The organism is Pseudarthrobacter woesei, from assembly GCF_055412745.1.
This window is the reverse complement of record NZ_JBVAYU010000008.1, coordinates 171,299-227,482: the sequence shown is the minus strand read 5'-3', so window position 1 is coordinate 227,482 and position 56,184 is coordinate 171,299. Positions and strand designations below refer to the sequence as shown.

Annotated in this window: 53 protein-coding genes and 1 pseudogene (2 of these 54 only partly in view); 29 read left to right on the top strand and 25 right to left on the bottom strand. The window is 67.7% G+C overall.

Translation table 11 applies throughout. The features are described 5' to 3' along the window. Positions 1–248 carry the 3' end of a heme o synthase gene (locus ACZYZE_RS13555; protein WP_463908178.1) on the top strand. The gene continues 715 nt to the left of window position 1, outside the view, so the window shows 248 of its 963 coding nt (coding positions 716–963); its start codon lies beyond the left edge, outside the window; it ends in the stop codon at positions 246–248. A gap of 113 nt (positions 249–361) precedes the next feature. Here ACZYZE_RS13555 and ACZYZE_RS13550 read toward each other — a convergent pair whose 3' ends face one another. From ACZYZE_RS13550 to ACZYZE_RS13540, 3 genes are read right to left on the bottom strand one after another with little or no spacing between them, the layout of a single operon-like run. Further along, complete coding sequence (locus ACZYZE_RS13550) at positions 362–1,303, bottom strand: COX15/CtaA family protein (protein WP_463908176.1); 942 nt, start codon at positions 1,301–1,303, stop codon at positions 362–364. 7 nt (positions 1,304–1,310) lie between these two features. Then, positions 1,311–2,111, bottom strand: coding sequence for an ABC transporter permease (locus ACZYZE_RS13545; RefSeq protein WP_463908174.1), 801 nt, complete (start codon positions 2,109–2,111; stop codon positions 1,311–1,313). Next, complete coding sequence (locus ACZYZE_RS13540; RefSeq protein ID WP_463908173.1) at positions 2,108–3,076, bottom strand: ABC transporter ATP-binding protein; 969 nt, start codon at positions 3,074–3,076, stop codon at positions 2,108–2,110. Before ACZYZE_RS13540 ends, ACZYZE_RS13545 begins: the two co-directional genes overlap by 4 nt. Positions 3,077–3,222: 146 nt before the next feature. Here ACZYZE_RS13540 and ACZYZE_RS13535 point away from each other — a divergent pair, with 146 nt between their 5' ends. The 6 genes from ACZYZE_RS13535 to ACZYZE_RS13510 all read left to right on the top strand — a co-directional run bounded on the left by ACZYZE_RS13535 (position 3,223) and on the right by ACZYZE_RS13510 (position 8,445). Then, positions 3,223–4,077, top strand: coding sequence for a helix-turn-helix transcriptional regulator (locus ACZYZE_RS13535; RefSeq protein WP_463908171.1), 855 nt, complete (start codon positions 3,223–3,225; stop codon positions 4,075–4,077). Further along, on the top strand, positions 4,077–5,540 hold the full coding sequence (sufB, locus tag ACZYZE_RS13530; RefSeq protein WP_459317965.1) for a Fe-S cluster assembly protein SufB: 1,464 nt from the start codon (positions 4,077–4,079) through the stop codon (positions 5,538–5,540). Before ACZYZE_RS13535 ends, sufB begins: the two co-directional genes overlap by 1 nt. Then, on the top strand, positions 5,540–6,826 hold the full coding sequence (sufD, locus tag ACZYZE_RS13525) for a Fe-S cluster assembly protein SufD (RefSeq protein ID WP_459317964.1): 1,287 nt from the start codon (positions 5,540–5,542) through the stop codon (positions 6,824–6,826). Before sufB ends, sufD begins: the two co-directional genes overlap by 1 nt. A 31-nt stretch (positions 6,827–6,857) precedes the next feature. Then, on the top strand, positions 6,858–7,217 hold the full coding sequence (locus ACZYZE_RS13520; protein WP_459317963.1) for a non-heme iron oxygenase ferredoxin subunit: 360 nt from the start codon (positions 6,858–6,860) through the stop codon (positions 7,215–7,217). A gap of 84 nt (positions 7,218–7,301) precedes the next feature. Next, a complete protein-coding gene (sufC, locus tag ACZYZE_RS13515) occupies positions 7,302–8,099 on the top strand; it encodes a Fe-S cluster assembly ATPase SufC (protein WP_459317962.1) in 798 nt (265 codons plus the stop codon). A gap of 13 nt (positions 8,100–8,112) precedes the next feature. Next, positions 8,113–8,445, top strand: coding sequence for a metal-sulfur cluster assembly factor (locus ACZYZE_RS13510; protein ID WP_459317961.1), 333 nt, complete (start codon positions 8,113–8,115; stop codon positions 8,443–8,445). A gap of 124 nt (positions 8,446–8,569) precedes the next feature. On the opposite strand, the gene ypfJ is transcribed toward ACZYZE_RS13510, so the two are convergent. Beyond that, positions 8,570–9,457, bottom strand: coding sequence for a KPN_02809 family neutral zinc metallopeptidase (gene ypfJ, locus ACZYZE_RS13505; RefSeq protein WP_463908168.1), 888 nt, complete (start codon positions 9,455–9,457; stop codon positions 8,570–8,572). A gap of 58 nt (positions 9,458–9,515) precedes the next feature. Here ypfJ and ACZYZE_RS13500 point away from each other — a divergent pair, with 58 nt between their 5' ends. Both ACZYZE_RS13500 and ACZYZE_RS13495 read left to right on the top strand, forming a co-directional pair. After that, positions 9,516–10,922, top strand: a complete 1,407-nt coding sequence (locus tag ACZYZE_RS13500) for an AMP-binding protein (RefSeq protein ID WP_463908166.1) — start codon at positions 9,516–9,518, stop codon at positions 10,920–10,922. Continuing rightward, entirely contained in the window at positions 10,915–12,165 is a 1,251-nt protein-coding gene (locus tag ACZYZE_RS13495; RefSeq protein ID WP_463908163.1) for a thiolase family protein, read from the top strand. Before ACZYZE_RS13500 ends, ACZYZE_RS13495 begins: the two co-directional genes overlap by 8 nt. A gap of 171 nt (positions 12,166–12,336) precedes the next feature. On the opposite strand, the pseudogene ACZYZE_RS13490 reads toward ACZYZE_RS13495, so the two are convergent. The 3 genes and pseudogenes from ACZYZE_RS13490 to ACZYZE_RS13480 all read right to left on the bottom strand — a co-directional run. Further along, a pseudogene (locus ACZYZE_RS13490) lies at positions 12,337–12,963 on the bottom strand (energy-coupling factor transporter transmembrane component T family protein); the annotation flags it as partial. After that, on the bottom strand, positions 12,960–13,739 hold the full coding sequence (locus tag ACZYZE_RS13485) for an energy-coupling factor ABC transporter ATP-binding protein (RefSeq protein ID WP_463908161.1): 780 nt from the start codon (positions 13,737–13,739) through the stop codon (positions 12,960–12,962). The gene ACZYZE_RS13485 and the pseudogene ACZYZE_RS13490, both read right to left, overlap by 4 nt. Continuing rightward, positions 13,736–14,398, bottom strand: coding sequence for a biotin transporter BioY (locus ACZYZE_RS13480; protein WP_459317956.1), 663 nt, complete (start codon positions 14,396–14,398; stop codon positions 13,736–13,738). Before ACZYZE_RS13480 ends, ACZYZE_RS13485 begins: the two co-directional genes overlap by 4 nt. A gap of 323 nt (positions 14,399–14,721) precedes the next feature. On the opposite strand from ACZYZE_RS13480, the gene ACZYZE_RS13475 reads away from it, so the two are divergent. Further along, positions 14,722–16,320, top strand: a complete 1,599-nt coding sequence (locus tag ACZYZE_RS13475; protein WP_459317955.1) for an ABC-F family ATP-binding cassette domain-containing protein — start codon at positions 14,722–14,724, stop codon at positions 16,318–16,320. Between the two features lie 83 nt (positions 16,321–16,403). On the opposite strand, the gene ACZYZE_RS13470 is transcribed toward ACZYZE_RS13475, so the two are convergent. Genes ACZYZE_RS13470 through ACZYZE_RS13455 form a run of 4 tightly spaced genes read right to left on the bottom strand, consistent with a single transcriptional unit; the run spans position 16,404 to position 18,442 of the window. Further along, complete coding sequence (locus ACZYZE_RS13470) at positions 16,404–16,871, bottom strand: YbaK/EbsC family protein (protein WP_459317954.1); 468 nt, start codon at positions 16,869–16,871, stop codon at positions 16,404–16,406. Positions 16,872–16,883: 12 nt separating this feature from the next. Further along, positions 16,884–17,759 (bottom strand): SURF1 family cytochrome oxidase biogenesis protein, encoded by an 876-nt coding sequence (locus tag ACZYZE_RS13465; protein ID WP_459317953.1) that lies wholly within the window; start codon positions 17,757–17,759, stop codon positions 16,884–16,886. Then, entirely contained in the window at positions 17,760–18,008 is a 249-nt protein-coding gene (locus ACZYZE_RS13460) for a hypothetical protein (protein WP_463908158.1), read from the bottom strand. Further along, positions 18,005–18,442, bottom strand: coding sequence for a DUF3099 domain-containing protein (locus ACZYZE_RS13455; RefSeq protein ID WP_459317951.1), 438 nt, complete (start codon positions 18,440–18,442; stop codon positions 18,005–18,007). The genes ACZYZE_RS13460 and ACZYZE_RS13455 overlap by 4 nt, the downstream gene beginning before the upstream one ends. Positions 18,443–18,623: 181 nt before the next feature. Here ACZYZE_RS13455 and ACZYZE_RS13450 point away from each other — a divergent pair, with 181 nt between their 5' ends. Both ACZYZE_RS13450 and ACZYZE_RS13445 read left to right on the top strand, forming a co-directional pair. After that, positions 18,624–19,349 (top strand): beta-ketoacyl-ACP reductase, encoded by a 726-nt coding sequence (locus tag ACZYZE_RS13450; RefSeq protein ID WP_459317950.1) that lies wholly within the window; start codon positions 18,624–18,626, stop codon positions 19,347–19,349. Positions 19,350–19,482: 133 nt separating this feature from the next. After that, entirely contained in the window at positions 19,483–19,902 is a 420-nt protein-coding gene (locus tag ACZYZE_RS13445; RefSeq protein ID WP_459317949.1) for an Hsp20/alpha crystallin family protein, read from the top strand. Positions 19,903–19,904: 2 nt separating this feature from the next. Here ACZYZE_RS13445 and ACZYZE_RS13440 read toward each other — a convergent pair whose 3' ends face one another. Next, complete coding sequence (locus ACZYZE_RS13440) at positions 19,905–20,330, bottom strand: DUF5655 domain-containing protein (RefSeq protein WP_463908156.1); 426 nt, start codon at positions 20,328–20,330, stop codon at positions 19,905–19,907. A gap of 145 nt (positions 20,331–20,475) precedes the next feature. Here ACZYZE_RS13440 and ACZYZE_RS13435 point away from each other — a divergent pair, with 145 nt between their 5' ends. After that, positions 20,476–21,243 (top strand): SDR family oxidoreductase, encoded by a 768-nt coding sequence (locus ACZYZE_RS13435; RefSeq protein ID WP_463908154.1) that lies wholly within the window; start codon positions 20,476–20,478, stop codon positions 21,241–21,243. A 74-nt stretch (positions 21,244–21,317) separates the two neighbouring features. On the opposite strand, the gene serB is transcribed toward ACZYZE_RS13435, so the two are convergent. Next, the gene (serB, locus tag ACZYZE_RS13430; protein WP_459317946.1) at positions 21,318–22,226 is read right to left on the bottom strand and encodes a phosphoserine phosphatase SerB; all 909 of its coding nucleotides are present in this window, start codon (positions 22,224–22,226) and stop codon (positions 21,318–21,320) included. 143 nt (positions 22,227–22,369) lie between these two features. Here serB and ACZYZE_RS13425 point away from each other — a divergent pair, with 143 nt between their 5' ends. From ACZYZE_RS13425 to lplAB, 5 genes are all read left to right on the top strand, one after another. Then, complete coding sequence (locus tag ACZYZE_RS13425) at positions 22,370–23,155, top strand: ABC transporter ATP-binding protein (RefSeq protein ID WP_459317945.1); 786 nt, start codon at positions 22,370–22,372, stop codon at positions 23,153–23,155. Between the two features lie 18 nt (positions 23,156–23,173). Further along, positions 23,174–23,959, top strand: a complete 786-nt coding sequence (locus ACZYZE_RS13420; RefSeq protein WP_463908152.1) for a sulfite exporter TauE/SafE family protein — start codon at positions 23,174–23,176, stop codon at positions 23,957–23,959. Positions 23,960–24,005: 46 nt separating this feature from the next. After that, the gene (locus ACZYZE_RS13415) at positions 24,006–24,815 is read left to right on the top strand and encodes a TrmH family RNA methyltransferase (RefSeq protein ID WP_459317943.1); all 810 of its coding nucleotides are present in this window, start codon (positions 24,006–24,008) and stop codon (positions 24,813–24,815) included. Between the two features lie 171 nt (positions 24,816–24,986). Further along, positions 24,987–25,244, top strand: a complete 258-nt coding sequence (locus ACZYZE_RS13410) for a type B 50S ribosomal protein L31 (RefSeq protein WP_024365679.1) — start codon at positions 24,987–24,989, stop codon at positions 25,242–25,244. A 116-nt stretch (positions 25,245–25,360) separates the two neighbouring features. Beyond that, positions 25,361–26,464: a lipoate-protein ligase LplAB gene (gene lplAB, locus ACZYZE_RS13405; RefSeq protein WP_463908150.1), complete on the top strand. Its 1,104-nt coding sequence runs from the start codon at positions 25,361–25,363 to the stop codon at positions 26,462–26,464. A 68-nt stretch (positions 26,465–26,532) separates the two neighbouring features. On the opposite strand, the gene pepN is transcribed toward lplAB, so the two are convergent. Further along, the gene (gene pepN / locus ACZYZE_RS13400) at positions 26,533–29,139 is read right to left on the bottom strand and encodes an aminopeptidase N (protein WP_463908148.1); all 2,607 of its coding nucleotides are present in this window, start codon (positions 29,137–29,139) and stop codon (positions 26,533–26,535) included. 51 nt (positions 29,140–29,190) lie between these two features. After that, positions 29,191–30,255 carry a YeiH family protein gene (locus ACZYZE_RS13395; protein WP_463908146.1) on the bottom strand — a complete coding sequence of 355 codons (1,065 nt, stop codon included), beginning with the start codon at positions 30,253–30,255 and terminating at the stop codon, positions 29,191–29,193. Positions 30,256–30,355: 100 nt separating this feature from the next. Here ACZYZE_RS13395 and ACZYZE_RS13390 point away from each other — a divergent pair, with 100 nt between their 5' ends. The 3 genes from ACZYZE_RS13390 to ACZYZE_RS13380 are packed head-to-tail and all read left to right on the top strand — an operon-like array spanning position 30,356 to position 33,744. Next, positions 30,356–31,912 (top strand): circularly permuted type 2 ATP-grasp protein, encoded by a 1,557-nt coding sequence (locus ACZYZE_RS13390; protein ID WP_459317939.1) that lies wholly within the window; start codon positions 30,356–30,358, stop codon positions 31,910–31,912. 57 nt (positions 31,913–31,969) lie between these two features. Beyond that, complete coding sequence (locus ACZYZE_RS13385; RefSeq protein ID WP_459317938.1) at positions 31,970–32,896, top strand: alpha-E domain-containing protein; 927 nt, start codon at positions 31,970–31,972, stop codon at positions 32,894–32,896. Then, positions 32,893–33,744: a transglutaminase family protein gene (locus ACZYZE_RS13380; protein ID WP_463908144.1), complete on the top strand. Its 852-nt coding sequence runs from the start codon at positions 32,893–32,895 to the stop codon at positions 33,742–33,744. Before ACZYZE_RS13385 ends, ACZYZE_RS13380 begins: the two co-directional genes overlap by 4 nt. Before the next feature lie 564 nt (positions 33,745–34,308). Here ACZYZE_RS13380 and ACZYZE_RS13375 read toward each other — a convergent pair. Beyond that, on the bottom strand, positions 34,309–34,809 hold the full coding sequence (locus ACZYZE_RS13375; protein WP_459317936.1) for a pyridoxamine 5'-phosphate oxidase family protein: 501 nt from the start codon (positions 34,807–34,809) through the stop codon (positions 34,309–34,311). Positions 34,810–34,977: 168 nt separating this feature from the next. Between ACZYZE_RS13375 and ACZYZE_RS13370 the strand changes: the two genes are divergently transcribed. After that, positions 34,978–36,678, top strand: coding sequence for a GAF domain-containing sensor histidine kinase (locus ACZYZE_RS13370; protein WP_463908186.1), 1,701 nt, complete (start codon positions 34,978–34,980; stop codon positions 36,676–36,678). A gap of 41 nt (positions 36,679–36,719) precedes the next feature. Here ACZYZE_RS13370 and ACZYZE_RS13365 read toward each other — a convergent pair whose 3' ends face one another. Beyond that, complete coding sequence (locus ACZYZE_RS13365; RefSeq protein ID WP_459317935.1) at positions 36,720–37,454, bottom strand: response regulator; 735 nt, start codon at positions 37,452–37,454, stop codon at positions 36,720–36,722. 306 nt (positions 37,455–37,760) lie between these two features. Between ACZYZE_RS13365 and ACZYZE_RS13360 the strand changes: the two genes are divergently transcribed. Further along, a complete protein-coding gene (locus tag ACZYZE_RS13360) occupies positions 37,761–38,219 on the top strand; it encodes a universal stress protein (RefSeq protein WP_459319102.1) in 459 nt (152 codons plus the stop codon). A gap of 45 nt (positions 38,220–38,264) precedes the next feature. On the opposite strand, the gene ACZYZE_RS13355 is transcribed toward ACZYZE_RS13360, so the two are convergent. From ACZYZE_RS13355 to glgC, 3 genes are all read right to left on the bottom strand, one after another. Continuing rightward, positions 38,265–38,735: a pyridoxamine 5'-phosphate oxidase family protein gene (locus ACZYZE_RS13355; protein ID WP_463908141.1), complete on the bottom strand. Its 471-nt coding sequence runs from the start codon at positions 38,733–38,735 to the stop codon at positions 38,265–38,267. Between the two features lie 84 nt (positions 38,736–38,819). Continuing rightward, positions 38,820–40,301: an SDR family NAD(P)-dependent oxidoreductase gene (locus ACZYZE_RS13350; RefSeq protein ID WP_463908184.1), complete on the bottom strand. Its 1,482-nt coding sequence runs from the start codon at positions 40,299–40,301 to the stop codon at positions 38,820–38,822. Between the two features lie 98 nt (positions 40,302–40,399). After that, entirely contained in the window at positions 40,400–41,809 is a 1,410-nt protein-coding gene (gene glgC, locus ACZYZE_RS13345) for a glucose-1-phosphate adenylyltransferase (protein ID WP_459319114.1), read from the bottom strand. Between the two features lie 96 nt (positions 41,810–41,905). Between glgC and glgA the strand changes: the two genes are divergently transcribed. Next, positions 41,906–43,111, top strand: a complete 1,206-nt coding sequence (gene glgA / locus ACZYZE_RS13340) for a glycogen synthase (RefSeq protein WP_463908139.1) — start codon at positions 41,906–41,908, stop codon at positions 43,109–43,111. A gap of 92 nt (positions 43,112–43,203) precedes the next feature. Here the strand turns inward: glgA and ACZYZE_RS13335 are convergent, their stop codons facing one another. Together ACZYZE_RS13335 and ACZYZE_RS13330 are read right to left on the bottom strand one after the other, a co-directional pair. Continuing rightward, positions 43,204–45,348, bottom strand: coding sequence for an acyl-CoA dehydrogenase family protein (locus tag ACZYZE_RS13335; RefSeq protein WP_463908137.1), 2,145 nt, complete (start codon positions 45,346–45,348; stop codon positions 43,204–43,206). A 73-nt stretch (positions 45,349–45,421) separates the two neighbouring features. Further along, entirely contained in the window at positions 45,422–46,171 is a 750-nt protein-coding gene (locus ACZYZE_RS13330; RefSeq protein ID WP_459319113.1) for a TetR/AcrR family transcriptional regulator, read from the bottom strand. Positions 46,172–46,239: 68 nt separating this feature from the next. Here ACZYZE_RS13330 and ACZYZE_RS13325 point away from each other — a divergent pair, with 68 nt between their 5' ends. The 3 genes from ACZYZE_RS13325 to ACZYZE_RS13315 are packed head-to-tail and all read left to right on the top strand — an operon-like array spanning position 46,240 to position 49,895. Further along, positions 46,240–47,637: an acetyl-CoA C-acetyltransferase gene (locus tag ACZYZE_RS13325; RefSeq protein WP_463908135.1), complete on the top strand. Its 1,398-nt coding sequence runs from the start codon at positions 46,240–46,242 to the stop codon at positions 47,635–47,637. A gap of 9 nt (positions 47,638–47,646) precedes the next feature. Next, complete coding sequence (locus tag ACZYZE_RS13320; RefSeq protein ID WP_463908133.1) at positions 47,647–48,987, top strand: 3-oxoacyl-ACP reductase; 1,341 nt, start codon at positions 47,647–47,649, stop codon at positions 48,985–48,987. Further along, the gene (locus tag ACZYZE_RS13315; RefSeq protein WP_463908131.1) at positions 48,984–49,895 is read left to right on the top strand and encodes a MaoC family dehydratase; all 912 of its coding nucleotides are present in this window, start codon (positions 48,984–48,986) and stop codon (positions 49,893–49,895) included. The genes ACZYZE_RS13320 and ACZYZE_RS13315 overlap by 4 nt, the downstream gene beginning before the upstream one ends. 587 nt (positions 49,896–50,482) lie before the next feature. Here ACZYZE_RS13315 and ACZYZE_RS13310 read toward each other — a convergent pair. From ACZYZE_RS13310 to ACZYZE_RS13300, 3 genes are all read right to left on the bottom strand, one after another. Continuing rightward, on the bottom strand, positions 50,483–51,496 hold the full coding sequence (locus tag ACZYZE_RS13310; RefSeq protein WP_459319112.1) for an FUSC family protein: 1,014 nt from the start codon (positions 51,494–51,496) through the stop codon (positions 50,483–50,485). Positions 51,497–51,691: 195 nt separating this feature from the next. Then, positions 51,692–52,759, bottom strand: coding sequence for a glutathione S-transferase family protein (locus ACZYZE_RS13305; RefSeq protein WP_459319095.1), 1,068 nt, complete (start codon positions 52,757–52,759; stop codon positions 51,692–51,694). 9 nt (positions 52,760–52,768) lie between these two features. Further along, a complete protein-coding gene (locus tag ACZYZE_RS13300; protein WP_463908129.1) occupies positions 52,769–53,530 on the bottom strand; it encodes a M50 family metallopeptidase in 762 nt (253 codons plus the stop codon). A 280-nt stretch (positions 53,531–53,810) separates the two neighbouring features. Between ACZYZE_RS13300 and malQ the strand changes: the two genes are divergently transcribed. Together malQ and ACZYZE_RS13290 are read left to right on the top strand one after the other, a co-directional pair. Further along, a complete protein-coding gene (gene malQ, locus ACZYZE_RS13295) occupies positions 53,811–55,970 on the top strand; it encodes a 4-alpha-glucanotransferase (RefSeq protein ID WP_463908127.1) in 2,160 nt (719 codons plus the stop codon). Between the two features lie 159 nt (positions 55,971–56,129). Next, on the top strand, positions 56,130–56,184 hold the start of the coding sequence (locus tag ACZYZE_RS13290; protein WP_459319092.1) for a hypothetical protein. 107 nt of this gene lie beyond the right edge of the window; the window shows 55 of its 162 coding nt (coding positions 1–55); its start codon is at positions 56,130–56,132; its stop codon lies beyond the right edge, outside the window.

Genomic DNA, 56,184 nt, shown 5'->3' with positions numbered 1-56,184 from the left:
CCATGGTGGCGTGCTCACTGCTGCTGGTTCCGGCCGGCGGGGCGGGCTGGGTCTACACGGCGACCGCCGTCGTTGCGGGCGCCTGGTTCCTGTACGAATCCCATGCCCTGTACACCCGGGCGCACAACGGCGACGTGTCCGACAAGGGCGCCATGAAGGTATTCCATGGCTCCATCAGCTACCTGACCCTGCTCTTCATTGCCCTGGCCTTGGACCCGTTCATCGGTTCCCCGATCATGGGCGGCTAGCACCCGGCGCCTCCCTGCCAACAGCAACGCGGGGTCACTTACGGCCCATCCGGCCCCCCGGAATGGGCCGTAGGTGACCCCGCGTTGTTTGGTGATCGGAGCGGACGGTGCGCCTATTTCACCGGGCTGTACCGGGCGAGGTCGGCGGCGTTGATGGCTGCGCTCATCAGCAGTGCGGCACAGAGCATGTGCGCTCCGACCAGCAGCGCCGGAATTCCGTTGTAGTACTGCGTGAAGCCGATGACGGCCTGCAGCACGGTGACGCCCAGGAGCATAAACGCGGCGGTGCGGAACGGCCCGGTGATCCGGCCACGGAGCACGAGGAACACTGCGAACAAGGCACCGGCCGTCACGAGATAGGCCGGCACGGCGTGGATGTGCGAGAACAGGTCCCAGTCCAGGCCGTTGCGCGGGGCATCGGCATCGCCCGCGTGGGGTCCCGCCCCGGTGACGACGACACCGAGGCAAACGGCCAACGCGGAAAAGAGCGCGACGGCGGTCATCACCGGGCGTGCGGCGCCCGGCAGCGCGGCCAGTTCAGCCGTACGGACCTTTCCGGTGCGGCCGTAGGCACGGTTCACGAGCAGGGTCGCGAGGACCACGAGTGCCATCGAGACCAGGAAATGCATGCCGACAACCCACGGGTTCAGCTGGGTCAGCACGGTGATGCCGCCGATGACGGCCTGGGCCGGGATGCTGGCGAGCAGCCCCAGGGCCAGCAGGAAGAGGTCGCGGCGTTCCTTGCGCAGATTCCACAGGTACACGAGCATCATCACGGCGATGGCAGCAAGCGCAAAGGTCAGGAGCCGGTTGCCGAACTCGATGACCCCGTGGATCCCCATTTCCGGGGTGTTCAGGAGGGACGTGTCCGTGCACCGCGGCCAGGTGGGGCAGCCGAGGCCCGAGGAGGTGAGGCGGACGGCGCCACCGGTCACAATCAGCAGGGTCTGGCCGATCAGGGACAGCACGGCCAGCCGCCTGACCGTCTTGTCGACGGTGACAGGCAGCCGGGAGGTCATTCGGGACACGATCCGGGGGCGGGACGCCGTACTCACAGTTTTCTCAATTCCACTTGAACCAACGGGTTGCTGCGCCGCCGGCGATTGCCGTCCAGAGCAGCAGGATAAGGACGGCACCGGCATTGATGCTGCCGTCCAGGAAAGCATCCCTCAGCGCCTGTCCCAGCGCGCCGGAGGGGAGGAACTGCACGATAGCCTGCACCGGGGCGGGCAGGCGTTCGGCAGGGATCACGATGCCGCCCAGGGCGCCCAGGAGAATCCACAGCAGGTTCGTGATCGCGAGCGTCGCCTCGGGCCGGACCGTGCCGGCCACCAGCAGGCCCAGCGCCGTGAAGGAGGCGGCGCCCAACACCAGCAGCGCGAGTCCCGGCAGCCAGCCCAGCGGGTGGGGCTGCCAGCCCAGCACCAGGGCCACCGCGGTGACGACCAGCACCTGAAGGGACAGCACCGCCAGGACGGCCAGGACTTTCCCTGCGATTAGTCCGGTGCGGCCCAGGGGCGTGGTGGAGAGGAAACGCAGCACGCCGTAGCGGCGGTCGAAGCCGGTGGAAATGCCCTGGCCGGTGAAAGCGGTGGACATGGCGCACAGGGCCAGGATGCCGGGCACCGCGACGTTGATCCGGCTCGAACCAAGCCCGTCCAGCAGGGGCGTCACGGTCAGGCCGCCCATGGCCAGCAGCGGAAGAACGATCGCGAGGATCAGTTGTTCGCCGTTGCGGAGCATGGTGATGGTCTCGTATTTGCCCTGCAGCAGGATCCGGCGAAGGAGTGGGGCGGGGGCACTGCCCAGGGCGGTGGCGGCGGGCGCTGTCCCCTGCGGGGCGTTGCCCGGAACGGCAGTCATCGGATCTCCCTTCCGGAGATGTCCAGGAAAACGTCCTCGAGGCTGCGGGCCTCGAGGCTCAGGGAGCTGGGCATGATCCCGCGCTCCGCCCAGCTGGCCGTGATCGCCGCCAGATCCGCGGGGGTAAGGGCACCCGTGGCGGCGTAGCTGCCGGCGCGGGCCTCGGTGACGCTGACGCCGTCGGGCAGTATCCCGGTAAAATCCAGCCCCGGTTCGGTCTCAAACAGCAGGGTGCGGATGTGCTGCTCCCCGGCGTCGGGCGGCAGGGGGTGCTGCAGTAGCTGCGCGACGGTTCCTTCGGCAACGTTCCGGCCGGAGTCGATGATATAGACGTAGTCGGCGAGGCGCTGGGCGTCGTCCATGAGGTGGGTGGTCAGGACGATCCCCATCCCGTGGTCCCGTAGTTCGGAGATCAACTCAAACACCAGCTGGCGTGACTGCGGGTCCAGCCCCGAGCTCGGTTCGTCGAGGAAGAGCACCTCGGGCCTGCCGACGAGGGCGGCGGCGAGGGCGAGCCGCTGCTTCTGCCCGCCGGAAAGGCGCCGCACGGACGTGCGGCTGAAGGCATCGATGCCGAGCCGGCCGATGAGCTCGTCCACCGGCCACGGGTCCTGGTACATGCCGGCAATATGCCTCAGGAGGGGGATGGGCCGGGCCGACGGCGGCAGCCCGCCGTCCTGCAGCATCACGCCGACGCGCGAGCGTAATTCGGCTCCGGCGGTGTCCGGATCCTGCCCCAGCAGCCTGATGCTGCCGGCGGTGCGCTTCCGGAGTCCCTGGGCGCATTCGATGGTGGTGGTCTTGCCTGCGCCGTTGGCTCCCAGCAGGGCGGTGACCTGTCCGCGTTCGGCGACGAGGGAAATGCCGCTGACCACCCGCAGCATTTTACCGTCGAGGGCGGGCAGCGGACCAACATCCTTGATGAGCCCGCTGATGGTCAGGACGGGGGATTCGGGAGATCGCACCAAAGCATTCTACGTGATGTAGTACGGCGTGGCCCGGCCTCCCGCTGTGCGTTGCCGTGCGCGCGACGGCGGCGCACAACGGCGCACGGCGGGAGGATAGCCATGCCTTACTGGCCTGGGGGACTAAATTACGACATGATTGTGTTGTGTATTCCATGAGCCCCTCTTCTTCCGTAGCCCTTGCGCGGCGCGGCGCCTCAAACGCGCCTGCTTCCGCTGCGGGCACGTCAGTGCCGGCGGCCACGTTACCGGCGGCCGACGCCGACGAACGCACCCGGGACCGGGTGCTGAACGCGGTGCTGGAGCATGGCCCGATCAGCGCCGCCGAACTCGGAGAGCTGCTCGGGTTCACCCCCGCCGCCGTGCGCCGGCACCTGGACCACCTCTCCCGCAACGGCGTGATCGAGGTCAAGCGGGCCGCCCGCTCCGGTGCCGGAGCGGGACGCCCCGCACGCCGCTATGTCCTTAGTTCCCAGGGTCAGTCCACGCTCGGCAACGACTACCTCGACATCGCCACCCTGGCGCTGCAGCGGCTCAATGAAATGGCCGGCCCCGAGGCGGTGCGCCAGTTCGCCGTCGAGCGTTTCGCCGAGATGGAACGCCGCTATGCGCCCGAAATCGAGCAGGCGGGGACTGACATCACGGCCCGCGCCCGGGTGCTGTCCGAGGCCCTGAGCCGTGACGGCTTCGTCGCTTCCGCGGCCTCGATTGAGGCGAAAGCGCCCCTGCCGGCAGCGCTCTCGAGCGTCCAGCTGTGCCAGGGCCACTGCCCCATCCAGCAGCTGGCCGCGCAGTTCCCCGTGTTCTGCGATGTGGAGACCGAGGTGTTCTCCCGGCTGGTCGGCGTCGATGTGCGCCGGCTGTCCACGCTGGCCCGCGGCGGCCATGTCTGCACCACCCACATACCTACAGGCCGTCCGGCGGCCGCGGGGCCTCACAGCACCGCTGCCGCACCGGGCAACCTGGACGAAGTATCCAACCATCTGCAAGAAAGGCCGTGATGACGGACCAACTATCAGAGAACAAGGTTGCTGAATCTACTGTGATTTCGGAAATTCTGGAAAAGAATCCCGAGCTCCACGGAATCGGCACCTACGAATACGGCTGGTCCGACAAGAACGACGTCGGCGCCAACGCCCGCCGCGGCATCAATGATGAGGTTGTCCGCGACATTTCGGCTAAGAAGAACGAGCCGGAATGGATGCTGGACCTGCGCCTCAAGGGCCTGAAGTACTTCGACCGCAAACCCATGCCCACGTGGGGTGCGGATCTCTCCGGCATCGACTTCGACAACATCAAGTACTTCGTGCGCTCCACGGAGAAGCAGGCCAAGACGTGGGAAGACCTTCCCGAGGACATCCGGAACACCTATGAGAAGCTGGGCATCCCGGAAGCCGAGCGCAGCCGCCTCGTCTCCGGCGTCGCAGCCCAGTACGAGTCCGAGGTTGTCTACCACCAGATCCGCGAGGACCTGGAGGAGCAAGGCGTCATCTTCCTGGACACGGACACCGCGCTGCGCGAACACCCGGAAATTTTCCAGGAGTACTTCGGCACCATCATCCCGGTGGGCGACAATAAGTTCGCTTCGCTGAACACTGCGGTCTGGTCCGGCGGTTCCTTCGTCTACGTGCCCAAGGGAGTCCACGTGGACATCCCGCTGCAGGCCTACTTCCGCATCAACACGGAAAACATGGGCCAGTTCGAGCGCACGCTGATCATCGCGGACGAGGACTCCTACGTCCACTACATCGAAGGCTGCACCGCACCGATCTACACCTCGGACTCGCTGCACTCCGCCGTCGTGGAGATCATCGTGAAGAAGGGCGCCCGCGTCCGCTACACGACCATCCAGAACTGGTCCACCAACGTGTACAACCTGGTCACCAAGCGCGCCATCTGCGAAGAAAACGCGACGATGGAGTGGATCGATGGCAACATCGGCTCCAAGGTCACCATGAAGTACCCGGCCGTCTACCTGGTCGGCGAAGGCGCCAAGGGCGAGACCCTGTCCATCGCATTCGCGGGGGAGGGCCAGCACCAGGACACCGGCTCAAAGATGGTCCACATCGCACCGAACACCAAGAGCTCGATCGTGTCCAAGTCCGTGGCCCGCGGCGGCGGCCGTGCCGCGTACCGCGGCCTGGTCCAGGTCCGGGAAGGCGCCAAGCACTCGGCCAACACGGTCCGCTGTGACGCCCTGCTGGTGGACACCATTAGCCGCTCGGACACGTACCCGTACATCGATATCCGCGAGGACGACGTGACCATGGGCCACGAGGCCACGGTCTCGCGTGTCAGCGAAGAGCAGCTGTTCTACCTGATGTCCCGCGGCATGCGCGAAGACGAGGCCATGGCGATGATCGTCCGCGGCTTCATCGAGCCGATTGCCCGCGAGCTGCCGATGGAATACGCCCTCGAGCTGAACCGACTGATTGAACTGCAGATGGAAGGATCGGTCGGTTAATGACTGACATCACTACTGAAAAGGCCCGCATCGGCGCGCCCTCGGCCAAGCCGTTCATCAACGGTTTCACCGAGGAAGGCGAGAGCCTTTCACCGTTGAACGCCGCAGAGTCCAAGTCACCGCTGGCCGGCGAAGCGGTCAAGCGCCACTCGCACGGCGGCGGCGTCGGCATCCCGGACAGCTCACGTGCCGGCCGCCTGACCTCCTACAAGCTGGCGGACTTCAAGCCGCTGACCGGCATGGAGGAAGACTGGCGGTTCACTCCGCTCAAGCGCCTCCGCGGCCTGCACACGGACGTCCTCAACGGGGCCGCACCTTCCGTGAGCGTCACCGCTCCGGACAGTGTCACTGTGGAAACCGTCGGCCGGGACGACCGCCGGATCGGCTCCGCGGCCATCCCCGAGGACCGGGTCTCCGCGAACGCCTGGGAAAACTTCACCGAGGCCACCGTCATCACGGTTCCCGCCGAGGTCCAGGTCGACGGCGAGGTCAGCGTCCTGCTGACCGGCCAGGGCACCGAGGCTTCCGCGCAGCACGTCGTGATCGTCGCCGAGAAGTTCTCCAGGTCCGTCGTGGTCCTGGACCACCAGGGCACCGCCGTCGTCTCGGAAAACGTCGAGATCCTCGTGGGGGACGGCGCACAGCTCACCGTCATCTCGCTCCAGGAATGGGACGACGACGCCGTGCACGCCTCCTCCCAGCAGGTAAAGCTCGGCCGCGACGCCAAGTTCAAGCACATCGTCGTCAGCCTCGGCGGCGACCTTGTGCGCGTCACGCCGTCGGCACGCTTCACTGCCCCGGGCGCCGAAGTGGAACTGTTCGGCCTGTACTTCGCCGACGCCGGCCAGCACCTCGAGCAGCGCCTCTTCGTGGATCACGCGGTGGCCAACTGCAAGTCCAACGTGCTGTACAAGGGCGCCCTGCAGGGCCGCAACGCGCACACCGTCTGGGTGGGCGACGTCCTGATCCGCAAGGAAGCAGAAGGCACCGACACCTACGAGGCCAACCGCAACCTGGTCCTCACTGACGGCGCCCGCGCGGACTCCGTGCCGAACCTGGAGATCGAGACCGGCCTGATCGCCGGCGCCGGCCACGCCAGCGCCACCGGACGGTTCGACGACCAGCACCTGTTCTACCTGATGGCCCGCGGCATTCCGGAAGAGGTGGCCCGCCGTCTGGTGGTCCGCGGCTTCCTGAACGAGATCATCCAGCAGATCAAGGTTCCCGCCATCGAAGAGCGCCTCACGGCCGCTGTCGAGCGTGAACTCGCGGCAACGGACAACTAGTGCGCAGCACTAGAGAACACGGAATCTTTTCATGACTGAACAGCCACGGGGCGAGCTCGTCTGCAACGCCAGCGAGATCCAACTCAAGCAGGCGCTGAGGATCCTGGTCGACGACTATCCTGTCGCGATCGTGAAGGACTCGATGGGCGAAATCCATGCCATCGGTGACACCTGCTCGCATGCGGACATCTCCCTCTCCGAAGGCGAGGTGGAAGGCTGCAAGATCGAGTGCTGGGGCCACGGCTCCCAGTTCGACCTGCGTAGCGGCGAGCCGCTCCAGCTGCCGGCCTATGATCCTGTTCCCGTCTTTGCCGTGACCGTGCTGGACGACGAGGTCTATGTGGACTTCACCAACGTCCTGAACGGCGCCGAGGCACCGACCTTCAGCTGACCCGCGGTCAGCAACGCACCAGAAAACTCATCGCCAAGAAACCGCACAGTGCCGGACGGCACGGTGCAGAGGAGAACAAGACATATGTCGACTCTTGAGATCAAGGACCTGCACGTCAGCATTGACACCGAGCAGGGCACCAAGGAAATCCTGAAGGGCGTCAGCCTGACCATCAGGACCGGCGAGACGCACGCCATCATGGGCCCCAACGGCTCCGGCAAGTCCACCCTGGCGTCCACCATCGCCGGCCACCCGCGCTACAACGTGACCGCCGGCACCATCACAATGGACGGCGAAGACGTCCTCGCCATGACCGTGGACCAGCGCGCCCGTGCCGGCCTGTTCCTGGCCATGCAGTACCCCGTTGAGGTCCCCGGCGTCAGCATGACCAACTTCCTGCGCACCGCCAAGACCGCGATCGACGGCGAAGCCCCCAAGCTGCGCACGTGGACGAAGGACGTCAAGGCTGCCATGGCGCAGTTGCGCATCGACGCCGACTTCACCCAGCGCAACGTCAATGAAGGTTTCTCCGGCGGCGAGAAGAAGCGCGTCGAGATCCTCCAACTGGAGCTCTTCAAGCCGAAGTTCGCCATCCTCGACGAGACCGACTCCGGCCTCGACGTCGACGCACTCAAGGTTGTCTCCGAGGGCGTCAACCGCGCCCACGCCGAAGGCAACATGGGCACCCTGCTCATCACGCACTACACTCGGATCCTGCGCTACATCAAGCCGGAATTCGTCCACGTGTTCGTTGACGGCCAGGTTGTGGAACAGGGCGGCCCGGAGCTCGCCGACCGCCTTGAAGAAGAAGGCTACGACCGCTACGCCACCGGCGCAGGGGCGGCCACCATCGCTGCCGCTGACGCGGCGGCACAGGCCTAGTTAGGACTCCGCCATGACCGAACTAAATGTGGCCCGCACGGGCCTCGAGGATGTTGAAGAGGCACTCAAGGATGTGATCGACCCGGAACTCGGGGTCAACATTGTTGATTTGGGCCTGCTGTACGGCCTGAAGTACTCAGACGACGACGGCGCCCTGCTCATCGACATGACGCTCACGACGGCCGCCTGCCCTCTCACCGATGTAATCGAGGAGCAGGTCGGCAAGTCCCTCGACGGGGTCGTCGACGAGTGGCGCCTCAACTGGGTGTGGATGCCGCCGTGGGGTCCGGAACGGATCACCGAAGACGGCCGCGACCAGATGCGTGCCCTCGGCTTCAACATCTAGGTCCCGCTGACGACGACGCCGGCCCCACCTCACAGAGGCGGGGCCGGCGTCCTCGTTTCATCTATTGCTCCACAGACGCCCTATCGGCGCGCCACAACGGCAGCTGTTGGGGCGGCCGATGGGGCTACGGTGCGGCGACGGCGAAGGTGTCGCACTGGTTGATGTCGCCCGTGGTGTAGCCGCGGTAGAACCACTTCTGCCGCTGATCGCCGGAGCCGTGGGTCCAGGACTCCGGGGAGACCCGGCCGGTGGCAGCCTTCTGGATCCGGTCATCGCCGACGGCCGAGGCGGCGGAGAGGGCATCCCGCAGGTCCTGTTCCGTCAGCGGATCCAGGAACGGCAGCCCGGTGGTGGGGTCGTTTGTGGTGCTCGCGTGCCGCGCCCACAGACCGGCGTAGCAGTCAGCCTGCAGCTCCACGCGGACGGCACCGGATTCCGGCCCCTGGGGATCCTGCTGGGCACGGTCCAGATTCCCGAGCACGTTCTGGACATGGTGGCCGAACTCGTGGGCCACGACGTACTCCTGCGCCAGCGGGCCGCCCGAGGATCCGAAGCGGTCCACGAGTTCCTGGAAGAAGCCCGGGTCAAAGTAGGCTGTCGAGTCGGCCGGGCAGTAGAACGGACCGACCTCGGAGGTCGCCGCGCCGCAGCCGGTACCGGTGCCGCCGGCGAAGATCACGGTCTCGGGCTGGGGATACTTTTTGTTGTACTGGGCCAGGTAGGCCGGCCAGAACGCGTTGAGGCTGTTCACGGTACCCGTAATCCTGCAGTCAAGCCGGGCATCGGCATCCGCGCCGGTCTTGCAGGCCGGGCTGGTGCCCTGGCTTTGCGCGCCGGGGTCCTGGGTGGTTCCGGTGAGTCCTTCGAGCAACTGCGGATCGATCCCGAGGAGGGCGGCGATCAGGAGCACGATGCCGCCACCGATGCCCACCCCGACTTTGCTGCCGCGGCCCATGCCGCGCCGGTCCTGGACCTGGGAAGGGTCCAGCTGGACGTTGTCATTGAAACTCATGCTGTCACAATATCGGTTACCGGGAACGGGAGCGCCAACGGCCGGTAAAGTTGAACCGATGCCCTTTCTCGACAGACTCCAGCGCTGGGCCGACGAGCGCCCCGACGGTACCGCCGTCGTCGTGGCCGGACAACGGCTGGGCTGGGCGGAGCTAAGGGAGGCCGCCGCCGCACTAGTTGGCGCTGCTCCGGCGGTCACCGTGCTCTCGGAAGGCAACTCCCTGCACTTCGCCGTCGCCTTCGCCGCGGCCATCGCCGGCGAACGGCAGTGCGCCGTGCTGGATCCGGCCTGGCCGCGGCAACTGCGGGACGGGATCACGGACAAGATCCGGGAGGCGGTGCCGTCGGCCGCAGCGTTCCCGGCCGGCGTTGAACTCGCCGACGGCCCGCCCGATTCGCCCTTCCTGATCGGGCTCACCTCCGGGACCACTTCCGTCCCGAAGGCCTTCACCCGGACCCGCCGTTCCTGGCAGCAGTCCTTCGACGCTTCCATCGAATTCTTCGCTCTGGTCCCGGACGACAGGACCCTCGCCCCCGGGCCGCTGGCCGCCAGCCTGAACCTCTATGCCCTGGCCGAGTGCCTTTACGCGGGTTCGGAATTCCACACGCTGGAAAATTTCGACGTCGGTGACGCGCACGCCGCCGTGAGCCACGACGGGATCACCCGGCTCGTCCTCGTCCCCACCATGCTGCGGCTGCTCAGCGAACGGGGCCTCAGCGGCGGGGTGGACGCCTCGGGCATCGGCACCATCATCTGCGCCGGCTCAAAGCTGGATGCCCGGACCCTTGGGGCGGCCCGCCGCTGGGCGCCCAACGCCACAATCTTCGAGTACTACGGCGCCTCGGAGCTCAGCTTCGTCTCTGGCGCCGGCCTGCGTCCCGGGCAGCAGCCGGAGCCGGGCGGAACCGGCATCGGGAAGCCTTTTCCCGGCGTCGCAATCCGGATCCTCGATGACGACGGCACGGCACTGCCGGACGGCACTGACGGCAACATTTGCGTCCGCAGCGGCATGGTCAGCGACGGCTATCTCTGGGGCGACGACGGGCAGGCCCTGCAGAGCTTCGACGGCTGGCACACCGTGGGGGACCAGGGCTACCTCGACGACGGGACCCTGCACATGCTCGGGCGGCGCTCGGACATGATCATCACCGCCGGCACCAACGTTTACCCCCACGAAGTGGAGCTGGCTCTGGCCTCGGTTCCCGGGGTCACCTCCGCGGTCGCCGCCGGGCTGGCGGACGATCTCCGCGGCCAGCGGGTGGTGGCCGCCGTCGTACCGTCCCACGGCGGGATCACCGCAACCCAGCTGAAGGCGGGCGTCGAGGACGTGCTCGCACGGAACAAGCGGCCGATGGAGTACTTCGCGCTGGCCGAGCTTCCGCTGACTGACCGCGGCAAGGTCAGCAGGCAGCTCCTGCTTGACTGGATCGCCGGCAACGACCCCCGGATCCGGCGACTTGGCTGAGCTCCGCGGGACGGGTGTTCCGGAGGTGCGGGCCTCGCCGGAGAATCAGCCCCTTCCGGACCACCGGCAACCCGTCATTATCGCCGCACGCCGCACCCCGGTCTGCCGCGCCAACGGCGCCCTGAAGGCCTTGCGCGCCCACGAGCTGCTGGCCCCTGTTCTGCGCAGCCTGCTCGGGGAGGCCGGGGTTTCGTCCTCAGCGGTGGCGGATGTCGTGATCGGCAATGCGGTTGGCGGCGGCGGGAACGTGGCCAGGCTCGCGGCCCTCGAAGCCGGACTGCCCGTCAGTGTCCCCGGCATCACGGTGGACCGCCAGTGCGGTTCCGGGCTGGACGCGATCGTCCTGGCGTCCCGGCTCGTGGCGGCCGGCGGGTCCATCGGCGGCGGCGTATATCTTGCCGGCGGGGTGGAGAGCATCAGCACGGCACCGCTCCGGGCCCACCGGGATGCCGACGGGGCCCCGGAGTTCTTCGCCAGGGCGCAGTTTGCACCCCTGGCCCTCGGCGATCCGGACATGGGGGTTGCCGCCGAAAATGTGGCCGCCCGCTTCGGTATCAGCCGGGAGCGGCAGGACCGGCTGGCGCTGCGCAGCCACCGGCGCGCCCTGGCTTCCGCCGCGGCGGGCTTCTTCGACGCCGAGATCGTTCCGCTGGCTGGTGTTGCCGGACCGGGGGGCTTCCGCTCGGTCGGTTCCGACGACGGGCCGCGCCGGGGCCTCACGGAGGCTGTGCTCTCCCGCTTCCCGCCGGTGTTTGCTCCGGGCGGCACCGTCACCGCGGGGAACTCCTGCTTCGACGCCGACGGAGCCGCCGCCGTCGTGATCACCTCCGTGGAGCGCGCCCGCGAACTCGGCGCCAGCGACGGGTTACTCCTGCTGGGCGCGGACACTGCCGGAGTGGACCCGCAACTGCTGGGAATCGGGGCGGCTGCGGCGGGGGAGCGGCTGCTCGCGGCCTTGCACGCGACACCACCCGACCTGGATCTGGTGGAGTTCAACGAGGCCTTTGCGGCCCAGTGCCTCGCGTGCCTGGAGCTGCTGGGTATCGATCCGGAGCGTGCCAACCTCGACGGCGGCGCACTGGCTTTGGGTCACGCCTACGGGGCCTCCGGCGCGGTGCTCGTGACGCGGATCCTGGCCCAGGCACGCCGCCGTGGGGTGGACGGACAGCTGGCCCTGGCCCTGATCAGTATCGCCGGGGGCATGGGCACCGCCGCACTGCTGGAATACCGCGCCTTCCCCTGACCACCGCGGGACATGCCCATTCCTGGGCTCGGCCAGTGGACATAGTGGGCCTATGTCCACGGGCCCGCGTCAGGGGAGGGCATGTCCCCCGGGGGCAGCGGGCCGGGTGTGCCTCTTGGCCTCGTGCCTGCCCTCGTCCTCGTGCCTGCCCTTGGCCTCGAGCTTGGCCTCGTCGTCGTGCTCGGCCTCGCCCAGTCCCCGGGCCGCAAGAGCATCGCCGGTCTGCCGGGCGAAGGCCACGGTGGTGATGAAGACCGGGAGTATCAACGCCCGGGGGTTGCGTTCCAGTCCGCGGGCCCGGGCGGAATCGCGGACATCGCTGTACGCGCCCGCGATAAACGGGATGCTGCGGAGCATGATGGCGATCGTCAACGCGAAGCGCTCCGGATCCGCACCCAAGCGCCGGAACGGCCTCGCTAGGGAAGCTACCCCGTCCAGCAGTCGCTGCACGGGAGTGGTGGCGGTGAGGATTGATGCCGCCACAATACAGACCAGCACGTTGAGCACGATCCGCGCCGCAGTGGGTCCGCCGAGCTGCCACCACTGGAACAGCCCGATCACCGCCAGGACCGGCAGCACAGGACGGACCGCCCGGAACAGCCGCGACAGACCCGCACCGCTGAGCAGGAACAGCGCGCACATCAGGACAAAGGATGCGGCCGCTACGGCCCAGTCCACGATCAGGAATGACGCCATGCCGCAGCTGAGGACCAGCAGGAACTTCAGCCATAGCGGTGCGCGGTGCAGCAGGGAGTCGCCGGGCACATAGTTCGCCAGCAGGAATCCGTGGCCGCTCACAGCTGCCCCAGCCTCCGCTCCTCAAGAGGCCGGCTCTCCAGGCGCGGCGGTTCCAGCCCCGCGCCGGAAGCCGGGAGAACCGCCGCACAGAGCGCCCGGTAGTGGGCGACGGCGGCGGCCGGACCGCCGTCGAACACGACCGTACCGGCGTCGACGACGAGCACCCGGTCCATGTCCAGCGCGAGTTCAAGGTCGTGGGTTGAGAGGATGACCTGCTGGCGGAGTCCGGCCAGGGTCCGGCGGAGCAGTTCCCGGTTGCGCAGGTCCAGCAGGGTCGACGGCTCGTCCAGGACCAGCACCTTCGGGTCCACGGCGAGGACCGCGGCGAGGGCCAGGAGCTGGCGTTCCCCGCCGGAGAGTTCGTAGATGCTCTGGTCCGCCAGGTGCAGCAGCCCAAAGCGGTCCAGGGTTGCCTCCGACTGCCTGCGCCGCTCCGCGGAATTCCGGACCGAGCGCCTGAGCGACAGCTCAACGTCCTCGCGGCCGGTGGGCATCACCAGCTGCGACAGCGGGTCCGTAAAGACAAATCCCACGCGGCGGCGGACTTCCCGAACTGCGCGGACGGTATCCGAGCCGTCCACCAGCACGGAGCCGCTGGTCGGCGCCACAAGCCCGTTCAGGAGCCGCAGCAGGGTGGACTTGCCGGAGCCGTTGGCGCCGATGACGCCGATCCGCGGCTCCCCGAGGTCCAGCGACACCCCCTGGAGCAGGGTCTTGGGTTCGGTGCGGCCGTCAACCTGGACCCGCACCGCCACCCGGTCCAGGACAATGCTCACCGGCGGACTTCCGCCGTCGCGCCGTCGCCCGCCCGGACCCGGCGGATGAGCAGATCCGGAAAGGCCTTGTGCAGCGCCAGGGCGATGGTCACGGCCAGTGCGTTCTTGATCACATCTCCGGGGTAGAAAACCAGGTCGGCGAGGAAGGCCTTTGAGAAGTCCAGCTTCGCGTTAACCATCATCCCCAGGATTCCGAGGCCGTGGACGAAGATGATGCTGCTCACCATCGCGGCGGCGAAAAGGAGGACCGCACGAAGCCTGCCGGGACGGCCCGCAGTGCGGCGGAATACGACGACGGCCAGCCAGCCCACCGCCGCGGCTGCAAACACGAAGCCGACGATGTAGCCCGCCGAGGGTCCGGCGAGGACGCCGAATCCACTGCGTCCGCCGCTGAAAATAGGCAGGCCGGCGAGGCCCAAGAGAACGTACAGTCCGACGGCGGCGAAAGCCCGCCCCGGGCCGAGCGCCAGCCCCGTGAGCATCACGGCCAGGGTCTGAAGCGTGATGGGGACGCCGAGTCCGCCCACCGGAATGGCGGCAATCAGGGCGGAACCGGCCACGAGCGCGGCGAAGACGGCGATCAGGCCGAGGTCGGTGGCGTTCCAGCGGTGGCGCCGCCGGGCGGGGGTGACGGCAGCGGTGCTGTCGGTCTGCGTCATGGGAGTTCCTATCGAGAGTGAAACGGGGAGCTGCTTCTGATTATGACTTTACGAGCATGGCGGGCGGGGTTTTTTGTAGGTGATGCACTAACGGGCGGGCCGGCAGCTGGAGGGCCGCACCAAAGGGCCCCGGTAGCGCATGGCGGTGCATGGCTGGCACCGCCGTCGTCCGTCGATTCCTCCAGCCGGCGGGCTCTTGTCATCCGGCTGAGGCAGTGCCGGTAGACTGGCAGAGGCCGAACTCTTGGCCACACTGCCCCGGCCCCCTCCAGATTCCATCCGTTGTGCCGCGGCGTTCCCTGTTGTGAAAGGCCTTAGCTGCATTGATTACCGTCCAGGATCTCGAACTGCGCGCCGGCGCCCGCCTCCTTATGGACCAGGTGAGCTTCCGGATCGACAAGGGAGACAAGATCGGCCTTGTGGGCCGTAACGGTGCAGGCAAGACCACACTGACCCGGGTGCTCGCTGGCGAGGGCCTTCCCGCCGGCGGCAAAGTGACCCGCAGCGGCGAGATCGGCTACCTGCCGCAGGATCCCCGGACCCCGGACATGGAGCAACTCGCCCGCGACCGGATCCTTTCCGCCCGCGGCCTGGACATTGCCGTCAACAAGCTCAAGCAGACGCACGAGGACATGGCCAGCGAGGACGCCGAGGTCCAGCGCAAGGCGATGAACCGCTACGACCGGCTGGAATCCGAGTTCCTGGCCGCCGGCGGCTACGCGGCGGAGGCCGAGGCCGCCTCGATCTGCTCCAACCTGGCCCTCCCGGACCGGCTGCTGAACCAGCCGCTGAAGACCCTTTCCGGCGGCCAGCGCCGCCGTGTGGAGCTTGCCCGCATCCTCTATTCGGGCGCCGAGACCATGCTGCTCGATGAGCCCACCAACCACCTCGACGCCGATTCCATCACCTGGCTCCGCGAGTTCCTCAGGAACCACCAGGGCGGGCTGATCGTGATCAGCCACGACACGGAACTGCTCGAAGCCACGGTCAACAAGGTGTTCCTGCTGGATCCCAACCGCGCCCAGATCGACTTCTACAACATGGACTGGAAGCGCTACCTCCAGCAGCGCGAAACGGACGAGCGTGCCCGCAAGCGGGAGCGCGCCAACGCGGAGAAGAAAGCCCAGGTCCTCATCGACCAGGCCAACAAGATGCGCGCCAAGGCCACCAAGGCCGTCGCCGCGCAGAACATGGCCAAGCGCGCCGAGCGCCTGCTGGGTGGCCTCGAAGCCGTGCGCGCCACCGACCGCGTGGCAGCCCTACGCTTCCCGGATCCGTCGCCGTGCGGCAAGACCCCGCTCACCGCGGACGGCCTCAGCAAGTCCTACGGCTCACTGGAAATTTTCACCGACGTGGACCTCGCCATCGACCGCGGCTCCAAGGTTGTCATCCTGGGCCTCAACGGCGCCGGCAAGACCACCCTCCTGCGCATGCTGGCCGGCGTCGACAAGCCGGACACCGGTGAAGTCGTTGCGGGCCACGGCCTGAAAGTGGGCTACTACGCCCAGGAGCACGAGACACTCGACGTGGACCGCACCGTGCTGCAGAACATGCGCTCCTCCGCCCCGGACATGAACGACGCGGAAGTACGCAACATCCTGGGCTCGTTCCTCTTCTCAGGCGACGACGTCGACAAGCCCGCCGGTGTGCTGTCCGGCGGCGAGAAGACCCGCCTGGCCCTGGCTACCATCGTGGCCTCAAGTGCGAATGTGCTGCTCCTCGACGAGCCCACAAACAACCTCGACCCGGCCAGCCGCGCCGAAATCCTCGGGGCCCTGAGTAACTACACCGGCGCCGTCGTGCTGGTGAGCCACGACGAAGGTGCCGTCGCTGCGCTGAACCCCGAGCGTGTTGTGCTGCTGCCCGACGGCATCGAGGACCACTGGAACGAAGACTACCTGGACCTGATCACGCTGGCGTAGCCTCTTCCGGGTGGGCGGCTTCGCGCCTCGCCCGCATGATTTGCCGCGTGCTCGCTTGTGCCGACGTCGCCTTTTCGCATTCGCTAGCGGACTTTAAGAACTTGGGCTTCGGTGATCCGGTGCAGCTCTTCGTAGCTAATCGAAAACATCGAGTGGTGGTCGCCCGCGCCCGCCCAGAGCACGGGGTGGGCTGACAGAGACTCGTCCAGCAGGGTCCTGATCCGTTCCGGATGCCCCACCGGGGCCACACCACCCACTTCCTGGCCGGTGTGCTCCAGGACGAAGCCGGGGGTGGCGCGGCGGATCCTGCCGGTGCCCAGCTGTGTGGCAACCTTCCAGACATCAACCCTGGCGGCGCCGCTGGCGAGGATGAGCAGGGGAGAGCCGCCCACGTCGAACACCAGGCTGTTCGTGATCGCGGCGACGTCGCAGCCCAGCGCGGCCGCCGCTGCGGCCGCCGTCGGGACCCCCGACCCGAAGACTCTGACCGTGTCCTCAGCACCTGCCGCGACGAGCGCGCGCTTCACCTTGGCTACTGGTTCCGGGTACACGCGGGCGCTTCTCTAGTAACCCTGGGCGTCCAGGATGGCATCTTCCGCTTCCTCCGCGGTCGCGTTCTTCCGCTTCCGGGGGACCGGCCGGCGTCGGACTGCCGGGCCGCTGGAATGCATGAAACCGTCATCCGCCCCGGCTTCTGCATCCTCGGCGTCAATCGCCGCGTTCCGCGCCTGCTGCCGGGCCGCGTAGCCAAAGCCGATGAACAGCAGCACACCGAAGGCGAACCACTGCAGCGAGTAGGACAGGTGTGTTCCCTCATTGGTGGACGGCTTGGGAAACGGGAAGGGCATCTCAGCCACGGCCGGGCTTTCCGCGGCCAGCTGGCCGTAGGCGCCGGTGAGCAGCGGATAGCCCAGCTGCGCGGAGTAGGCGGCGAGGTCAATCGAAGCCAGCTGGCCGTCCGGGGCGCCGCGCTGGAGCTCTGGCTCGGCCGGCTTGAGGCGGGCAATGACGGTCACGGTGCCCTGCGGCGGCGCAGGAACCGAGTCGGGCCGGCCCGGATTGCTGTTGCCGATCGGCAGCCAGCCCCGGTCGATGACGACGGTTTCTCCCGTTTCGAGTCGAAGGGGAACCACGACTTCGTAGCCGGGCTGCCCGTTGAGCGGCCGGTTGCGGACGATGCGCTGGCCGGACAGGTCGTAGCTGCCCTTCAGTTCCACCTGGGTCCACTCGCGGTGCGCGTCCAGCGAGCTGAACTGGTCCGCGACCTCAGCGAACGGCACGGGAGCGGCGGAATAATTGGAGGTGACGCGGTTGATTTCGGCCAGCGTCTCCGCCCGGCGGTCCATCTGCCATCGGCCCAGACCCACACAGGCGGCGGCGAAGATCGCGGCCAGCAACAGGTACCCCAGCCATTTGCTGGAGAAGAGAAAACGGTACATTCATCTTGCCTTGCCGGCGTCGTCCAACGCCATGGTTTCTTTCCAGAGCCCGCGGGTCTGGAGATAGTCCTCGAACCAGTCCCGGTGCTCTCCGCAGGCGAGCCAGATCTTGCGCCGCTCCGGTGTGTGGATTTTCGGGTTGTTCCACAACAGCTGCCATTCTGCGGCTGCCCGGCAGGCCTTGCGCGAGCAGACTGCTTCGGACGGCCCGGCCGCCCCGCCGTTTCCGGCCAGGTCAAGAAGGTTCATGAGGCTGCCCGCCCGTGCTCGCCGTCGTCGTCGGCACGTTCTTCGTCGTCGGCCAGCTCACCCTGCAGCAGCGTCAGCGACGGGTCCTCAGGCGCGGGGACCCCGGAACCGGCGCCTGTCTGGGGCGCGGCGGCCGCGGCGGAAAGTTCGCCCAGGGGAACGTAGTCCAGCAGGGAATCGCTGTGGATCTCGGCCTTGTCACTGCCGTTGGCGATGATGACGGCAACCCAAGGCAGGAACACGGCGCCGATGACCGGGATCACCTTGAACCAGCCGTCCACCACAAAGATCAGGATCAGGCACACCATGCGTATGCCCATGGCCACGGCGTACTTGATCATCCGCTGGCGCATCTCTTCGGAGTGCGCGGTGGCGGCGTCCGTAATGCTGTGTACCTCGGTGTCACCAGATGGTTCATCCGGGTTCCCGGGCATCGGCACACCTGATCGGTTTTTGAGTGTCAAGGCTGTCAGATCACGCTCCCAAGGCTTACTACAATTCTCTCACCATCGGGGGAGCCGCCCAAACACATGACTGCCGGGCGCTAAGATCGGAGGCAGGAAAATCCAGCCCCCAGCGCGGCGCCGTTGCGCCGCAGAATCCCGGAGCACCAACATGCCTGAAGCAGCTACCACCGGCCGCAGCGTCCTGATCACCGGCGGCAACCGCGGAATCGGCCTCGCCATCGCGGAAGCCTTCCTCGCCAATGGAGACAAGGTTGCCGTTACGTACCGCAGCGGGTCGACGCTTCCCGAGGGTATCCTCGGCGTCAAGGCCGACGTCACCGACGAAGCCTCCGTGGACGCCGCGTTCACCGAGGTGGAGGCGGCCCACGGCCCCGTTGAGGTGCTCGTGGCGAACGCCGGCATTACCAAGGACACCCTGCTGATGCGCATGAGCGAGGACGATTTCACGTCCGTCATCGACACCAACCTCACCGGCGCCTTCCGCGTCATTAGGCGGGCCTCCAAGGGCATGATCCGGGCACGCAAGGGCCGCGTGGTGCTGATTTCCTCGGTGTCCGGCCTGTACGGCGCGCCGGGCCAGATCAACTACTCGGCCTCCAAGGCCGGCCTCGTCGGCATCGCCCGTTCCCTGACCCGCGAACTCGGGGGCCGCGGCATCACCGCGAACGTGGTGGCCCCCGGCTTCATCAACACGGACATGACTGCGGAGCTGCCCGAGGCAACCCAGAAGGACTACCTGTCCAAGGTCCCGGCCGGCCGCTTCGCCGAAGCCTCCGAGGTAGCGAACGTTGTCCGCTGGATCGCCAGCGATGAGGCCGCCTACATCTCCGGCGCCGTCATCCCGGTCGACGGCGGCCTCGGCATGGGCCACTAGGCACTATCCGACGACGGGTTCCGGCTGCCCGGCCACGGGACTTGTTGCCCTTAACACCGTGCGCCCTCGGGTGTGTAATGGGGCTACAGCCCTTGACCGCACCAGGGCAGGGCATGGATCCAGGAGGACAATCATGGCTGAACTCAACAAGTGGGTACCGTCGGACGTGTTGGAGCCGATTAGGCGTTTCCTGGACGGTGACCTGACGATGACGTCGTCCATCAAGGTCGAGCAGTTCGTGGACGGCAGCACCCTGGTGGTGCGCGCGGAAGTGCCAGGGATAGATCCTGACAAGGACGTCGAGGTCTCGGTCAGCGAGGGGATGCTGCACATCAAAGCCGAACGCGAGGAGAAGACCGAGCACAGGGGAAAGACCGGCTACCGCTCGGAGTTCCGCTACGGCTCGTTCACGCGCAGCATTGCCCTGCCGCCGGGCGCCCGGGAAGAAGACATTACGGCCACCTACAAGGACGGTGTCCTGGAAGTGAGGGCACCTGCCCCCGTGACGGCGCCGGACGCATCCGCAAAGAAGATCAGGATCGACCACAGCTGAAGCTAGCCGGCGTTCTCGCGGGCTTCCCGCAGCCAGTCCGCCACCTCGGCGTCGAGCTCGTCCACGGTGTGCAGCTCGAGATGATGCATCCACACACCGGGGGACGGGCTGGCCACTTCCTTGAACCTGGTGGAGTCGATGCGCCGCGGCAAGGCGATGGACAGTACGGCCGGGATGTCGGAATCAAGGTACCGGCCGGGCCACCAGAGGTAGGCAAAGCCGCGCTTTCCCCGGAATGCCACCTGGCTTTTCGTCGCCCGCATCGTCGCCCGCATCGTCGCCGGCGCCGTGGTGGCCAGCAGCCGCTCCACGGCATGGCACAGTTCCAGGCCCCTGGTCGAGCCGCTGAAGACCTGCTCCGGCGTCGATTCCCCGCCCACGCCGCGCGGCACGGAGCCGCCGCGGCGCGTGCTGTGTGGCCTTTCCATGCCCGCGAGCCTACGCCGCCGCGCACAGCCGGAACTAGCCCGGTACGGCTTCTTTGTGGAACCCGGACAACCGAAAACCCCTGCACCGCTGGCATGATGGACTGCAGACCCACCGTTTTTGGACGTTTGGAACAAAGGAGATCGTATGGGACTGCTGGATAACAAGACCGCAATAGTGACCGGTTCATCGAGGGGCATCGGCGCCGAAGTCGCCAAGTTCCTCGCCGCCGAGGGCGCCGCCGTCGTCGTGAACTACCGACAGAAGGCACCGCGCGCCAACAAGGTGGTCGCGGAGATCGAGGCCGCCGGCGGCCGCGCTGCCGCCGTGGGCGCAGACCTCACCACCCAGGAAGGCGTCCAGGCCCTGGCCAGCGCCGCCATGGAGAACTTCGGCTCACTCGATGTCCTGGTCCTCAACGCTTCCGGCGGGATGGAATCCGGCATGGAGGAGGGCTACGCGCTCAAGCTCAACCGCGACGCCCAGGTGAACATGCTCAACGCTGCCGTGCCGCTGATGCCCGAGGGCTCCCGCGTGGTCTTCGTAACCAGCCACCAGGCCCACTTCATCAACACCGTGCCCACCATGCCGGAGTACGAGCAGGTGGCCCGCAGCAAGCGCGCCGGCGAGGACGCGCTCCGCGAGCTCGTCCCGAACCTGGCCGAGAAAGGCATCTCGCTTGTCGTCGTCTCCGGCGACATGATCGAGGGCACCGTCACTGCCACCCTGCTGGACCGCTCCAACCCGGGCGCCATCGAGGCACGCCGTGCCGAGGCCGGGAGGCTCTACTCGGTCAAGGAGTTCGCCGCCGAGGTCGCAAAGATGGTCACGGCCGACGTCGAGCCCGGTCACACCGAATACGTCGGCGGAGCCGACTACTTTGGTACGACGGCATCCGAGAAGAGCAACAACTAGGCACCAGCCTTCTAGGCGGAACGCAATGAAGGCCGGGGCAAACTGCCCCGGCCTTTGTTGTTGTCAGTCCAGCGTCAGACCCCCGCGATGTGCCGGACGGCGTCGAGGTAGGGCAGGTTCACCGCGGCGTCAGCGACGGCACGGACGGCCGGCTTGGCGTTGAACGCGATGCCGATCCCGGCGGCGCCGAGCATGTCAAGGTCGTTGGCGCCGTCGCCCACGGCAATCGTGTGCTCCATCGGGATGCCTTCCTTCGCGGCCCATTCGCGCAGATACTTCTCCTTGGCCGCGCGGTCGATCACGTCGCCGAGGACCTTCCCGGTCAGCGCGCCGTCGACGATTTCAAGCTCGTTGGCGATCCAGTAGTCCAGGCCGAGGCCCTCGGCGATCGGCCGGAGGATCTGGTTGAAGCCTCCGGACACCACGGCAACCGCGTGGCCCGCGGACCGGAAGGCCGCCACCAGCTCGGCCGCGCCCAGGCTCAGTGTCACTTCGGCACGGACGGAAACGACGACGTCGGCGGGCAGCCCGGCAAGGACTGCGACCCGGGCGTGCAGGCTCTGGGCGAAGTCCAGTTCGCCGCGCATTGCGGCCTCTGTCACCGCGGTGACTTCCTCGCGTTTGCCGGCGTAGGCGGCGAGGAGTTCGATGACCTCCTGCTGGATCAGCGTCGAGTCGACGTCCATGATGAGGAATTTCCGCGGGGCGTTACGCAGGGCACCCGGCACGATGGCGGTGTCCACGCCGTCGACGCCGTTGTCCGCTACCTCCCGGCGCAGCCCGGCCAGCGCAGTTTCGCCGTCGACGTCGGCGGGGCCGGTCTCCAGCGATCCGTGGGCGGTATACACCTCGAAGCGGCTGTCTCCGGTGCGGGTCCCGGCGTCGAGCGTCACCCCGGCGGCGGTCAGCGCGGCACGTAGGTGCTGCACCTCGGGATGGGACAGTTTCAGGCCGCAGCTGACTGCGGTCACGTTCAAAGTCATGGCTGCAATCCTAGCGAGCGGCCGGGGGCGGCCCGAATTCGTTGCGTTCCAGTGACGCCGCGGCGCGGGTTCTGCCCGGGCACGGCGTGGGAGCGGTGTTCCGGTTATCAGTCGCCCGCCCTTTTGTCCTAGTGTCTACTCCTATGAGTGATGTTCTTGAAATGGCCGCCGTCAGCGTTGTACGAGGGGCTAAAACCCTCCTGAACAAGGTGGACTGGCAGGTCAAAGAGGGCGAGCGTTGGGTGATCCTGGGCCCCAACGGCGCCGGCAAGACCACTCTGCTGCAGGTCGCCGCCGCCCGGATCCACCCCACGTCCGGCATGGCCGGCATCCTGGAGGAAATCCTCGGCGCCGTCGACGTGTTCGAACTCCGGCCGCGGATCGGCCTGTCCTCGGCCGCCCTGGCCAACCAGATCCCTGAGCAGGAGAAGGTCCTCAACGTCGTTGTGACCGCCGCTTACGGCGTCACCGGGCGCTGGCGCGAGGGCTATGAGAAGGACGACGAACGCCGCGCTTTTGGCCTCCTGAACGAATGGGGCATGGGACTGCTGCTGAACAGGCCGTTCGCCTCGCTCTCCGAGGGGGAACGCAAGCGGGTCCAGATCGCCCGCGCGCTGATGACGGACCCCGAACTGCTACTCCTCGACGAACCGGCCGCCGGCCTCGACCTCGGCGGCCGTGAGGACCTCGTCCACCGGCTCGGCGAACTCGCCCGCGATGAGGATGCCCCCGCGATCGTCCTGGTCACACACCACCTCGAGGAGGTCCCGCCCGGCTTCACGCACGCCATGCTGATGCGCGACGGCGGCGTCGTCGCCCAGGGTCCGCTCGCGGAGGTCCTGACCGCCGAAAACCTGAGCGAGACCTTCGGGCTGCCGCTGGACGTCAGCGTCGCCGCCGGGCGATACACCGCCACCGCCCGCCGCTGACGGGGCCGCTGACAGCGCGTGGAGCTCCTTAACAGCGTCTTCATCTTCGTCGCCGGGCTGTGGGCCGGAACCATCAACAGCGTGGTCGGGTCCGGCACCCTCGTCACCTTTCCGGTCCTCATCGCCCTCGGCTACGCGCCCGTCACGGCGTCCATCAGCAATGCGATGGGCCTTGTGGCCGGAAACGCGGCCGGAGCCTGGGGCTACCGTAAGGAACTCGCCGGCCGCGGCAGGCAGCTCGTCAAGCTCCTGCCCGCTTCCCTCCTGGGCGGCATCACCGGGGCCTACCTGCTGCTGCACCTGCCGGAGAGGGTCTTCCACTATGCGGCCCCCGCGTTGATTGTGCTGGCGCTGCTGATGGTCGTGCTCCAGCCCAGGCTCCAGCAGTGGGTCCGGAACCGGGAACAGAACCCGGAACATGCCATCCGCGACCGGAGCCACGGCGTCGTCCTCGTCGTGCTGGTCTATCTGGCCGGCGTCTACGGCGGGTACTTCGTCGCCGCGCAGGGCATCCTGCTCGTCGGGATCCTGGGTGTGTTCATGACCGGGACCATCCAGAACGCCAACGCGATGAAAAACATCCTGGTCCTCGGCGTAAACGTGGTCGCGGCAGCCTCCTACCTGCTCTTCGCCTTCGATCGGATCAACTGGACCGTCGTCGGGCTGATCGCCGTGAGCTCCCTGATCGGCGGCGTGGTCGGCTCCAGGGTGGGCCGGAAACTCTCCCCGGTGGTCCTGCGCGGGGTCATCTTCAGCCTGGGCCTCACCGCGCTGGGCTTCATGATCGCCAACCTGTTCAAGTGATCCGTTCCCGTGACCCGTTGAAATCTCCCGCTGAAATGGCCCGCCAGTGACGTTCCACCACCTCGAATCCGCCGACGACCCGCGGGTATCCGACTACACCCAGCTGACGGACGTACACCTGCGCAAGCTGCGGGAACCGGCCGAGGGCATGTACATCGCCGAATCCTCCCGCGTATTGCGCCGGGCCCTCGCGGCAGGACACCGGCCGCGCTCCTTCTTCCTCGCCGAAAAATGGCTCGGGGAGCTCCGGGACATCTTTGAGCAGTACCCGGAGGTGCCGGCCTACATCGGCTCCGCCGCGCTCCTCGAGGACATCACCGGCTTCCATCTGCACCGCGGCGCGATGGCCGCCATGCACCGCCCGCAGCCTGTTCCGCTGCCCGGGCTGCTCGCCGGCGCCCGCCGGGTGGCCGTGCTGGAGGACATTGTGGACCACACCAACGTCGGCGCGATCTTCCGCTCCGCCGCGGCACTTGGCGTGGACGCCGTCCTCGTCTCGCCGCGCTGCGGGGACCCGTTGTACCGCCGCAGTGTCCGGGTCAGTATGGGCGCCGTGTTCCAGGTGCCCTGGGCACGGCTGGACGACTGGCCGGGGGACCTGCGGGTGTTGAAGGACCTGGGCTTCACCGTGGCGGCCCTGGAGCTCACCGACGACGCCGTGGACCTCGACGAACTGGCCGTCCGGAAACCGGAGAAGCTGGCCCTCGTGCTCGGCACAGAAGGCGCCGGGATGAGCGCAGGCACCCTCGCCGCCGTCGACCTCACCGTGAAGATCCCCATGCGCACCGGCGTCGACTCGCTCAACGTGGCGGCGGCGTCCGCCGTCGCGTTCTGGGAACTCCGTCCACACCACTGACGCTGTACTGCTGTGCCGCCCGGATTCCGCGGCATAACCGCGCCGCCGGCCGTCGGCAGGGGCGCAGACTTTCCGCTATGATTGATAGCTGGCCGTCCGGTGCATTCCGCCGGCCATCCCATTCATACCTGGCAACTGGCAAAATCCAGTTGTGCGAACAAAGGTCCAATTATGAAGTCTGATACTCACCCGAAGTACGAAGCTGTTGTTTTCAACGACCTGGCTTCCGGCGTCAAATTCCTGACCAAGTCCACCGTGTCTTCCAAGAAGACCATCGAGTGGGAAGACGGAAACACGTACCCCGTTATTGACGTCGAAATCTCCTCCGAGTCCCACCCGTTCTACACGGGCAAGCAGCGCATCATGGACTCTGCAGGCCGCGTCGAGCGCTTCAACGCTCGCTTCAAGGGCTTCGGCGGCAAGAAGTAACTCTCTTCCCCAAGGTCTTTTGGAAAAGCCCGCACCGTTTACGGTGCGGGCTTTTTGCGTCCTGTCCCCGCTCGGCGGTGTGCCTGCGGCCTGGGCGTCGTGGCAGGATGAAGGACATGACAACCCTTCCCGCGGCAACCGGATCCAGCAGCGATGACGACGGCGGCCGCCGCCACGGGGAGTACAAGGTTCCCGGCGGAAAACTCGTGGTGGCCGACTTCGACGTCGTCGACGGCGTCCTGGCCAACGTCTCGCTCAGCGGCGACTTCTTCCTTGAACCGGATGAGGCGCTGCTGGCGATCAACCGGGCCCTCACCGGGCTCCCGGCGGACTTCAGCGCCGCGGACATCGCCGCCGCCGTGAACGCGGACCTGCCCGCTGATGCGGTCCTGTTCGGCTTTTCCGCCGACGCCGTCGCCGTCACCGTCCGGCGCGCCCTCGCTAAAGCCACCGGCTGGGCCGACCACCACTGGAACATCATCGCGCCCTCCGTGCTGAGCACCCACGTCAACGTCGCCCTCGACGAGGTGCTCACCGAGGAGGTCGGCGCCGGCCGCCGCAACCCGACCCTGCGCTTCTGGGACTGGGAGGAACCGTCAGTGGTGATCGGCAGCTTCCAGTCCGTCCGCAACGAACTGTATCCCGCCGGTGTCGAACGCCACGGCATCAGTGTGGTCCGCCGGATCAGCGGCGGCGGGGCGATGTTCATGGAGGCCGGCAACTGCATCACCTACTCGCTGTACCTGCCGCAGACCCTCGTCGACGGCATCAGCTTCGCCGACTCCTACGGCTTCCTGGACGCCTGGGTGATGGCCGCCCTCGGGAAGATGGGGATCAGCGCCTTCTACGTCCCACTCAACGATATCGCCACGGACCAGGGCAAGATCGGCGGTGCCGCGCAGAAGCGGCTCGCCAACGGCGGCATGCTGCACCACGTGACCATGAGCTACGACATCGACGCCGACAAAATGGTCGAGGTCCTGCGGATCGGCAAGGAGAAGCTCTCCGATAAGGGCACCACAAGCGCCAGGAAGCGGGTGGATCCGCTCCGCCGCCAGACGGGCCTGGCCCGGGCGGAGATCGTCGCTGCCATGATGGAGGTCTTCACCGAACGCTACGCGGCGACAGCCTCGGAGCTCACCGCCGCGGAGCTCGCCGCGGCGGTCCACCGGGTTGAGGCCAAGTTCGGCACCCCCGAGTGGCTGCACCGCGTGCCGTAAGGCCGGGGGAAGATTCCGCCGGCGCCCCGGCCCCCGCGAAGGCGTATTCGGCCGCTCACCGGAAGGCGCTAGGAGACCGCCTGTGACGCCAGGGCACGGTGCAGGTGGCTGCGCTGTTCAATGATGATGCGGCGCAGCGCCCGCGGCGCTTCCGGGTGTTCGGCCAGCCAGTTATCGGTCCGGGTAATCACGGCGTGCGTATCCGGGTCGGAACCGTTCCCGTCCAGATCCTGCCCGGCCGGGTAGAGGCCACGGACGATCCTGCTGGCAATCTCAATGCTGCGCCCGGCCCACACCTGCTCCAGGCACTCGAAATAGCGGTCAATGAACCCGCCCAGCAGCGACGCCGGGGCGGTGGTGAAACCGGCGATGGTAGCGCTGAGCAGCTGGTTCGAGAGCGAGGTGCCGTTCACGGCTTCCTCCCATGCCGCTTCCTTGACGGCCGGCTCCGGGCGTGCGGCGAGGGCGGTGGCGTGACCGGACTTGCCCGCGGCCGTGTTGTCCCGCGCCAGCTCCTCATCCAGCTGCTCCCGGGTGGCCTGGCCGTTAGCGGCCAGCGCGAGCCACAGGTTCCAGCGCAGTTCGGAATCGACGGCCAGGCCCTCGATGACGGTGCTGCCGGCCAGGATGCCGCGGACCAGGTCGAGGTACCCGGCGTCGAAGCGGCTCGTGGCGGCCAGCGTGCGCGCCCACGCCAGCTGCCGGTCCGAGCCCGGTTCGGCCCGCCGGAGTTCGGTGGCCGCGACGGCCAGGAATCCGCGCCGGATCTCGTCCCGCCGGGCCCTGGGCACGTAGCGCTCGATCGCCGTGACGGCGTTGCCGAGCACATTGAGCAGCACGCCGATTCCTGTTTCGGCGGGGCCGAAGCGCTGCGCGGCATCGACGTAGAGGGACGCCGGCGTGACGGCGTCGCGGGCCGAGTTCCACAGGGCAGTCCAGCAAAGGGCACGGGCCATTGGGTCGCTGAGTTTGTCCAGGGAGCTGCGCACGGTGGATTCGGAGTACGGATCCAGCCGCACCTTCGCGTAGCTGAGATCCTCGTCGTTCACCAGCAGCAGGGCCGGGCGCGCCTTGCCTGACAGTTCCGCCACCTCGGTGCGGCCACCGCTGACGTCGGTCTCGATGCTGTCGGTGCGCACCAGGGCGCCGGCGTCGTCCGTCTCGTAGAGGCCGATGCGCAGCCGGTGCGGGCGGAGTTCCTGCCGGCCGGTGATGGGGTCCTGGGCGTCCTGCACAAGTGTCACGGTGCCCAGCACACCGGCGTGCTCCTCGATCTCGCTGGAGAGGGTAGAGATGCCGGAGGTCTGCAGCCACTGGCGTGCCCATTCCCCGAGGTCGCGGCCGGAGGCGGCGCCGAGCGCGGCCAGGAGGTCGGCCAGGGTGGTGTTGCCGTAGGCGTGGTCCTTGAAGTACTGCCGGGAGCCGGCAACGAACGCCTCGAAGCCCACGAAGGCCACCAGCTGCTTGAGCACCGAGGCACCCTTGGCATAGGTGATGCCGTCGAAGTTCTGCTTCGCCGCCTCAAGGTCCGGGATGTCGGCGACGATGGGGTGCGTGGTGGGCAGCTGGTCTTGCACATAGGCCCAGGCCTTGCGGTTGCTGGCGAAGTTCACCCAGGCCGTGGCCCAGCCCGTGGTCCGGTCGACGCCGAGGGTGCCCATGTAGTCGGCGAAGGATTCCTTGAGCCACAGATCGTCCCACCATTGCATGGTGACGAGGTCGCCGAACCACATGTGCGCCATCTCGTGCAGCAGGGTGTTGGCGCGGGCCTGGTACTGCGAATCGGCGGCCCGCGAGGTGAACACGTAGCTCTCGGTGAAGGTCACCAGCCCCGGGTTCTCCATCGCGCCGAGGTTGTACTCGGGCACAAAAGCCTGGTCGTATTTGCCCCATGGATACGGGAAGTCGAAGAGCTCGTTGAAGAAGTCCAGGCCGTTCTTGGTGAGCGTGAAGAGCGCCCCGGCATCAAAGGAGGGCGCCATCGAGGCACGGCAGTACAGGGCCAGCGGAACGTCCAGGCTGGTTCCGTCGTCGAGCGTCGTGCTCCAGGCGTCCTCGGCCTTGAAGTACGGGCCGGCCAGCACGGTGGTGATGTAGGTGGACATCGCCTTGGTCGGGGCGAAGTCCCAGCGGCTGGTGGCGGGGTCGCTGGCCAGCTGGGTGCGCCGGGATTCGACACCGTTGGAGGCCACCTGCCAGTCCGAGGGCGCCGTCACGTGGAAGGTGAATTCGGCCTTCAGGTCGGGCTGTTCGAAGTTCGCGAAGACCCGGCGGGCGTCGGCCGGCTCGTACTGGGTGTAGAGGTAGCAGTGACCGTCGGCCGGGTCGAAGAAGCGGTGCATGCCTTCGCCGGAGGTGCTGAAGAGGGCCGTGCAATTCACGGTGACCTGGTTCTCGGCCTGGAGGTTGTCGAGGCGGATCCGGGAGCCGTCCACGACGTCGGCGACGGGCAGGCCCACTCCGTTCAGGACCACGCTGTGCACGTCGCTGCCGATGAAGTCCAGGAAGGTGGAGGAGCCCTCGCCGGCGGAGAAGTTGATGATGCTGCGGCTGGTGTAGCCTGCCACAGTCGCCTCCGCAGCCTGCCGGACGTCAAGGGACACGTCGTAGCTGTGGGTGATGATCAGGGCTGAGCGGGCAGCGGCTTCATCGCGGCGCAGGTTCTGGTTCGACACCCAGCCATCTAATCATGCACATCTGTGTCCTGGCCCACTGGCCGGGGCCGCTCAGCCCGCGGGTAGCATCAGCAGTGCTGCGCCCAGCCCCAGCCCGGCAATCAGCAGCCAGGACGCCAGCGCAGCCAGCAGCCCCCGGCCGCCGGTGTGCAGAAGTTGGCCCACCCGGACGGCGGAGCCGAGGCCGAAGAGCGCCATTCCGAGCAGCAGGTCCTGCAGCACCGCGGCAGCCTCGAGGACACCGGGGGAGAGCCAGCCCGTGGAGCGCAGGGCCGCCAGTACCACGAAGCCGATCACAAAGAGGGGGACGATTGGGGGACGTTTCGCACCATCCCCGCTGTCGTTGTCGGTGTCGGAATCGGCATCGGGGCCGGCGTCGGGGCCAAACCGGTGGTGGATTCCGGCGGCGGCGGTCAGCGGCGCGAGCAGGATGACCCGGGTCAGTTTGACGACGACGGCGACCGCCAGCGCCGCCGTTCCGGCGGCCTGCGCGGTGGCGACAACCTGGCCGACATCATGCACCGAAGCCCCGGCCCAGGCCCCGAATGCCTCCGGGCTGAGTCCCAGGGGCTGCATCAGCAGCGGCAGCACACCGATGGCCAGCGTGCCGCACAGAGTCACGAGGGCCACCGGGAGGACGGTGTCCTCTTGCCGGATCCGGCGAACTGCGGCCATGGCCCCGATCGCCGAGGCCCCGCAGATCGAAAAGCCGGTGGCGATCAGCAGCGACACCGGCGGCGGCAGCCGGAACAGCCGGCTGATGCCGTAAGTTCCGGCGAAGGCGGCCAGCACCACGCCCGTGATCAGGAGCAGGGCGGCCCAGCCCAGTCCCAGCACGTCCACGAGGCTGACCTTCAATCCGAGGACCACGATCCCGGCTCGCATGAGGTGTTTGCCCGCGACGTCCAGTCCCGGGCGCCCTGCTCCCGCGATCCAGACGGAGACCCCCGGAAGGTTGGCGGCGAGGAGTCCCAACACCACAGCCAGCGTCATCGCCGGCAGGACCGGGACCAGCGTGTGGACAGCAAGGGAAACCCCGACGGCGGCTGCGGCGGCCAGCAGGCCGGGAACTGCCGCGTACGTGGCTGCTGTGGGCTTCAAGGGGAACAAGGGCACGCACCTACCTTGCCGTAACCGGCCTGAAAATTTGGTGCTCGCCACCCGCCACGGGCGCCCGGAAATGATTTCGTAACGAAAAGGTGGTTGGCTAGTTGCCATGTCTGACCTTTTCCAGGATTACTCCGTAGCCGCCGGCCGCACCGGCGCCTATGACGAGATGTTTACCCCCGGCCAGCAGGCCAGGAAGTCCTACGGCCAGGTTGCCGGGGCCCTGCGGGAACTCTCGCTGGCTGATGTCACGGCCCGCGCCGACTCCATGGCGCGGACGTTCCTGGACCGCGGCGTCACCTTCGACTTCGCGGGGGAGGAACGGCCCTTCCCGCTGGACATCGTGCCCCGGGTCATCCCGGCCGACGAATGGACCGTCCTGGAGAAAGGCGTGGCCCAGCGCGTCCGGGCCCTCGAAGCCTTCCTCAATGACGTCTACGACAAAATGACGGTGGTGGCCGACGGCGTCATCCCGCGCCAGCTCATCACAACGAGCGCCCACTTCCACCGCCAGGTGCACGGCTTCGAGCCCGCCGGCGGCGTCCGCGTCCACATCTCCGGCATCGACGTCGTCCGCGACGCCGAGGGGACTTTCCGCGTCCTCGAGGACAATGTCCGCGTGCCCTCCGGAGTGAGCTACGTCCTGGAGAACCGCCGGGCCATGGCCAAGGGCTTGCCCGAAGCGTTCGGCCAGCAGCTCATCCGGCCGGTCGAAGAGTACCCCCGCCGGCTGCTGTCCGCCCTGCGCAAGACGGCCCCCTCCGGCGTCGACGATCCCACCGTGGTGGTCCTGACGCCCGGTGTCTTCAACAGCGCCTACTTCGAGCACACCCTGCTGGCCGGCCTGATGGGCGTGGAACTCGTGGAGGGCCGCGACCTCATCTGCCGCGGAAACCGGGTCTACATGCGCACCACCGCCGGGGAACAGCGTGTGGACGTGATCTACAAACGGATCGACGACGAGTTCCTGGACCCGCTGCAGTTCCGCGCGGACTCCATGCTCGGCTGCCCGGGCCTCGTGAACGCCGCCCGCGCCGGGGGCGTCACCATCGCCAACGCCGTGGGCAACGGCGTCGCCGACGACAAGCTGGTCTACAGCTATGTACCGGACCTGATCCGCTACTACCTGAACGAGGAGCCGGTGATCGCCAACGTGGACACGTTCCGGCTGGAGGAGAAGGAAGCCCGGGAATACGTCCTGGACAACCTGGCCGAACTCGTGGTCAAGCCCGTGGACGGCTCCGGCGGCAAGGGACTCGTGATCGGCCCGGACGCGTCCAAGGACGAACTCGTTGCCCTGCGCAAGCGCGTCATTGCCGATCCGCGCGGCTGGATCGCGCAGCCGGTCCTGCAGCTCTCCACCGTTCCCACGCTGAGCGGCGACAGGTTCGGCCCCCGGCACGTGGACCTGCGGCCCTTCGCCGTCAACGACGGCGACGACGTCTGGGTCCTGCCCGGCGGTTTGACGCGTGTAGCACTCAAGGAGGGCTCACTGATCGTGAACTCCAGCCAGGGCGGCGGCTCCAAGGACACCTGGGTGCTGGCGGATTCGCCGCAGGTCCCGGTGGAGACCATACCGCGCCCGGCCATCACCGTCCGCGAGCGGGTCTCGGTCTGGCCCGTCGAGAGCAACTGGCGCGACAGCCAGAAGGAGCAGCAGCAATGACCCGCAGCCGGCTCAGTTTCTCTTTTCAGATGTCCAATGCGCTGGAGGTAACCGCGAATGCTTAGCCGTATCGCCGAGTCACTGTTTTGGATCGGCCGCTATGTGGAACGGGCCGACGGCACCGCCCGGATCCTCGACGTCCACCTGGAGCGGCTCAACCACCTGCCGATGGAGGAACAGCGCGCCGTGGCGCAGGAACTCCTCGCCGTGATGGGCGCCCGGGCGCAGAGCGAGGATTTCGGCCTCCCCGAGCTGCTCAATGCCCTGGCCTACGACAAGCAGAGTGCCACGTCGATTGCCGGCTCCCTGGGCGCGGCCCGGGAGAACGCCCGCCGCGCCCGGGAAACCGTGTCGTCCGGGCTCTGGGAGAGCCTGAACACCACGTACTACGGGCTCAACCAGCACCGCAAGGACGTCGTTGGCACCTACCGCTTCTGCAACTGGGTGCTGGAACGCACGGCCATGGTCAGCGGCCTCGCGGACACCACGGTCAGCCACGACGAGAGCTGGCAGTTCCTGGTCCTGGGCCGCTCGCTGGAACGCGCCGATATGACGGCACGGATGCTCTCCACCCGGGACGTGCTTTCCGCGGGCATGTCGTGGGTGAACATGCTCCGCTGCGCCGGCGCCTACGAGTCCTTCCTGCGCACCCGCCGGGCCGCGTTCGGTGACCAGCACGCGGCCGAGTTCCTGCTTCTGGACCGGTTGTTCCCGCGCTCCATCGTGTACGCGCTTCGCGACGCCGACGAGTGCCTGGCCAAGCTGGACCCCTCGGCCCAGCGCGTCGGATTCATCAACGACGCCCGCCGGATCGTGGGCCAGGCCCGGACCTTCCTCGAGTTCCACCGCACCGACGACCTGATGTCGGAACTGCCGGAGCACATGGAACGTGTGCAAAAGGCCGTCTCGCAGGCGTCGGACGCCATTTCCCGCAAGTACTTCAATCAGGCCGACGAACTGGCCTGGGTGGGAGAAGTTTCATGACCCGGCTGAGCATCATCCACACGACCGCGTACAAGTACAACAAACGTGTCACGCTCTCCTACAACGAAGCCCGCATGACGCCGCTGACGGATACCCAGCAAGTGGTGCTGGAGTCTTCGATGAAGGTCTCGCCGTCGCAGGCGTCCGTCAGCAGCCACCGCGACTACTGGGGCACCCGGGTCACGGCCTTTGACATGCAGATGCCGCATGAGTACCTGGAAGTGGTCTCCACCACCACCGTCGAGGTGCACCGGGTGGAAAAATTCCCGGCCGAGGCGGACATCGTCGGCTGGGACGTGCTGGCTGCCACGGACACCCTCAACAAGTACAGCGACTGGATTCCGCAGTCGCAGCTCACCGGGCCGGGCGCCGAAGTGCTGGGCATCATCCCCGGCGTCGTTCAGGGCCGTGACCCGCACGAGGCGGCCCTGGCGATTTTCGAATGGATGCGCGGGGAAATGACGTACATGAAGGGTTCCACCGGCGTCACCACGAACGCCGAGGAAGCCTGGACCCAGCGCCAGGGCGTCTGCCAGGACCTCGCCCACCTCGCTATCGGCGCGCTGCGCAGCCGCGGCATCCCGGCACGGTATGTGTCCGGCTACCTGCACCCGCGGTCGACGGCAGAACTCCGCGAGACGGTCGCCGGGCAGTCCCACGCGTGGCTGGAGTGGTGGGACGGCGAGTGGCGCAGCTGGGACCCGACCAACCACAAGCCCGCCGGCGATTTCCACGTCACGGTGGCCCGTGGACGCGACTACCGCGATGTGCCGCCGCTGAAGGGCATCCTGTCCGGCGGCGGCGGCTCCGCGCTCAGTGTGAGCGTGGAAATCACCCGCCTGGCCTAGTGGGCATTGTCGCCAGTTTGCCGCGGGTTTAGGCGGGGCCAAGGCCCTTTCGCGCCGGGAGGACATGCCCATTCTTCGCACCCGGGACCGGGCATAACGGGAATATGTCCACCCGTTCGCCCCGGCGCGGGGCATGTCCCCTTAGGCGGGCATGTCCGGTCAAGCCGGGCGTTGTTTGCTTGGTCGCGTGCAGGCAGCCAGCGGGGACGCTCCTTCCCGGTTGCCCGCCGCCATACCGCCTGCCGGCCCGGGCAAGCGCCGAAGCAACTGGGCAGGACCGTCACGGCATGGGTCCGGTGGGGCCGGTCCGGTGGGGCCGGTCCGGCGTGGCATACCGCGGTGGGCTGGTCCGGTCAGGCGTTGGGTGGGTTCGGCCACGGGGAATCCGGCTGCTCCTCAGGGGCGGGGGACATGCCCATTCGTCGCACCCCGGACAGGGCATAACCGGAATATGTCCACGCGCTGGCCCCGGCGCGGGGCATGTCCTTGATCCCGGCCGTCCCTCCCCTGGACTCAGACCCCGGACGAACTAACGAAAATGCCCACCGGGCCGTCGGCGCGGGGCTATTCGAGTCCGGAACGGGTGGCATCGTCAAGCGGCGTCCACCAGGTCAGCGGCGGCACCACCTTGAAGCGGCGGCCTGTCACGGTTTCAGGCGTGATCCGGACGAAATGTTCCTTCTTGCCCGCCTGCCACGGGAACAGCAGCAGGCCCACGGTGTCCAGGACCTCCTGCTGGTTCTGCACCGGGGCCGCCTGGCCTTTGATCACTACACTCCACGCGATGCCGCTGTCCGCGTCGACGCCGTCGGCCTCCACGGCTACCGCGGTGTCGCCGGTTGCCGCCTGCAGCTTGGTGCCGTCGGCCGTCCGGAAAACCAGCGAGCCATGGTCCACCTTGTAGTTGATCGGGAAAATGTCGGGATGATCGTCCACCCACACCGCCAGCCGGCCCACGGTAACGCTGCGCAACAACCGCCAGCATTCATGGTGGTCAAGGTTCTCGACGGCGTGTGGCGGGTGGTCTTTTGGCTGCTGGGCGCCCGGGTTCGGATCAGTACTCATGGCGCCGAGCCTACGTCAATCCGGCGGCGTCGTGTTAGGGCACAAGGTCACATTCGAAGTGGCAAAGCGCGGAATCCCGGGTCGTTCGGCCGGATACGGGGTATTCTGGCATCACGTCGTCCGCGTCGATGATGATTGTGTTCGTCGTAGTGAATTGGGGCAATGAGCATGCATTCAATCGGGGACACCCCGGACCATACCGCCACCGAGCCACACCCCAGAATCGCCGGGGTCCTCAATGGATTTGCCTCCAGGTCCGAGGAGCTGCTCCAGTCCCAGGAGCGGATGGCCGGCCTGCTGGAGGCCGTCGTCGCCGTCGCCGAAGACCTCAGCCTTGACGCCGTCCTCGAACGTGTTGTCCAGTCCGCGTGCCGGCTGTTGCGCGCCCGCTACGGGGCCCTCGGCGTCATTGGGGACGACCGGGCCCTGAGCCACTTCATCACGGTCGGCATCGACAGTGAGCTTTCGCACAAGATCGGCCCGCTGCCCACCGGCCACGGCGTGCTGGGGCTCCTGATCACCGACCCCCGGCCGATGCGGCTCCACGACCTGCGCCAGCATCCCGAGTCCTACGGATTCCCCGCGAACCACCCGCCCATGGAGTCCTTCCTCGGCGTCCCCGTCCGCGTCCGCGATGTGGTCTTTGGCAACCTGTACCTGACCGGGAAGGAAGACGGCAGCGACTTCACGGCAGAGGACGAGGGCCTGGCCGTCGCCCTCGCCGCCGCCGCCGGCGTCGCTATTGAAAACGCCCGGCTCTACGACGATGCCCGGCGCCGGGCGCGCTGGCTGGAAGCCTGTATGGACGTCTCCGGACTGATGCTGAGCAACGACCGTGACTACACCTCCGGAGGCCTGGATCCCATCGCCAGCCGCGCCCTGCAGGAGTCCGGCTCGCAGCTTGCCCTGCTCGTGGCACCGGCCGTCACCGGCCCGGGCCACATTGTCGCGGGGGTCGCCGGCAAGCTTGGTTCCCACTTCTCGGGCCGGACGCTGAGGCTCGAATCGCCGCTGCTCCAAAGCGTTCTCGACGGCGGCGATCCGGTGGTCCTTGACGACGCCTCCGCCCTCTTCGGCGAGATCGACCCGCCGCTCACCGGGCCGCTGCTGGCGGTGTCGCTGAGCACCCAGGGGGCGCATCACGGGCTCCTGCTGCTGGCCCGCGACGCGGACTCGCTCCACTACGCCCGCACCGACATCGAGATGGGTGCCGTCTTCGGGTCCCACGTGGCCCTCGCCCTGGAACTGGCCCGAGTACACCGGCTCCGCGAAGAGCTGCTGGTGTTCACGGACCGCGAACGGATCGCCCGGGACCTGCACGACCTCGTCATCCAGCGGCTGTTCGCGGCCGGATTGAGCGTGCAGAGCCTGACGCGTTTCACTAAGGACGAGCTCGCAACCGAACGGATCCGCAACATCACCGGCGAACTCGACGAGGCGATCCGGAGCCTGCGCGACACGATCTACTCGCTCAAGAGCAGCAGCGGCGAAGCGGAGCTGCTCAGCGGGCGGATCCGGCGGGTCACCAGGAGTTCGGCAAAGTCCATGCCGTTCACGCCCCGGCTGACCATCACCGGCCCCGTGGACGTGATCACGCCGGACAAGGCGGACAACGTCGTCGCCGTTGTGTCCGAAGGGCTGAGCAACGCCATCCGGCATTCCGGCGCCGACGCCATCTCGGTGTCCGTCGGCGTCTTCAAGGGCCGGGTGACAGTGGTCATCACCGACAACGGCTCCGGGTTCGCCCGGCCGGAGAAACGCAACGGACTGTCCAACCTGGAGGACCGGGCGAAGATGCTGGACGGCGAATGCACCATCACCAGCGCGCCCGACGCCGGCACGAGCCTCGAGTGGTCGGTGCCGATCTAGGCAGCAGCCGGCTCTGGCCGCCCGGTCAGCGGACGGTCGGGTCAGCGGATGCTGTGCGGGCGCCTGCCGTCGCCGGCGGCATGGCTTCCGGGCGGAAGCGGTAACGCGGGGCTTGCGATGAAGACGGCCGCCTGGGTGCGCCGCTCGAAGCCGAGCTTGGCCAGCAGGGAGGAGACGTAGTTCTTGACGGTCTTCTCGGCCAGGAACATTTCGGCGGCAATCTGGCGGTTGGTGAGTCCGCCCCCCACCAGTTCCAGCACCCGTCGCTCTTGCGGCGTGAGGGACGAGGTCCGAGGATCCACTTCTTCGGCCTCCACCAGGCTGTCGACGATTCCTGCTGCAACGCCTTCCTCGAACAGCGATTCGCCGGCGGCTGCCCGTCTCAGGGCACCGATCAGGTCCGTGCCGCCGATTTCCTTGAGGACATAGCCGCTGGCCCCGGCCAGCACCGCGCCGCGCAGGGCCTGTTCGTCGTCGAAACTCGTCAGGATGATGCAGTTGAGGGAGGGGTCCACTGAGCGCACGTCGCGGCAGACCTCAATGCCGGTTCCGTCCGGCAGCCGCGCGTCGAGGACACAGACATCCGGATGGAGCGCGGGAATGCGCCGCGTCGCTTCGACGGCGGAGCCCGAACTCCCGACCACGAGGAACCCTTCGCCCTCCAGGAGCTCCTGCAGCCCCCGCCGGACGAGTTCGTGGTCATCGAGGATAAAGACGCGGATGACAGCCGGCGCCCCTTCGGCTGCAGCGAGACCTGTGTCTGCCCAGGCAATCATGATTCTCCCGTCCCGGCCGCTTGCGCGGCCTCGTGTGATGCGGTGCTCCCCAGCCTGTCGCGCACGTTGTGCCGGCGCCTGTTGAATCCCCTTCGCTGCCCGGTAACGTTGTTCGTCCCCGGCCGCTGCAATTCTTCTACCCAGCCTAAACCTGGACAAGGGTCATAGGGCCTACCGGCCTACCGGGACTGCTCGGCGGCGGCCTGCGGCGGATCCGTGAGCATGGCCGTGACCTTAGGCCCTGAACGCCGGCGGCAGGCCGGCGCTATCCTTGGCATGACGCATCAGCACTCGAAGGGATTAACCATGACCGAAGCCAGGGATGTCCGGACCATTGTGGTGGGGGTCGACGGCTCAGCCGCCTCGGTCGAAGCGCTTCGCCGGGCGCAAAGCCTCGCGGAGCAATTGTCCGCCACGGTGATCGCGTTGGCGAGTTGGGACGTCCCTCCGGTATACGACGGCTACGTCGCGATGGGCATCGACGACTTTGACGTCCGCGCCGGAGAAATCCTCCAGGAGAGCATGGTCACGGCCTTCGGTGCCGAGCCTCCTGCCAATGTGGAAGCCCGGCTCGTGCAGGGCCACCCCCGGCACACCCTGATCGAGGCCAGCCGGGACGCGGACATGCTCGTTGTGGGGCGGCGCGGGCACGGGGGCTTCGGAGGATTACTCCTGGGTTCGGTGAGTTCCGCACTGGTGGCGCACGCCCATTGCCCCGTTCTCGTGGTCCACACTCCGGAGGCCAAGGCAACCAAATCCAAATAGGGCTGGCCCGTTCCCGCGTGGTCAGGCGGCTCAGCCGAAAGCCGTCTACTCGAAGGACTGCCGGCGGGGATCCGAGAGCCGGGTGTTCCACAGATCGGGGTTGTTGACCTTGAACCGGCGTCCGGTGAGTACCTTGGGGGCCACGCGCACGTAGAAGTCCTTGTCGCCTGCCTGCCATGGCTCCAGCAGCCGGGCGTCCACGGCGTTCTTATCGTCCTGGCTTTCGATCAGCTCGGCTTCGCCGCGGGCGATCACGCTCCACGCCGTTTGCTCGTGGGCGTCATAGCCGTCGATTTCGAAGGCGACCGGCTTCGCCGTCATGGCACCCCAGAGCTTGGTGCCGCCGGCGGTGCGGAAGGCGATCGCGCGTCGTTCCAGCACGAAGTTCACAGGGAAGACCTCCGGATGGCCGTCGACGATCATGGCAATCCGTCCGACGACTTCGGTGTCCAGCAACACCCAGCACTCATCGATGGACAGCTCGTAATTCGGCACAGGCGTCGTCTCAATATTCATAGACCCACGTTACTACCGTCAACGAGCCTCGTCAGTGCCATAAGGCCCGTGGCCCGGACCGGCATGCTCTGGTAGACGGAGGGCCTACCAGGGGCTGGGCCTGTAGTCCTTGAGGAAGACACCGAACTGGTCGTCACCGGACTCGCCCGTGACGATCGGGTCATACACCCGGGCGGCCCCGTCGACGAGGTCCAGCGGGGCGTGGAAGCCTTCCTCCATTAGACGCACCTTGGTGTAGTGCGGCCGCTCATCGGTGATCCAGCCGGTGTCGACGGCGGTCATCAGGATGCCGTCCGAGTCCAGCATTTCCTGGGCGCTGGTCCGGGTCATCATGTTCAGTGCAGCCTTCGCCATGTTGGTGTGCGGGTGGCCGGGGCCTTTGTAGGCGCGGGAGAACTGGCCCTCCATGGCACTGACGTTGACGATGTATTTCCGCCGGGCGGTGGAGCGCTTCATTGCCCCCCGGAGCCGGCTGACCAGCAGGAACGGCGCGGTGACGTTGCAGAGCTGGACCTCGAGCATCTCGAGCGGATCGACCTCGTCCACCACCTGCGTCCAACTGTTGATGGTGGCGAGGTCCGGGACGAGGCCGCCGGCGTCGATGGCCGTGCCGGAGGCGATGCGTTCGAGCGACGCGGAGCCAGTGGAGAGGGCGAGCGAGGTGATGGCGTCGCCGGCGAGGACCGGATGTTCCAGCACCGTGCTGGCCAGGGCCAGCGGGTGCTTGTCATGGGCGTGGCCAAAGGTGACGAGTTCCGGGCCGCCGTTTGCCGGCTGCAGCGCGGCAGGCAGCGGCTCGTCCTCGGCATCGACGAGGGGCTTATACGCGTTGCCTGAGCGCCGTACGGTCTGGGCCGCATTGTTGATGATGATGTCCAGGGGACCTGCCGCGTCCAGGGTGTCGGTCAGGGCCATCACCTGGGAGGGATCGCGGAGGTCGATGCCGACGATCCGCAGCCGGTGCAGCCAGTCGGCGCTGTCCTCCATCGCGGCGAAGCGCCGGGCGGCGTCCTTGGGGAAGCGGGTGGTGATGGTGGTGTGGGCGCCGTCGCGGAGCAGCCGCAACGCGATATACATGCCGATCTTGGCCCGGCCACCGGTGAGGAGTGCGCGGCGGCCGCTCAGGTCCGTGCGGGCGTCCCGCTTGCTGTGGCTGAAGGCGGCGCACTCGGGGCACAGCTGGTGGTAGAAGGCGTCCACCTGCGTGTAGTGCTGCTTACAGATGTAGCAGGGCCGGGACTTGATGAGGTGCCCGGCGATCTCGCCGGACGCGGAGGTGGCGAGTTTGTTGCCGCGGGTCTCGTCGTCGATCCGGTCCGGGGCCGCCGTCGCCGTCTGGGCGAGCACGGCACGGTCCGCCTCGGCGATGAGGTCCCGCTTGCTGACCCGGCGGTGCCGCTTGACGGCCTTGAACATCTTGCCGGTGGCGCGGCGCACCGACACGTAGTCCGGGTGCTCCTCGTCGTAGACGTGGATGCTGTTCAGGACTTTGAGGCAGGCCTGGATTTCCGCGGCGGTCAAGCCAGCGGCGGTCAAGCCAGCGGCGGTCAAGTCAGCAGGAGTCATGCCGGAAGGCAGATCGGGGGAGCTCATTGCCCCAATTTTACAGCCTGCCGGGAGCCCCGCCCGACGTCGGCGCCCGGCCCCGCCAGACGGGATTCCGCTTAGCGTGCCTTGGTCGGCTGCGAATTTGCGACGGCGGCGGCCTGGACTTCTGCGGCCTTGTCCACGGACTCCCGCAGGGCGGGCCAGTTTTCCGTGGCGGCCCTGACCGCATCCGGCACCAGGATCAGGTTGGCGGCCGAAAGGGCGCGCTCCGACTCGCCCGGCTCCGGGACCAGCTGTCCCTTGGAAAGCACGGTGATGCCGGAGTCTGTGACCTTGAAGCCGCGGGCCCGGTCCAGCTCGGCGTCGAGGCCGATGGCCGCATGCGCTGGCACCTTGACGTTCTTGTCGATGATGGCGCGCTTGACGACGGCACCTTCACCGATGGTGACCTTGTCCATCAGCACGGAATCGAGGACCCGGCTGGACGTGCTGACATAGACGTCGTTGGAGAGCACGGAGCCCTCCACGATGCCGCCGGAGATCACCGTTCCGCTGGCAACAATTGAATCCAGGGCCGTGCCGACGGTGTTCTTCGGGCCGCGGACGAACTTGGCCGGCGGCGAGATGCTTTGCCGCGTGTAGATCGGCCATTCCGAGTTGTACAGGTTGAACACGGGCACGGGCGAGATGAGGTCCATGTGCGCGTCGTAGAAGGAGTCGATCGTGCCGACGTCGCGCCAGTAGGTGCGGTCGCGTTCGGTGGACCCGGGGATCTCGTTGAGCGTGAAGTCATAGACGCCGGCCTCGCCCTTGTTGACGAAGTAGGGAATGATGTCCCCGCCCATGTCGTGCTTGGTGTCGAGGCGCTCCGCGTCGACGTGCAGGGCCTCGACGAGGGCATCGGCGTCGAAGACGTAGTTGCCCATGGAGGCCAGGAACTGGGAGGGGTCGGCGGCGAGTCCGGGGGTGGAGGACGGCTTCTCGACGAATGCGCCGATCTTCCGCGGATCGTTCTGGTCCACCTCGATCACGCCGAACTGGTCGGCCATACTCAGCGGCTGGCGCACGGCGGCGACCGTTGCCTTGGCGCCGCTGGCGACATGCTGGTCCACCATCTGGCCGAAGTCCATGCGGTAGACGTGATCGGCGCCGACCACGACGACGATGTCCGGGTTGGCGTCGTGGATGAGGTTCAGCGACTGATAGATGGCGTTGGCGCTGCCAAGGAACCAGCTCTTACCCACGCGCTGCTGCGCCGGAACGGACGCGATGTAGTTGCCCAGCTGGGTGGACATCCGCCAGGTTTCGGAGATATGGCGGTCAAGGCTGTGGGACTTGTACTGCGTCAGGACGACGATCTGCAGGTACCGGGAGTTGACCAGGTTGGACAATGCAAAGTCTATGAGCCGGTAACTTCCCGCAAACGGCACGCCGGGTTTGGCCCGGTCCGCAGTCAACGGCATCAGCCGGTTTCCCTCGCCACCTGCGAGGACAATGGCCAGAACTTTCTTATTCGGCATGGTGATCGCTCCTGAACGCCTTTGTTACTCCCCAAAACAGTCCGGCACGCCCGAACGTCTTCACACTAGATCAGTTCCACCGTAACGACTACCTTGGGGTTTGTGCGTATAGACATTGTGACCAAAGAATTCCCGCCCGAAATCTATGGCGGCGCCGGGGTCCATGTGGCCGAGCTCAGCCGGGTGCTGGCCCAACATGTGGATCTGCAGGTGCGTGCCTTCGGCGCGCCCCGTGAACCCGGATACCACGGAGCGACGGTCACGTCGTACGCGGTACCGGAGGATCTCGGGGGAGCGAACGCCGCAGTCCAGACCCTGGGGGTTGATTTGCGGATCGTCCCGGACATTGCCGGCGCCGACCTCGTACATTCGCATACCTGGTACGCCAACATGGCCGGGCATATCGCCTCGCTGCTGCACGGGATTCCCCATGTGCTCAGCGCCCACAGCCTGGAGCCGCTGCGTCCATGGAAGGCCGAGCAGCTCGGCGGCGGCTACGCGGTGTCCTCGTGGGTGGAAAAGACCGCCTATGAAGCGGCGGCGGCCATCATCGCCGTCTCCGAGGGCATGCGGCAGGACATCCTGCGCAGCTACCCGGAGGTCGACCCGGCCAAGGTCAAGGTGGTGCACAACGGCATCGATGTGAGCCGGTGGAACCGGGACGAGGGCGACGACATCATCCGTGCCCTCGGCATCGATCCGGAGCTGCCGAGCGTTGTCTTCGTGGGCCGGAACACCCGGCAGAAGGGCGTCCCGTACCTGTTGCGGGCCGCCGCGAAGCTTCCGGCCGACGTCCAGCTGGTCCTGTGCCTTGGCGCCGCGGACACTCCGGAGCTGGCGGCCGAAACGGCACGCCTGATCGAGGAACTGCAGAGCCAGCGCAGCGGCGTCGTCCTGATCGAGCGGATGCTGCCGCGCAACGAGGTGATCCAGGTGCTCAGCCACGCCACCGCGTTCGCGTGCCCCTCCATCTACGAGCCGCTCGGCATCGTGAACCTTGAGGCCATGGCCTGCGGCGCCGCCGTTGTGGCCAGCGCCACCGGCGGGATCCCGGAGGTTGTCCGGCACGGCGAGACCGGGCTGCTGGTTCCGATCGAGCAGGTCAGCGACGGTACCGGCATCCCGCTGGACCCGGAGAAGTTCGTCACCGAATTCGCCGCCGCGCTCACGGAGGTTGTCTCCGATCCCGCGCGGGCCCGCGCCATGGGCGAGGCCGGCCGCCGCCGCGCGGAGGAGCACTTCTCCTGGGAATCCATCACCGAGACCACCCTTGAGGTGTACCGATCGGTGCTCCCCAGCGGTTCCTAGAGAACCCCGCCGGAAATACGGACGACGACGGCGCCGCCCCGGCTGAGGGGGCGGCGCCGTCGTCGTTTGTCTGATCCCGCTGAAGCGGCCGCTCAGCCGCGCGGGGCCTTCTTCGCGTGAGCCTTGCGCGCGATCAGGATTTTCTCCTCCACCGGGGCCTGTCCGTTGGCGCGCTGCATACGGAAGTACTCCCGTGCCTCGTCCTGCCGGGTCTTTTCGGCTCCGGTGGCGATCTCGGCCCGGAGGTGTTCCGGTCCGAAGCCGAAGGCATCCACCAGGTCCAGGGCGTGCGGGCGGATCTTGACCAGGAGCCGGTTGATGTACTCGCCCACCGTGCGGCCGCGCTGCATCGAGAGCCTGCCGTTCATAAGGTACCAGGACAGGTTCTTTTCGATCAGGGACAGCCCGAAGAGGTCCCGCAGCCAGGTCAGGACCTTCCTGGTGCCCGGGTCCGTGACCTTGCCCAGTGCTTCGGTGAAGGCCTCCCATTGCAGCAGCTCGGCGTGCGCCTGGGCGGCTTCGATGAGTTCGTTCTGGTGGCTGTTGAACAGCGCCGCACCCTGCTGCTGCGGGAGCTTGTTGGCGCCCTTGAGCGCCGAACCCACTTCGGCGACCATGGTCTGCACCCGGTCGGTCAGCAGCGCGCGCTGGCTCGCTTCGTCCTTGATCGCGATGGCGGCCTTCTGCACCGAACCGGAATCCGCCATGAATTGGGCCACGCCGCGCAGGCCGGTCCGGTGGATGGCGGCACCGGTGGCCTGGCCGACGACGTAGCGGGCCAGCACGCCGAAGTTCACCGTGCGGAATTCCTTGGCGTAGTCGGCCAGCAGCCGCTTGGCGACAAGCTGCAGAAGCACGGTGTTGTCGCCTTCAAAGGTGGCGTAGACGTCGAGGTCCGCCCGCAGCGAGGCGAAGCGGTTCTCGATCAGATATCCGGCGCCGCCGCAGGCCTCGCGGCATTCCTGGAGCGTGTCCAGGGCATGCCAGGTGCTGAGCGGCTTGAGCGCGGCGGCGAGGGTTTCGAGATCCTGCCGGTCCTCGTCGGTGTCGCTGCGGCCGGAGAAGACGTCGTCGAACTTCTGCAGCAGCTGTTCGCTCGCGAAGCCCGCGGCGTATGTGGTGGCCAGCCGGGTGAAGAGCCGGCGCTGGTGCCGCTGGTAGTCCAGCAGGACTTCCTCGTCGGTCTGCGAGGACGCGTTGAACTGGCGGCGTTCGGTGGCGTATTGGATCGCGGTCTTCAAGGCAAGCTTCGACGCGGTCACGGCGGCGCCGTCAAGCGAGACCCGGCCCTGGACCAGGGTTCCGAGCATGGTGAAGAAGCGGCGGCCCGGGCTCGCGATGGGGGAGCTGTAGCTGCCGTCGGCGTCGACATTGCCGTAGCGGTTCAGCAGGTTGGTGCGCGGGATCCGGACATTGGTGAAGTGCAGCCGGCCGTTGTCGATGCCGTTAAGGCCGCCCTTGACGCCGTCGTCCTCGCCGCCGATTCCCGGCAGGAAGTCCTTGGTTTCGGGATCGCGGAGGTCCAGGTAGAAGGCATGGACGCCGTGGTTCACGCCCTGGGTGACAAGCTGGGCGAAGACCACCGCGGCGAGGCCGTCGACGGCGGCGTTCCCGATGTAGTCCTTCCAGGCTGCCCGGAAGGGCGTGTGGACCACGAATTCCTCGGTGGCCGGATCGTACGTGGCGGTGGTGGCGATGCTGGCAACGTCCGAGCCGTGCCCCGTCTCCGTCATGGCAAAGCAGCCGGGAATGTCCAGGCTCATGATGCCGGGCAGCCACTTCTCGTGGTGCTCTTCGGTGCCGAGGTGGTTCACGGCGGAGCCGAACAGGCCCCACTGGACCCCGGCCTTGATCTGCAGCGAGGGATCGGCAATGACGAGTTCCTGGAAACCGGCAACATTTCCGCCGTGTTCGTCGGCGCCGCCGACGGACGCGGGGAAGGCACGGTGTACGGCGCCGTTCTCCACCAGGATTTTGAGCTGGCCGAAGACGCGCCGGCGGTGGTCCGTGTGGCTCAGGCCTTCGGTCTTGTGCAGTTCGGGCCGGCCGGCGAGGGTCCGCGCGACGCGCCGGGTGTCTGCCCACTTGCCGAGCAGCAGTTCGCCGAGGGCCGCGACGTCGACGGCGGGGGCCGGCATGCCGGACGTCGTCGCTGAACCTGCCGGCGTCGGGGCAGGGCTGTTGCGGATGGCGGTGTTGCGGGTGGCACCTGCGGGGCGGTCGGCTAGTTCGGTCATGTCGATTCCTTCTTTGGTTCTGACAAGGTCGGTGCTGAAATCGTTGCTGAAATCGGTGCTGCTGAGGTCGGCGTTAGCTCGGCCGCGCGGGGTCCGTCCCTGACGGCTCCCGGGCCGGGCGCTCAGAAGCGGCGGCGGTGCGGAGCTCGGGGGCGATGCCCAGGCAAAGCCAGTCGGTGATCTGGAGCGCCATGGCCGCCTGGTCCGGCTTGGACAGGGAGTCCGGACTCGCGAGCCACTGTTCACCGGCGTTCCGGACCAGGCCGATCGCTGCGTTCGGCCAGTAGCCGATTGCGGTCTCGCGTCCGGACGATTCGCCGAGGTGGCTGCGCATGGGCCGGGCGATCATGTCGCTGATCGCCGCAAAGAAGTGGCCCAAGGCACCGGCCGTGGCAATGGCGCCGTCCGCGCCGGGAGCGTGCCGGGTGACGAACGTGTACACATTCGGGCTGGTTTCGGCCATCTGCAGATACGCCGAAACCATGGCGAGCAAGCCCTCGCGTGGAGTCTGGGCGCTCTGCGCGGCCTCCTGGATGCGCCGCTGCATCTGGCTGAGAACCACTTCACCCACCGCCTGCTGGAGCCCGGCCTTGTCCCCGAAATACCGGTAGAACACCGATTTGGAGGTTCCCGCCGCGGCGGCAATATCCTCCATCGAGGCGTCACTGCCCAGCGCGTGGACGGCCCGGCGTGCCGACTTGATGAGTTCACGACGCCGTTCCTCGCGGTGCGACTGCCAGCGGGAGGCACGACCGTCGACGCTTCCGCCGCCGGAAGCGCCGGCGCCGGCCGGGCGGCCGCCGGAAAGTTCAGTCTGGAGGATGTTCACGATACCCAGCGTATCAGGTACGCTGGGTATCGGTAACCCGCTTTGATCAAAGGAGACAGCCCATGTCCGTCAACGGACAGTCCACCCCCGGACCAAAGGAATCGACCCCGACAACGGGGTCCGCAGGACAGACCGGAGCGCAGCCTGGAGCAGCGGCACAGCCGCAGCTCCGCAAAGCCGTGGTGGTGGGCGGCAACCGCATTCCGTTTGCCCGGACCGGAGGCGCCTACACCAAGTCCTCGAACCGGGACATGCTGACAGCGGCGCTGGACGGGCTGATCGCACGCTTCGGCCTGCAGGATGAGCGCATTGGCGAAGTTGCCGCCGGGGCCGTGCTTAAGCACTCCCGCGATTTCAATCTGACACGCGAAGCCGTGCTCGGCTCTGCCCTCTCCGCCGAAACTCCGGCGTATGACCTGCAACAGGCCTGTGCCACCGGCCTGGAAACGGTGCTCGGCCTCGCCAACAAGATCAAACTTGGCCAGATCGATTCGGCCATCGCCGGCGGTGTCGACTCCGCCTCGGACGCCCCGATCGCCGTGAGCGAGGGCCTCCGTGACGTGCTGCTGGACCTGAACCGCGCCAAGACCCTGCCCCAGCGGCTGCAGATCCTCAGCCGCCTCCGGCCCAAGGACCTCGCCCCCGATGCCCCGAACACCGGGGAGCCGCGGACCGGACTGTCCATGGGCGAGCACCAGGCACTCACCACCGCGCAGTGGAACGTCACCCGCGAGGCGCAGGACGAGCTGGCTTTCAAGAGCCACCGCAACCTCGCCGCCGCCTACGACGCCGGCTTCTTCGACGACCTCCTCACCCCGTACCGCGGCCTCAGCAGGGACTCCAACCTCCGCGCTGACACCAGCCTCGAGAAGCTCGCCACACTCAAGCCCGTCTTCGGCAAGAACCTGGGCGCCGCGGCGACCATGACGGCCGGAAACTCCACGCCGCTCACCGACGGCGCCGCCACCGTGCTGCTCGCTTCCGAGGAATGGGCCGACGCGCACGATTTGCCCAAACTCGCCACCGTCGTCGACGGCGAGGCGGCGGCCGTTGACTTTGTCCACGGCAAGGACGGCCTCCTGATGGCTCCCGCCTTCGCGGTGCCTCGGCTGCTCGCCCGCAACGGGCTGACCCTCGATGACATCGACTTCTTCGAGCTCCACGAAGCCTTCGCGGGTACCGTACTGAGCACCCTCGCCGCCTGGGAAGACGAGGAATTCGGCCGCAGCCGTCTCGGCCTCGACGGCGCCTTCGGCAGCATCGACCGGTCCAGGTTGAATGTCAACGGATCCTCGCTCGCCGCCGGGCACCCCTTCGCCGCTACCGGCGGACGGATCGTGGCCTCGCTCGCGAAGATGCTGCACACCAAGGGGCAGGTGGACGGCCGCCCGGCACGCGGCCTGATCTCCATTTGCGCCGCCGGCGGCCAGGGCGTCGTCGCTATTCTCGAAGCACACTAGGGGGACCGTATGACCGACAAATACACTCAATTCGTGAGCAGGGGCCCTGGCCGGGACATCGCCAGGAAACTCGGGCTCCCGCAGCCGGTGGTGCTCCGGCGCCACAAAGCGGGGCAGCCCCTGATCGACGGGCCAGTGCTGGTCCAGGGCTCCGGCAGCGGCGCCGAAGAACTCGCGTCGACCCTGCTGTCCTGGAACCTGGACGTCCGCCGGCATGCCGTGCCCAAGGAAAAGCTGGGCGCCATCATCCTGGTACTGGACGAACTGGCCCACCCCGGGGATCTGGAGAAGCCGGTCCTGACGGCGGCCGCCTCCCTGCGGGACCTGGCGCCCAACGCCCGCGTGATCACCGTGTCCCGCGCCGCAACGGTCTCCGCCGGGCCTGCCGATGCCGCGGCCCGGCAGGGCGTCGAAGGACTGCTGCGGTCGCTGGCCAAGGAACTCCGGGCCGGGGCCACCGGCAACGGCATCCTCCTCGCCAACGGTGCGGGCACCACCAGCCCCAGCACCCTCGGCGCGCTGCGGTTCTTCCTCTCCGGTCGCTCTGCGTTCGTTGACGGGCAGTTCCTGACCGTCACCTCAGCTGCCGGGCAGCTGCCGGCCGACGCCGACAAGCCGCTGGCCGGGCGGGTCGCCGTCGTGACCGGTGCCGCACGCGGGATCGGCGCCGCGATTGCACGCACGCTGCGCCGCGACGGCGCGACGCTGATCGTCGTTGACATCCCGGCCGCCGGGGACCGCCTGGCCGCGGTGGCCAACGAGGTGCACGGCACCGCCCTGCAGCTTGACATCGGCCGGGAAGACGCGGGCCAGCGGATCATCGACCACGCTGTGGAGCGCCATGGCCGGCTCGACATCGTGATCCACAATGCGGGCATCACCCGTGACAAGCTGCTCGCCAACATGGACGAGGGCCGATGGAACTCCGTCATCGCCGTCAACATCGCGGCCCAGTTGCGCATCAACGAGGCGCTGCTGGCCTCGGAGCACTTCCGGAACTCGCCGCGGATCGTGTCCGTTGCCTCGACGAGCGGCATCGCCGGCAACCGCGGGCAGACCAACTATGCCGCGTCCAAGGCCGGTGTGATGGGCATGGTCCGGGCAACCGCACCGCTGATGGCCGCGCACGGCGGCTCCATCAATGCCGTCGCCCCGGGCTTCATCGAGACCGAGATGACAGCCCGGATCCCGTTCGCCACCCGGGAGCTGGCCCGCCGGCTCAACTCGCTGCAGCAGGGCGGCCGGCCGGCCGACGTGGCCGAGGCCATCGCGTTCCTGGCCAGCGACGCCGCCGGCGGGATATCCGGCGATGTGCTGCGCGTCTGCGGGCAGAACCTGGTGGGGGCATGACCCCTTCGCAGCCCGTCATCCTCGGCGAGATGCCGGCGCTCTCCAAGCTGTACGTCAACGCCGCCGCCACGGCTGCGCGGCGCCGGGTCCTGGGAACGCATACGGGGACCGCGCTTCCGGCGGGCAGCCACGAGGTCCGCGGCGTGCGGGCCGGGGTCGGGAACCTCACGGCCTACCAGCACCTGGTCGGGGAAACCGCAAGCGACGTCCTCCCGGCCGGTTTTGTCCATGCGCTGGCGTTCCCGCTGGCCATGAGCGTGATGAACCGCGATGATTTCCCGCTGCCGCTGCTGGGGATGATCCACCTGAGTAACAAGGTGGTGCAGTCTGCGCCCGTTCGTTTCACCGAGGCGCTGGACATCCGGGCCTGGGCGGAGAACCTGCGCGGCCACCGTTCCGGCACCCAGCTGGACCTCGTGACCGAAGTGCGGGGGGCGGGGGAGGACGTGATCCGCTGGCGCGGAGTGTCCGGCTACCTGGCCAAGGGCGTGTTCCTGCCCGGAATCGACAAGCCCTCGGCACCGTCGGCGCCGGTTCACTTCACCGCCCCGGATCCGACCGCGCTCTGGCAGCTGGGAGTGGACACCGGCCGGGCCTACGCCGCCGTTTCCGGTGACTTCAACCCCATCCACCTGAGCGTGCTCTCGGCCAAGGCCCTGGGGATGCGCCGGTCGATCGCCCACGGCATGTACCTTGCCTCGAGGGCGCTGGCCGACGTAGGCGCCGCAAAGGGAGAGACATTCAGCTGGCAGGTCACCTTCGAGGCGCCGGTGTTCCTGCCGGCGCGGGTGGCCCTGGACATCAGCACAGTCCAGGACACCGACGGCGGCTGGCAGCGCTCCGACTATGTCGCCTGGAACCCGAGGTCCGGCCGCAAGCACTTCAGCGGAGCGGTTGCCGTGCTCTAGCGATCCTTTTCGCTTGTTCGTCGGGAGTTTAGGCGGGGCCCGGATCTCTTCGCGCCGGGAGGACATGTCCATGCGTCGCACGCGGGACGGGGCATAACCGGATTATGTCCCCGTGCCGGCCCCGGCGCGGGGCATGTCCCGTGGGCAGTTTCGTTTACATGGCCGGGCGCAGGCAGCCAGCGGGCGCGCTCCTTCCCGGTTGCCCGCCGTCCGGCCACCTGCCGGCCCGGGCAAAGCCCGGAATCCCGCGCGCGTTTGGCGCCGGGCGCCGAAGCGACTGGGCAGGACCGTCATGGTATGGGCGCGTGGGTCCGGCGGCGGGGAATCAGGCGTTGGGTGGGTCCGGCGGCGGGGAGCCGGGCTGTCGGGCGGGAGGACATGCTCATTCTTCGCACCCGGGACCGGGCATAACCGGACTATGTCCACCGGCTGTCCCCGGCGCGGGGCATGTCCATGAGCCGGCCATCCCACCCCCGCGACCCAGGCCCGGGCCCCCCGACGAGCTATCCCAAATGCCCGCCAGCACCAAACCAGGCTGAATGTCCGGCTGGGGCGGCCGCCGCCGTCGGGTTGTGGCCCGCGGCCCGCTAGTTCCTGGGTCCGCCGGACTTCACGACGCGCAGCATGCGGAGCAGACTCAGCAGGATAGATTCCACCGCACTGGGCGCGTCTGTTGCTGCTTCCTCCGCGCCGATGCGGGCGGTCAACTCCTTCACTGCGGCATCGGCCGTCTCGACCAGTTCCGCCTGCCGTTCCGGGCTCTCCTCTTCGATGGAGCGCAGGACGTCAGCCACCGCAGCCATGGCCTCGGCGAGCGGGACAGCGTATTCATCCGGTACAACGAAGGGTGTGTCGCCGGCCCAGATGACATCCGAGAGGACCTGCGTGACGTCCTGGACATGGAAGGTGACCCGCTCTAGGTCCCGGAGGTTCCGGTAGTCCAGCTCCACATCCCGCGGATGGAGCCGCCGCCGGGGGTTCGCGTGCCGGCTGGCGTCCGCCTTTTCCACCGCGAGCCGGACCGAGCGGGCCGATCCTGCGAGCGCCTCGGAACGGCTCGACCAGTCCTCATGCTCCGGCGGCCAGCTCTCTTTCAATGCCTTGCCCATGTCACCCAGTTGCTGGGCAAGGGCAAGGCGCAACTGAGCGATGCTGAGCGCGGCGGCGTTGAAATGCAACGGCGGGAACACGAGGAGGTTGACCAGGATTCCCACGGTGACCCCTGCGCCCATCTGGACCAGGTAGCCGAACGAGAAGCTGTCGGGATTGTTTCCGCCGACCAGCAGGACCAGGAGAGCCGCCGTCGGGATCCAGTCGCTGCCGGAGCCGATCCACGGGAGCCCGGCGAGGATGACGCCAAAGCCCATAACGATGGCAACCGACACCGGAGTGGGGTCTCCAAGGCTGACAAGCACAAAGGACAGGCCGATGCCGATCGCCAGCCCCACCAGGGTCTGGACACCCTGGCGGATGGACCCGGACACGTTCTCGTACATGGCGACGAGGGCGCCAAGCGGAGCGTAGTACGGGTAGTCGGCCGCGGACCCGGGCATAAACGGTGCAACAGCAAAGGCTATGCCGGCGGCCAATGCCGCCTTCATGGCCAGTTGCAGCCGGGGCCAGAGCAGCGCCGACGCCACGCTGCCGGACACGATCCGCCACAGTCTCGCCGCCGGGGAAGACCGCGGAGTACTTGCGTCTTTTACGTTGCTCATCCCGGTTCACCCTAGGCTGGGGATGTTGCTGCGACAAGTGGACAAACCACGTCTAGGGCCGCGGCCGGTGGGGACAGGGGCTCAGCCCGCCCCGTGCCCCGGAGCCACTTCTTCACCGGCCCGGACCGGTCCGGGCGGGGTCCCGTCCCCAAAGGGCCGGCCGCCGAGGGCTTCGCGGCCGTGTTCGGTCAGCCAGTTGCCCAGCTCGGGCCCCTTCGGCACGATCCCGGTGGGGTTGATGTCCTCATGGACGATGTAGTAATGCTGCTTGATCTGCACGAAGTCGGTGGTGTCGCCAAAGCCAGGGGTCTGGAACAGGTCCCGGGCATATCCCCAGAGGGCCGGCATCTCGCTGAGCTTTTGCCGGTTGCACTTAAAGTGCCCGTGGTACACGGCGTCGAACCGCGCCAGCGTTGTGAAGAGCCGGACGTCGGCCTCGGTGATGGTCTCCCCGACGAGGTAACGCTGGCTCGTCAGCCGTTCCTCCAGCCAGTCCAGCGCGGTCCAGAGCCGGTCATAGGCGGCATCATAGGCCTGCTGGGAGCCGGCGAAGCCGCAGCGGTAGACGCCGTTGTTGACTTCGGTGAAAACCCTCTTATTGACCGTGTCGATCTCATCACGCAGTTGCCAGGGGTACAACGCCGGGGCACCGGACCGGTGGTAGTTGGCCCACTCGGTGGACAAGTCCAGTGTGATCTGCGGGAAGTTGTTCGTGACCACCTTGCCGCTGGGGACATCGATGATCGCCGGCACCGTGATGCCGCGGGGATAGTCCGGGAACCGGCGGAAGTAGGCGTCCTGGATCCGCCCGATGCCAAGCACAGGATCCTTGCCGCCGGGATCCAGGTCAAAGGTCCACGAGCGGGCGTCGTGGGTGGGGCCCGGCTGTCCGAGGGAAATGACGTCCTCGAGGCCCAGAAGCCGCCGAACGATCACCGTCCGGTTGGCCCAGGGGCAGGCGCGGGCCGCGATCAGTCGGTAGCGTCCCGGCTCCACGGGCCAGCCGGGTTCGCCGTTGCTGCCCGGGGCACCGTCCCGGGTGATCCGGTCCTCGATGTAGTTGGTGTCCCGGCTGAACTCCTCGCCGCCGGTGACGTAGGCACCCTTCGTGCTGAAGCCGGCGGGGTCATCGGTGTGTGTCTGGCTCATGGTCCCAGCCTATGCCGGGGGAACGCCCGGCCCCTGCAACGTTGCGAAGACCTGCGCCATCGGCTGCCAGGCAAACCACCAGGCGGCCCCCACGACGCCGGCGAAGAGTACGATCCAGATGACCGCAGGAACGCGGGTGGCCCGGAACAGCAGGTACGCGTCCGACGTCGGCAGTCTGTCCCGGCGCCGCAGATGGACGGTGGCCAGTTTCCCGAGGTCCCGTACTGCAGCGACCAGGAGGGCCAGACCGAGCACGATCATAACGTGGCCGTTGAATTCGGGCGGGACAAACAGGACGAGCAGCACGGCGGCCAGTACCGCGGCCGCGGTGATCAGGAGTCCGATCCCATTGCGGATGAAGAGGAACGAGGCCAGCAGCACCAGGGTTCCAACCGACATCGCCGCCGGCCCCCAGCCGTTGAAGCCGCACCAGACCATGGCAGCACCGACGACGGCGGGAACCGGGTAGCCCCAGAACGTGGACCAGACAGCGGCCAGGGGGCGCCGGCTATAGGTGGTGGTGGTGCCGGAGTGGTCCAGGCTGAGCCGGATCCCGCCGAGGCGCTGGCCCGTCATGAGCGCGGCGAAGGCATGGCCGAGTTCGTGGGTCACGGTGGCCATCAGCCCGAAGTAACGCCACGTAACGCGGGGGAGGGAGAGCACGACGGCGATGAGGACCACCAGGGCGAGCTCGGTACCGGTGACGTGCGGGACGGGGCCCTGCGCGAATCCGGCGAGGATCCGCTCCCACCAGGTTTCGGCGGCGTTCATGCCGCCTTGCCTGCGGGGGTGCTGTCCTGGCGGAGGGCGGGCAGGAGGGCAAGCTTCCGTTGGCGCTCCTCGGGGAGGAGCATCCGGAAGGGTTCGACGTCGACCATAGACTGCAAGGCTAGCGCGGATCGCACAGCGCGCATAAAGACAGCGGCGCCTCAAGGGGAGGCGAGGCCGGAGGGTTCGGCACGGAGCCATCCGGCACATCTGGGCCGTTTATCCGGCGGAACCCGAGTCCACCAACACGGGACGGGGCGTTGCCGGCGTCTAGAGTTGCCCCATGACGGATGGTATGCACCATAACAATGCGCCAGGCACAGCCGCACTGCTGCGGGAACTTGCCGCGGCCCACGGCGTGGGGACCTCCTACTGGGGCTGGGACGGCGTCGAACGCGCCGTTTCGGACGCCACCCTGCAGAGTGTCCTCGCGGCTCTGGGCGTCCCGGCCGCCGGAGCGGAGGAGCTGGAACGGTCCCTGGCTGAGGCCGGACTGGCGCCGTGGCGGCGTCTGCTGCCGCCGGTCGTCGTCGCCCGCGAAGGGCAGGGGTTCAACGTCAACGTCCATCTGCCGCACGGAAGCGCCGTCCGCGTGTGGATCCTCGCCGAAGACGGCGGCAGGTACGAGGTAGCGCAGCGGGACAACTGGGACGAGCCGGTCGACGTCGACGGTGTCCTCACCGGCCGGGCGACGTTCGCGGTACCGGACCGTGTGCCCCTCGGCTGGCATACCCTGCTGGCAGAGAACAACGGCACGGTAGCCCGGTGCCCTCTCGTCGTTACACCGCGGCGGCTCCAAACGACCGCGGCGCTGGCGGGCCGGCGGAATTGGGGACTGACCGCGCAGCTCTATTCCGTGCGATCCTCCCGGTCCTGGGGGATCGGCGACTTCGCGGACCTCGCAGACCTCGCCACGATTTCAGGGCAGGAGGGTGCCGGTTTCCTGCTGGTCAATCCACTGCACGCGGCCGAGCCCCGGCCGCCGGTCGAAGACTCGCCGTACCTGCCCACGTCCAGGCGGTACTTTAATCCCCTCTACCTCCGGGTGGAGGAGATCCCCGAATACGGCTACCTTGGCCCGGCCGGCCGGGCCAGGGTGGAACGCCTGGCCGAGCAACGGCACTCCGGAAACCACTCCACCGGACTGCTGGACCGGAATTCCTGTTACGGGGCAAAGCTGGCCGCCTTGGAGCTGGTGTTCGGGGTCCCGCGCAGCCCCGCCCGCAGCCGCGCATTTGCGGATTTCTGCTCCGAACAGGGACAGGGACTCGACGACTTCGCCCTTTGGTGCGCCCTGGCCGAGAAGCTGCCCCCGGGGGCCCCGCAGTGGGCCGTGGAGGCGTCCGCGCCGGACACCGCCTACTGCAAGGAGCAACGGGCACTGCTCGCTGGCCGGATCGAATTCCACCGCTGGCTGCAGTGGCTCTGCGACCAGCAGCTCGAAGCAGCGCAGCGCTCCGCGAAGCTGTGCGGCATGGAGATCGGGGTCATCCATGACCTCGCGGTGGGGGTGAAACTGGGCGGCGCCGATGCCTGGTCCCTTGCCGGGGTGTTGGCCCGGGACGTCACGGTGGGCGCACCACCGGACATGTTCAACCAGCGGGGCCAGAACTGGACCCAACCGCCCTGGCACCCGGGCCGGCTCGCGGAGTCGGGGTACGCGGCCTACCGCGACATGCTCAGGACCGTGCTGCGCCATGCCGGCGGGATCCGGGTGGACCATATCCTGGGTCTGTTCCGGCTGTGGTGGATCCCTGCCGGTGCGGGGCCGGGGGAGGGCACCTACGTCTACTACGATCATGAGGCGCTGATCGGAATCCTGGCTTTGGAGGCCCAACGCGCCGGGGCCATTGTGATCGGAGAGGACCTGGGCGTCTTTGAGCCCCGGGTCCGGGATTACCTGGCGGAGCGTGGGATCCTCGGCACCTCGATCCTCTGGTTTGAGCACGACGCCGACGGGCCGATCCCGCCGGAAAGATACCGCCAGCAGTGCCTGACCAGCGTTAACACCCACGACTTGCCGCCGACGGCGGGGTACTTGGCTGGCGACCATGTCAGTCTCCGGGAATCTTTGGGCCTGCTGCAGCGTGGGGTGGAACAGGAACGGGCCGAGTCCGCCGCCGAGCAGGAGGCGGTCCTGGCCCTGGTACGGGAACACGGCCTGCTTCCGGCGGGTGCCGCCGGCAAGGATGTCCGGCGGACGATCGAGGCGCTCTACGCGTTTACCGCTCTGACGCCTTCCTCGTTACTGGGGGTAGCCCTGGTTGATGCGGTCGGTGAGACCCGGACGCAGAACCAGCCCGGCACCAGTACCGAATACCCGAACTGGCGCATACCCCTGGCGGGGCCGAACGGAGCCGTCCTCCTCGACAGCCTGCCCGAGGATCCCGGCTTCCGTTCCCTTCTGGGAACTGTACGGACGGCGCTTCGTCCGGGGGAGTAGGCGCTGCCCCGTCCCGGCACCCTTCGCCCGGTGCGGGCCGGTGCGGGCCGGTGACTGGCTTGCGCAGCGGGCCAACAGCATTCCCGTCTCGCCGGCCATGCCTCGGGGGATTCCCTCCCGGTGGTCACCGGGGACGAGGGCGGCTGCAAAAACAACCGGATGGTCGCGGTAGCCGCCGGGCCGGCGGCCACGGGGGATTTCACCTCCACCGCCC

Excerpts from the sequence above, each read along its gene's own strand:
- ACZYZE_RS13545 (WP_463908174.1), bottom strand. The coding sequence starts at position 2,111 with ATGACTGCCGTTCCGGGCAACGCCCCGCAGGGGACAGCGCCCGCCGCC.
- sufB (WP_459317965.1), top strand. The coding sequence starts at position 4,077 with ATGACGGACCAACTATCAGAGAACAAGGTTGCTGAATCTACTGTGATT.
- sufD (WP_459317964.1), top strand. The coding sequence starts at position 5,540 with ATGACTGACATCACTACTGAAAAGGCCCGCATCGGCGCGCCCTCGGCC.
- ACZYZE_RS13520 (WP_459317963.1), top strand. The coding sequence starts at position 6,858 with ATGACTGAACAGCCACGGGGCGAGCTCGTCTGCAACGCCAGCGAGATC.
- sufC (WP_459317962.1), top strand. The coding sequence starts at position 7,302 with ATGTCGACTCTTGAGATCAAGGACCTGCACGTCAGCATTGACACCGAG.
- ACZYZE_RS13510 (WP_459317961.1), top strand. The coding sequence starts at position 8,113 with ATGACCGAACTAAATGTGGCCCGCACGGGCCTCGAGGATGTTGAAGAG.
- ypfJ (WP_463908168.1), bottom strand. The coding sequence starts at position 9,457 with ATGAGTTTCAATGACAACGTCCAGCTGGACCCTTCCCAGGTCCAGGAC.
- ACZYZE_RS13500 (WP_463908166.1), top strand. The coding sequence starts at position 9,516 with ATGCCCTTTCTCGACAGACTCCAGCGCTGGGCCGACGAGCGCCCCGAC.
- ACZYZE_RS13480 (WP_459317956.1), bottom strand. The coding sequence starts at position 14,398 with ATGACGCAGACCGACAGCACCGCTGCCGTCACCCCCGCCCGGCGGCGC.
- ACZYZE_RS13465 (WP_459317953.1), bottom strand. The coding sequence starts at position 17,759 with ATGTACCGTTTTCTCTTCTCCAGCAAATGGCTGGGGTACCTGTTGCTG.
- ACZYZE_RS13460 (WP_463908158.1), bottom strand. The coding sequence starts at position 18,008 with ATGAACCTTCTTGACCTGGCCGGAAACGGCGGGGCGGCCGGGCCGTCC.
- ACZYZE_RS13455 (WP_459317951.1), bottom strand. The coding sequence starts at position 18,442 with ATGCCCGGGAACCCGGATGAACCATCTGGTGACACCGAGGTACACAGC.
- ACZYZE_RS13450 (WP_459317950.1), top strand. The coding sequence starts at position 18,624 with ATGCCTGAAGCAGCTACCACCGGCCGCAGCGTCCTGATCACCGGCGGC.
- ACZYZE_RS13445 (WP_459317949.1), top strand. The coding sequence starts at position 19,483 with ATGGCTGAACTCAACAAGTGGGTACCGTCGGACGTGTTGGAGCCGATT.
- ACZYZE_RS13440 (WP_463908156.1), bottom strand. The coding sequence starts at position 20,330 with ATGGAAAGGCCACACAGCACGCGCCGCGGCGGCTCCGTGCCGCGCGGC.
- ACZYZE_RS13435 (WP_463908154.1), top strand. The coding sequence starts at position 20,476 with ATGGGACTGCTGGATAACAAGACCGCAATAGTGACCGGTTCATCGAGG.
- serB (WP_459317946.1), bottom strand. The coding sequence starts at position 22,226 with ATGACTTTGAACGTGACCGCAGTCAGCTGCGGCCTGAAACTGTCCCAT.
- ACZYZE_RS13425 (WP_459317945.1), top strand. The coding sequence starts at position 22,370 with ATGAGTGATGTTCTTGAAATGGCCGCCGTCAGCGTTGTACGAGGGGCT.
- ACZYZE_RS13410 (WP_024365679.1), top strand. The coding sequence starts at position 24,987 with ATGAAGTCTGATACTCACCCGAAGTACGAAGCTGTTGTTTTCAACGAC.
- lplAB (WP_463908150.1), top strand. The coding sequence starts at position 25,361 with ATGACAACCCTTCCCGCGGCAACCGGATCCAGCAGCGATGACGACGGC.
- ACZYZE_RS13390 (WP_459317939.1), top strand. The coding sequence starts at position 30,356 with ATGTCTGACCTTTTCCAGGATTACTCCGTAGCCGCCGGCCGCACCGGC.
- ACZYZE_RS13385 (WP_459317938.1), top strand. The coding sequence starts at position 31,970 with ATGCTTAGCCGTATCGCCGAGTCACTGTTTTGGATCGGCCGCTATGTG.
- ACZYZE_RS13380 (WP_463908144.1), top strand. The coding sequence starts at position 32,893 with ATGACCCGGCTGAGCATCATCCACACGACCGCGTACAAGTACAACAAA.
- ACZYZE_RS13375 (WP_459317936.1), bottom strand. The coding sequence starts at position 34,809 with ATGAGTACTGATCCGAACCCGGGCGCCCAGCAGCCAAAAGACCACCCG.
- ACZYZE_RS13370 (WP_463908186.1), top strand. The coding sequence starts at position 34,978 with ATGCATTCAATCGGGGACACCCCGGACCATACCGCCACCGAGCCACAC.
- ACZYZE_RS13365 (WP_459317935.1), bottom strand. The coding sequence starts at position 37,454 with ATGATTGCCTGGGCAGACACAGGTCTCGCTGCAGCCGAAGGGGCGCCG.
- ACZYZE_RS13360 (WP_459319102.1), top strand. The coding sequence starts at position 37,761 with ATGACCGAAGCCAGGGATGTCCGGACCATTGTGGTGGGGGTCGACGGC.
- ACZYZE_RS13355 (WP_463908141.1), bottom strand. The coding sequence starts at position 38,735 with ATGAATATTGAGACGACGCCTGTGCCGAATTACGAGCTGTCCATCGAT.
- ACZYZE_RS13350 (WP_463908184.1), bottom strand. The coding sequence starts at position 40,301 with ATGACTCCTGCTGACTTGACCGCCGCTGGCTTGACCGCCGCTGGCTTG.
- ACZYZE_RS13335 (WP_463908137.1), bottom strand. The coding sequence starts at position 45,348 with ATGACCGAACTAGCCGACCGCCCCGCAGGTGCCACCCGCAACACCGCC.
- ACZYZE_RS13325 (WP_463908135.1), top strand. The coding sequence starts at position 46,240 with ATGTCCGTCAACGGACAGTCCACCCCCGGACCAAAGGAATCGACCCCG.
- ACZYZE_RS13320 (WP_463908133.1), top strand. The coding sequence starts at position 47,647 with ATGACCGACAAATACACTCAATTCGTGAGCAGGGGCCCTGGCCGGGAC.
- ACZYZE_RS13315 (WP_463908131.1), top strand. The coding sequence starts at position 48,984 with ATGACCCCTTCGCAGCCCGTCATCCTCGGCGAGATGCCGGCGCTCTCC.
- ACZYZE_RS13310 (WP_459319112.1), bottom strand. The coding sequence starts at position 51,496 with ATGAAGGCGGCATTGGCCGCCGGCATAGCCTTTGCTGTTGCACCGTTT.
- ACZYZE_RS13305 (WP_459319095.1), bottom strand. The coding sequence starts at position 52,759 with ATGAGCCAGACACACACCGATGACCCCGCCGGCTTCAGCACGAAGGGT.
- ACZYZE_RS13300 (WP_463908129.1), bottom strand. The coding sequence starts at position 53,530 with ATGAACGCCGCCGAAACCTGGTGGGAGCGGATCCTCGCCGGATTCGCG.
- malQ (WP_463908127.1), top strand. The coding sequence starts at position 53,811 with ATGACGGATGGTATGCACCATAACAATGCGCCAGGCACAGCCGCACTG.